The following is a 57,671-nucleotide window of genomic DNA, read 5'->3' on the forward strand; positions in this document are numbered from 1 at the left end:
GTTGATGCCCACCGATTTGCGCTTCACATTCGGTGAAAGCCGTGCTCATTTCTGTGGAAGCATAGGTTGAGAATAATTTAATATTCCACTTTTCTTTAATTTTTTGAGACAAAATATTATCCGTAAAATCCTGATTTTTGATGCTTTCTCCGATACAAACCGCTCCATAAACGCTGGACTTTTTATAATCAATTCCATGTTTTTCGGCATAGTCGATCATTTTTAATAAAAACGACGGAACGGTAATTAAATATTTTGGTTTATATCTAAAAATCGAATCCCATTGCAATTCGGGAATTCCCGGTCCCATTCTCACAACGCTTGCTCCCATTTTTCTTAATCCTAAAAAATAAGCAAGTCCGGCCATGAATCTTTTATCAATCGTTGTAATCATCTGTACAACATCCCCTTTTTGGATTCCTGCGCAAGCGAAAGAAATTGCTTCGTTGTAAGCCAATCTTTCAAGGTCGTTGTCGGACAATCCAAAAGTTACAGGATCACCTAACGTTCCTGAAGTCGTGCTGTAATCCACAATTTTATCGGGCGTGATACAGAAGAAATCATCGTTATTCTGTTGAATATCATTTTTCGTCGTTGTCGGGATTTTCTGCAAATCTTCCAACGTCTGAATATCCGAAATATTGATATTATTTTCTTTGAATAATCTTTGATAAAAGGGTGAATGAGTTTCAAGATAAGCCAATAATTCCTGAAGTTTTTGCTCCTGAAACTTTTTTATTTCGTGACGATCTGATTTTTCGATTGATGGATAGAATTCCAATGGTTTTTATTTTTAGAAGACAAATTTATTAGTTTATTTTTTATTCTCGCTGATTTTGCAGATTACGCTGATTTATTTTGCCACGAATTCACTAATTTTTATGGATGTTTGCATTTTTATTTTGTGCTTATTCGTGAATTCGTGGCAAGACAGTTTATCGTTGAAAAGTAAAAGTCTGAGTATTGATATTTCCTGCCGTATTAATTGTTGTCACTTTTAATGTATGAGAACCAGAACCTTTCGGGCATTTTTCATCAAAAACATAGACAAAATCATCTTTTACTCTTGCAAAACAAAGCCATTTTCCGTTCAATTCTGCTCGGAAAGATTCGATATCACCTATTTTGGTTGTTCCTTTTAATCGTAATGAATTTATAGTTATCATTGCGCCTTCTTTCCAGCTTGGAGAAACTGCAGGCAAAGAATTATCTATTAATAATCTTGCCGTTCCAAGTCTGTTGAATTGTCCTTCTGCCCAATCACCATTCCATTTTGCTTTGATGATATTTTTATCGCTTCCGTAATTGAGCTCGATAAATGTTTTATCTTTTTCTTCACTGGATAATTTTCTATTGGGCTTAATTTTTAAACTATAAAAATCATGAATCGGAATGTAAGGATTATTTAAAACAATAGCATTTGAAACCGCTTCCGCATCTGGCTTTTCATACATATTAAAGTTAACAGCATCGTAAACTGCATTTTTGCTTAAATTAATTACTGCATTTTCCGTTTTAATTATTTTTGATTCATTTGGAGAAACCGTTTTATTGCTTGATGAAATTTTCTCAGAAGAATTACTCAACTGAATTTTTGTCGTCAATCGACTTGTATTTCCATTGACATCTTTTAAAATAATTTCAATATTGTGAACTTCATTATCTGAAAGATTGATAACTCCGTCCGAACCCGAACTATAATTCGGCAATTTCATTCCCGGTAAGTTTGATAAATGTTGAATGCTCATTTTGTCACGAACAAATTTTGTAAAATCTACACAACCGTTGATGTAACGTGTATCATTGTAATGAATTCTATCAATTTTAAAACTGTAAACTGATTTTCCATCTATTAATAATTCGGCATCGTAAATTCCTAAGTTGAAACCATGATTGGCTTTGTCGACAGCTTTTATACCAAAACTTATCTGAGGAGAATTCACCTGAATTACGTTTGAAGTATAAATATTTCCTGTTTTTTTCACAGCAATTCCATTCGCTCCGGGTTCGTATGTGCTGAAACGACGGTCATACCAATACAATCCACTGATAATCGGAGCAATTCCATCAGGAATATTAAATCCGAAAAGCAAAGGATTGATACATTCTTCTGTTTTTGTATCCCTGATTTCAAAATGCAAATGCGGTCCCGCCGAACCTCCTGTATTTCCACTTAATGCAATTAATTGTCCTTTTGTTACAGGAAACTGATTCGGTGAAAAACTGATATCCTGTTCCCATTTTTCATCTTTATATTGTTGATTTTTTACGTACTCATCGAGCTTGTCGAAATATTTATTTAAATGTGCATACACTGTTGTATAACCATTTGGATGAGTGACATAAACAGCATTTCCGAAACCGTAACGCTCTACTTTTATTCGGCTTACATAACCATCTGCTGCGGCAACTACAGATAAGTTTTCCTGACTGTTGGTTCGAATATCCAATCCCATGTGAAAATGATTGGAACGAACTGCCCCGAAATTGGCAGCGAGATTTATGGAAATATTTAAAGGATTTCTGAAATAACCTTGTGGATAATTTTGAGCAAATATTGTAATGCTATTGATAAGACAAATAAGAATTATCAATCTGGAAAAACTTTTCATACAAATGGTTTTAAGTGTTATTTTAAAATTACGAAATTTTTATTGATGATAATTATTTTCTCTCGCAGATTTTACGGATGACGCAGATGATGATGGACATTTTTATTGCCACGAATTCACGAACGAGGCTGCTGATATTTGTTTACACGTTTTGAGATCTTATATAAGTGGAACAGCTCTGTGAAACTTAAAAAAGCTTTACCGTAAAAACTTAAGGGGTTTTGTGTTCATGACATTTATGGAAATATTAGTACCATTTATGTTTAAAATTCAATTCAAAAAAGACAAATTTCACAATTCACAATTCACAAAAAATGAATCCTAACATTTATATTTCTGAAACAGAACTTTTTAATAGGAAATATCAAAATAAAACATATATTATAAACCGACAAATTTTAGTAAATTTGCCAACTTAATTAATCAACGATATTGAGATATTACAATGAGCCAATTTAAAGAATACAAAAACCTCAACCTTATTGACGTAGCAGAGAATGTAGCGGAATTCTGGAAACAGAATAAAACTTTCAATAAGAGTGTTGAGATTCGTGAGGGGCAACCTGAGTTTGTTTTTTATGAAGGTCCGCCCTCAGCAAACGGTATGCCCGGAATTCACCACGTAATGGCCAGAGCGTTGAAGGATATTTTCTGTCGTTATCAGACCCAGAACGGGAAGCAGGTTTTCCGTAAAGCGGGTTGGGATACACACGGACTTCCGGTAGAGCTTGGCGTGGAAAAGGAATTAGGAATCACTAAAGAAGATATTGGCAAAAAAATTTCTATTGAAGATTATAACAAAGCGTGTCGTGAAGCGGTAATGCGTTATACAGACGTTTGGAACAACCTTACTGAAAAAATCGGTTACTGGGTTGATCTTGACGATCCATATATCACGTATAAGTCAAAATACATGGAGACCGTTTGGTGGTTGTTAAAGCAGTTGTACGATAAAGGATTATTGTACAAAGGCTATACAATTCAGCCTTATTCTCCGAAAGCAGGAACCGGACTTTCTTCACACGAAGTAAACCAACCTGGAGCTTATCGTGATGTTTCTGATACGACAGTTGTTGCTCAGTTTAAAACATTACCGGAAACATTACCTTCATTCTTACAAGGTTTTGGAGATGTACATTTCTTAGCCTGGACGACAACTCCTTGGACGTTGCCTTCAAACACCGCTTTGACAGTAGGTCCAAAAATCGATTATGTTTTAGTTGAAACATATAATCAATATACTTTTGAAAAAACGTTGGTCGTTTTAGCAAAGGCTTTAGTTGGAAAACAATTTGGAAAGAAATTTGAGTCTTATGACAAAGATGCTGATGATTTGCTTTTTTCATTTAACGCAGCAAATATGTCACAAGGAGATAAAATTCCATATAGAATTTTAGCAGAATTCAAAGGGGCTGATTTGGTTGGAATTAAATATGAGCAATTATTACAATATGCTCTTCCTTACCAAAATCCTGAAAATGCGTTCAGAATAATTTCAGGAGATTTCGTAACGACTGAAGACGGAACAGGTATCGTTCATACAGCTCCAACTTTTGGTGCTGATGACGCGAAGGTAGCAAAAGAAGCTACTCCTGAAGTTCCGCCAATGTTGGTGTTAGATGAAAATGAAAATCCAATCCCGTTAGTGGATTTACAGGGAAGATTTTTATCTATTGTAAATGATGAAATCTATGGTTTTGCCAATGAATATGTAAAAGGAGAATACCTTAGCGAAGACGAAAAAAATACGGAATTAAATATTCAGAAAGAAAATTTAAAGTCAATCATTGCAGATTTGAAGGCTTATCTTTCTGTAGATGAAAGAATTGCTTTAAAATTAAGAAAAGAAAATAAGGCTTTTAAAGTTGAAAAATATGTTCACAGTTATCCGCACAGCTGGAGAACAGATGAGCCGTTGTTATATTATCCGTTGGATTCCTGGTTTGTGAAAATGACTTCATTGAGAAGCCGTTTGGTAGAACTGAATGAAACAATTAACTGGAAGCCAAAAGCAACAGGAGAAGGACGTTTCGCAAACTGGTTGGAAAACGTAAACGACTGGAATCTTTCCCGTTCAAGATATTGGGGAATTCCGTTGCCGATCTGGAGAACAGACGATTTGAAGGAAGAAAAAATCATTGGTTCTGTAGAAGAAATATACAACGAAATTGAAAAGTCGATCGCAGCAGGATTCATGAAAGAAAATCCTTTCAAAGATTTTGTAATCGGAGATATGTCTGAAGAAAATTATGCTTTAGTTGATCTTCATAAAAATATTGTTGACCAGGTAATTTTGGTTTCAGATTCAGGAAAAGCGATGAAGCGTGAGAGCGACTTGATCGACGTTTGGTTCGATTCAGGTTCTATGCCTTATGCGCAGTTGCATTATCCTTTTGAGAATAAAGAATTAATCGATAATCATAAAGCATTCCCTGCAGATTTCATTGCGGAAGGAGTTGACCAGACTCGTGGTTGGTTCTACACACTTCACGCGATCGGAACAGCGGTTTTTGATTCTGTTGCTTATAAAAATGTAATGAGTAACGGACTTGTTTTGGATAAAAACGGCGTGAAAATGTCGAAATCCAAAGGAAATGGAATTGATCCTTTCGAAACATTAGCCATTTACGGACCAGATGCTACGCGTTGGTACATGGTTTCGAATGCAAATCCTTGGGAAAACTTAAAATTCGATATTGAAGGTATTGATGAAACAAGAAGAAAATTCTTCGGAACGTTGTACAATACCTATTCATTCTTTGCTTTGTATGCAAATGTTGACGGATTCATTTATTCTGAAAAAGAAGTTGAGAACAGACCGGAAATCGATAGATGGATCTTGTCTGAATTAAACTTATTAATTAAAGAAGTTAAGGCATTCTATGAAGATTACGAACCAACAAGAGTGGCAAGAGCGATCAACACTTTTGTGAATGACAATTTATCAAACTGGTACGTAAGATTGTGTAGAAGACGTTTCTGGAAAGGAGATTATTCAGATGATAAAATTTCAGCTTACCAGACTTTATATACTTGTCTGGAAACTGTGGCTAAATTATCTGCGCCAATTGCCCCATTCTTCATGGATCAATTGTATCAGGATTTAAATAAAGTAACAGGAAAAGAAACTGCGGAATCTATTCACTTAACGGACTTCCCTGTTGCTGATGAAAGTTTGATCGATCAGGATTTGGTTGAAAAAACGCATTTAGCACAAAACATTACAAGTATGGTTTTCTCTTTGAGAAAAAAAGAAAACGTAAAAGTTCGTCAGCCATTACAGAAAGTATTAATTCCTGTTTTAGATAAAAAAACAGAGGCGCAAATTGCTGCGGTTTCTGAATTAATTAAACAAGAGGTAAATGTTAAAGAAATTCAATTGATCAATGCTGAAGAAGCTGCTGATTTAATTGTAAAACAGATAAAACCAAATTTCAAGGCGCTTGGTCCTAAATTAGGCAAAGACATGAAAGTGGTTGGAGGAGAGATCGCCAACTTTAGTGCAGAGCAGATTTCCACCTTAGAAAAAGAAGGAAAATTAGACGTTCAGGGATACGAAATTACACTAGAGGATGTGGAAATTTCTACAAAAGATATCCCAGGATGGACTGTAACTTCTGATGGAAAAACAACTGTGGCATTAGATTTGACGTTAACAGACGAATTAAAATCTGAAGGTATCGCAAGAGAATTCATCAACAGAGTTCAAAACCTGCGAAAAGATAAAGAATTTGACCTGACAGACAGAATTTCCATCACATTGGAAGAAAATTCTCCGTTCTTGAATGATATCAAGAAAAATGAAGAATATATTTCGGCTGAAGTCTTGTCAAATAAAATAGAAATTGTATCTTCACTTTCAAATTTTAACGAAATCGAAATAGATGAGGTTAATTTTAAGATAAATGTTGAAAAAAATTAACATATAGTTATTGTTTTTCAAATTCCATTTCATAATTTTATTAAAAAAGAGAAACGAACATGTCAGACGAAAGAGTAAGATACAGTGATGCTGATTTACAAGAGTTTAAAGCAGTGATCAAGGAAAAAATAGAGAAAGCAGAAAACGATTTAAAACTAATCAGAGAGAGTTTTATCAACGACCAGAATAATGGCACGGATGATACTTCTCCGACCTTTAAAGCGTTTGAAGAAGGTGCTGAAACTTTAAGCAAAGAGCAGAACTCTATTTTAGCCGGAAGACAGGAGAAATTCGTACGTGATTTGAAGAATGCTTTGATAAGAATTGAAAACAAAACTTATGGCGTTTGCAGAGTAACAGGCAAGTTGATTCCTAAAGAAAGACTATTGGCTGTTCCGCACGCTACGTTAAGCATTGAAGCGAAAAACATGCAGAAATAACCGCAAGGTTAGTTAAAATAATTTTTGGTTTATATCGTATTTCATGAAATACTTTATAAACCAAATTTTTAATATATACCCATGAGCGAATTATTAATTTTAATCATTATTATTGTTGTCGTTTTAGGATTTTTCAACAGAGAAAAGATCAAAAACAGATTTTTTCCCGACGAAAAAAGAAATTACACCATTGATGACCAATTTAATTCTGATAAACGCGAAAGGGAGAAAGAAATCGACAGGCTTTTAAGCAAAATGGGCAAAAACGGAGTGAATGATTTGTCTGCAAAAGACAGAAAAAGACTCGATGAATTGTCCAAAAAATAAAAATTAATTAAATAAAAATGGAGGCACTAATTGTACACCCAAAAAACCAAATGGAGCTGAATGCACTGAAAAGTGTGATGAAAGATATGGGAATTCGTTACGAAAAATTTCATACGCGAGGCTCAAAAACTCAAACTTTCGAGCCAAGAACTCCTGCCAAAAAAGAAAATACCAAGAAAAACTTTAAAGACAAACCAAAGACGAACCTGTAATGAAAAAGATATTATTTGTAACCTTTCTTATTTTATTAATTGATCAGGCTTCAAAAATTTATGTAAAAACACATTTTAATCTGGACGACAGCATTTCTGTATTGCCAGGTTTCAAGTTTACATTTGTGGAAAATCCGGGAATGGCTTACGGACTTCATTTTGGCGGAGTTATTGGAAAATATTTCCTGGTAATTGTAAGAGTTATTTTGATTGGCGGAATGATCTACTTATTCAAAAAGTGGCTGCAACGTGGTGAATCTAATTATCTTTTGATTCCTATGGCCATGATTTTTGCCGGAGCCATTGGGAATTTGATTGACGGAATGTTTTATGGATTGATTTTCGACAGCGGAACAGTTTACGACCCAAGCATTGATCGTTGGATTGGTTACGGTGGAATCTCTAAAGTAGTAGGCTTCGGAAACGGATATTCTACTTTTATGAGAGGTTGCGTGGTTGACATGCTTCATTTTCCGTTGGTAGATTGGAATGTTCCTGAAAGCTGGCCTATTATTGGAGGAAAACATATTGAATTTTTTAAATATATCTTCAATGTAGCAGATTCAGCAATTACAGTAGGGGCAGTTTTATTATTAATTTTCAGAAAAAAAGCTTTCCCCAACGGATTGGAATTTTAAAAATACATAACACTAAATGAAAAAAATTATTAAAAATATTTTTAAATTCTTCCTGCTTCTTATTGTTGCAGGAATTATTTTTATTGCTTGGGCGAATTACAGCATCAAGAAAAACAGTGATGCGTACGTTTCTTACAACATCGCTGATATTCCCGAAACGAAAACAGCTTTACTTCTCGGAACCAGCAAAAACTTGAACAGCGGTCTTCCGAATGCTTATTTCTACAACAGAATTCAGGCAACGGTAGATCTGTATAAAAGCGGAAAAATAAAGTATATCATCGTAAGCGGCGACAATAGCACCAAAGACTATAATGAGCCCGAAGATATGCTGTTAACTTTAATGCGCTATGGCATTCCTGAGAATAAAATTTTCTTAGATCATGCAGGATTCAGAACGCTAGATTCTGTGGTAAGAGCTAAAGAAATTTTTGGACAGACAAAACTGGTGATTATTTCACAAAAGTTTCATAACGAAAGGGCGGTATTTTTAGCCAAAGAAAACGGAATTGATGCTTTCGGCTACAACGCTAAAGATGTGAATAAATACGCAGGTTTTAAAACCAATATGAGAGAATATCTGGCGAAAGCGAAAGCTTATTATGATTTACTTCTAGGTATTGAACCTAAATTTGGAGGAGAAAAAATTTTGATTCCATAATTTTCTTTTCTCGCTGATTTTGCTGATTAAGCAGATTTAAAATCATATTAAAAAGATCTGCGTTATCTGCTCAATCCGTGAGAGAATTAATTAAATTTGCAATTCATTAATTTTTAAATATAAATTTTAAACAAATGTCAAGAATTCTTACCGGCATTCAAGCCACCGGAACACCGCACCTTGGTAACTTGTTGGGTGCTATTATTCCTGCAATTGAGCTATCAAAACAGGAAGGAAACGAATCATTTTTATTTATCGCGAATCTGCATTCTCTTACGCAGATAAAAGACGCGAGAGAACTGAAACAGAATACCTACGAGATTGCTGCGGCTTGGCTTGCTTGTGGATTAGATACCGAAAAAACATTTTTTTACAGACAGAGCGACATCCCTGAAACCTGTGAACTTTCTTGGCATTTATCATGTTTTTTTCCTTATCAGAGATTAACACTGGCACATTCATTTAAAGATAAAGCAGACCGTTTGCAGGATGTAAATGCTGGCTTGTTTACTTATCCTATTTTGATGGCCGCCGATATTTTATTGTATGATGCTGAAATCGTTCCTGTGGGGAAAGATCAGCTTCAGCATTTGGAGATTGCTCGAGATGTGGCTTCAAGATTTAATAATCAAATGGGTGAAGTTTTTGTTTTGCCACAATCTGAACTTCAGGAAGACACCAAATATGTTCCCGGAGTTGATGGACACAAAATGTCAAAATCCAGAGGAAATATCATCAATATTTTCTTACCTGAAAAAGAACTAAAAAAGCAGGTGATGAGCATTGAATCTGATTCAAAATCTTTGGAAGAACCAAAAGATCCCGAAACAGATAAAACATTTGCAATCTATCAACTGATCGCAACTCCAGAACAAACAGAGGAGTTAAGAGCAAAATATTTAGCTGGAAACTTCGGTTATGGTCATGCGAAAAAAGAACTTTTGGATTTGATCTTGGCTAGATTTGAAAAAGAAAGAGAATTGTTCTCTTATTACATGAACAATCTTGACGAATTGGAAGCAAAACTTCAGGAAGGAGCTACAAAAACGAGAGTAATCGCTACGGAAACCATTAAAAGAGTGAGAGAAAGTTTAGGAATTTAATTTTCTATATCTTTTATGAATAAATATTAAGTTTCGGCGGCACCTTCGGTGCCGCCGAAACTCTTTAAAACAACCTAATCCCCTCAATTGGAAAGACTTTTATTATTTTTAGTAATGATAAAATAATGCATTCCCTCCTCAAATTCATAGGAAATATCCCAATTCGGATATTGTTTGATGATGGACATAATAATCGAAAGTCCAAGTCCTGTCGAAGTATGATCCGAACTCTGCTTATAAAAACGGTTGAAAACTTTCGCTTTATCCAATGACTTTTTAGAACCGCTATTTTGGAAAATAATCTGATCTTTATCGATAATGATGTTGATATTTCCCTTTTCATTATTGTATTTAATTGCATTTTTAAGCAAATTAGACAATAAAATATTCGCCAGATCAGGATTAAAATCACTTACGAAGTTCTCCTTTTCCAAAACATTCACATCAATATGCTTAAACTCAATAAAGTCTTCATATTCCTTCAGTAAATCATTGATCATTTCACTGAAATTAACGATCTGAACTTTATTAAACTGGCTATTATCAATCTTAGAAAGCATCAGCAAAGATTTATTAATCGCAACCATCCTTCGCAAATCGTTCTTTACTTCAACAAAAGAATTCAGGCTTTTCTCTTCCAAGTCTTCATTCTGAATCAATAAATCAATTTTATTAATAACAATCGCTAAAGGTGTCTGCAACTCATGGGAAGCATTTTCTATAAATTGTTTCTGTTGATGAAAAGCCAGTTCATTTCGCTCAATCATTTCATCAATTTCTACATTTAATTCTTCAAACTCGGAAATTTTATACGTTTCTGCAATCGGTGGAGAAGTCACTCCAAACTGATATTTTTTCAGTTTGTCTAAAATCTTATAAAACGGTCGCATCGCCTTATTCAGCAAAAATCCATTAATAAAAAGAATGCTAACTACCAAAAAGAAATACAGTACGACCAAAGCAATACTCAGGTCATAAATCAGTTCATCCTCCTCTACCGTTGATGTTCTGATCGTCAATTTCCGATAACCTCCAAATTGATCTTTAAAACCTGTCTCCAACACTCTATACGGTTCATCATCATCATCGTATTCCATATAATACGTTCTGTTGTAGAATTTGTTTCGGTTGTTGTAATCCGCTTCTGAAACGGGAACTATTTTAAATTCATTAAAAGCAAAATCCGTATTTTCCAACAACTTTTCATCCTGATAAGCCGCTTTGATTAATTGGATCTTTCTGTTTTTCAATCCATCATCCACATTATCATAGACTTCATCTAAAATAAAAGCATAAAATAATGCTGCCCAAACCGCAATAATTAGCAACAGGACAACAATAAGATATTTTATCGTATAATATTTTAACGAACTTTTCATCAGATTAATTTGTAACCAATTCCGTAAACCGCCTGAAAATCAGCTTCAGATTCTACATTTTTTAGTTTTTTACGAAGATTTTTAATTTGAGAATAAATAAAATCCAGACTATCCGCCTGATCGATATAATCCCCCCAAATAGCTTCTGCCAACGTTGTTTTCTGTAACGTTTTTTGGGGCTGAATCATAAAATAATATAGCAAATCATATTCTTTACGATTCAGAATCAACTCATCTCCGTTAATCAAAACTTTTCTGCTTTCAGGATGAATATTGATATTTTTATACGAAATAATATTCTCGCCGTCCTGCTTTTTTCTTCGGATTACAGATTTTATTCTTGCCAATAATTCAGCCAGATGAAAAGGTTTTGCTAAATAATCGTCCGCGCCAATTTCCAATCCTGCCACTTTATCATCCACAGAATCTTTTGCAGAGAGAATAATCACAGGATCTTTTTTGTGCATGGCTTTTATTTCTTTCAGCAAGTCGATACCGTTTCCATCGGGAAGCATGATGTCTAAAAGAATACAGTCATATTCGTAAGAAATAATTTTTTCAAGTCCGGAACTGTAATCTTCGGCATATTCTACAATAAATTGTTCCGCTTCAAGAAAATTCTGAACGATATTTTTCAGCTCAGGTTCATCTTCTATAATTAAAATTTTCATGCTTTTTAAATATGAAGTTCTATCAAAGATATAAAATTAAAACCTCCTTTTCTGGGAGGCTGTGATTAATCATCAATTTTGGTAAAATTTCCTTCTCTGTCAAATTCCAATTCAATTCCGTTAGAAAGTTCAGCCTGATAAGACCATCTTTCTTTCTCCATCTTAATGATATAAGTGTTGGGAAAGCTTTTAGCAACATAGTTTCTAATCTTTGTGGGAATAAAACCATATGGTAATTTCTGATGTTTTCCGTCTACTTCTTTCCAGTTTCCACGGCTGTCAAATTCAATTTTTGTTCCATTAGCTAAGTAAACTTTGTATTCATCAACTCCATAGATTTCTCTGTCCTCAATGGCAGAACCAACTTTGATTCCTTTGAAATTCGTAAAAAGAAAAGTTTTTGCGGTTTTAGGTAACTGATTTGGGCCGATCGCTCTGTCTTGTCCGTAAACGCATCCGGTGATTAAAATAAGGACTACGGCCAATATAATGGTAATTTTTGATCTTGTTTCCATAATTTTTACTGTTTGTTAATTATTATGGAACAAAGGTCTATATCAAATTGGGAAAGAATTAGGAATTGAATTTTAAAGGATAGGAATTTTTAGATTTTAACGTAAAGTTTTTATTTGCATTATTTTAAATTTTAAGGAGCAAAGATTTGCCATAAATCGCTGATGAAGCGTAAACATTATCCGCAAAGCTTCATCAAATCAACTTTGTTGATTTGATGAAGCTTTGCTCACTAAAAATATTCTCAAAAGAAAATAAATCTTTGCGTTAAAAAAGAATTTACAAGAAATCTTTAATCTGCAAAAGATGCTTAATAGATTTCAAACCTTCCTGTTGCGGATTTTCATTTAAAACATCAAAGAAAATAACGTCCATTCCGAAGTTTTGAGAACCAACAACATCAGCAATCCAGTCGTCACCAATTAAAATACTGTTTTCTTTTGTGGCATCAGAAAGACTTAATGAATATTCAAAAATTTCGGGACGAGGTTTCCTTACACCAACTGTATCTGCGCTGGTAATGGTTTGAAAATATGTATCAATTCCGGACAAAATACATTTTCTTTCCGTCACTTCTTTGAATCCGTTGGAAATAATATGCAAAGTATAATTTTTAGCTTTAAGATATTCTAAAATATATTCTGCGCCTTCTACCAGTTCATTATGATTGAGAATTTTATCAAGAAAATGCTCTTCAAAATACATCGATAATTCCAGATCATCTACATTAAAACGTTTGAATGTATCGTAAAAACGGTGCTTTCTCAGATATTCTTTATCGATAATTCCGTCGCGGATATCTTCCCATAGTTTTTCATTGATTTCATGATAAACAGAATGAAACTCATCGAAATTTATATTATATTTTAAGCCAATTTCTTCTTTTTCAAAAAGGTCTTTTATCGTTAAATAGGCATTTCTACGATGATCCCAAAGTGTATTATCAAGATCAAAAAAAATGTGCTGAATTTTCATACAGCACAAAATTAATCATTTTAATTTTTGGAGACAGGATAATTTTTATCCTTGATTTTTAATACGTCCAAACTTTTTGAATAGCTTAGCAAAAAATCAATTGTTTGTTTTTTCGGTTTCAAAGTTTTCACTTTTAAGGAGTCATTTTTTTTCATAGGCGAAAGATGTTTTTCCTTAAAACGAAACTTTTTGCAATTTATTATCTATCTGGTAAGTACAATATTATTTTCTTCCATGATTTTTCTCAGGTTAATCAATGCATAACGTACACGACCTAATGTAGTATTGATACTCATGTCGGTATGATCTGCAATTTCTTTGAAACTTAGCCCATCAAAAAATCTTAATTTAATCACTTCCTGCTGATTTTGAGGCAGAAACTGAAGCATTCTCAAAAGATCTTCCTGAATCTGATTGGTCACCAACTGATCTTCAATATTTTCAGAAGGCTCTCGTATAAGGTCGAAAATGGAATATTCATCAGTTTCGAAAGTAGTTTCCGACACTTTGATATTCTTTGCTTTTAGTCTGAAATGGTCTATGATAAGGTTGTGAGCAATTCTTTTTGCCCAAAGAATGAACTTTCCTTCTTCGTTATAGCGCCCTTCTTTTAGCATCACAATGATTTTCATGAAAGTATCCTGAAAAACATCATTTGCTAAGTCTTCATCATTAATTTTGTAAAAAATGAATGTAAACAGTTCTCTCTGATGACGATGTATAAGCGATGATAATGCCGCTTCGTCTCCTTTTTGGTAAAGGGAAATTAGTAAACTATCCGATTTTGATTTCATAACTTTCTTCTCAATAATATATTTGTAGACAAATCATCTTCCAGATATTATATCTGGCTCAAATTGTAAATACAAAACAATTCTTTAGAGTAAAGTAAAATCTATAGGCTGGTACACTTTAATAATGTGTAAATATAATAATTTTTTAATAACTGTTAACCTATTATTAAAATTTTACAAGAAAAATTTAAAAAAAATCACTTAAACATGTCATGTATAAACACAGTAGGGATATTTAATGTAAAATTAACATTTACACCCTTCATTTCTTTACCGTTTAATCTTGCGTCACCTATCGGAAAAGCATACCCTGCTGTTAAATCTAACATTCCGAAAAGAGAAACCCCAATTTTTGGAGCCACATATTTGTTGGTTCCTTCAGCTCCGGCAAGGAAATAATACGAATGGTAAAAGTCTACATCTTTCTGAAAATTTAACAAAACATCTGCTGAAAGTTTAGGCATAATAGCGAATTTGGAATTTGCAGATCCCATCATCGCCGTTCCGCCCAAGCGGTAAATCACATCATCATTTTTCAAGAAAAGCAACTTTCCTCCTACTTCTCCAAAGCTTTGGTTTTGATAGGTATATCCTACCGTAATCATTTTATGCATGGTGTATTGCGCTTTGGCAAATGTGCTCAGAAAAAATACCGAAAGGATTGTCATTGCGAATCTAGCGTTCATCATCTTCTATTTATTTGAATGTAAAATTAAAAAAAACTGCCTTATCGGAAAGATAAAGCAGTTATTTATTCTGTAAGTTTAAAAATTAAATACCGAAAGCGGCTTTAATTTCGTCTACTTTGTCTAGTTTTTCCCAAGTAAAAAACTCTAAGCCAGTTAATGTAAGCTCGTTTTTATGTCCTTTATTGAAAGTTTTATCAGCTACATAAGGCTCTCTTCCCATGTGTCCGTAAGAAGCTGTATTCTGATAAATAGGGTTTCTTAATTTTAAGTTTTGCTCGATTGCATAAGGTCTCAAATCGAAAATTGTAGACACTTTTTTAGCAATTTCACCATCATTTAAACCAACTTTAGAAGTTCCGTAGGTGTTGATGTATAAACCACAAGGTTCAGCAACACCGATAGCATAAGAAACCTGTACCAAAACTTCGTCAGCAACACCTGCAGCTACTAAGTTTTTAGCGATGTGTCTTGTTGCATAAGCAGCACTTCTATCTACTTTTGAAGGATCTTTTCCAGAAAAAGCACCCCCACCGTGAGCTCCTTTTCCACCGTAAGTATCTACGATGATTTTTCTTCCTGTAAGGCCTGTATCTCCGTGAGGACCACCGATTACGAACTTCCCAGTTGGGTTGATATGATATTTAATCTGATCATTAAATAAAGCCTTGATCTCTTCAGTTTGCAAAGCAACAACTCTGGGGATCAAAATATTTTTAATGTCTTCTCTGATTTTGTTAAGCATTTCCTCTTCCGCTCCGAAATCATCGTGCTGAGTAGAAACTACGATAGAATCAATTCTTACAGGCTTGTGATCATCAGAATACTCGATAGTAACCTGAGATTTTGCATCTGGACGAAGATATTTAATTTCAGAATCTTCTCTTCTGATCGCAGAAAGCTCTTTAAGAATAGTATGTGCTAAATCTAAAGCCAAAGGCATATAGTTAGCCGTTTCGTTGGTTGCATAACCAAACATCATCCCTTGGTCACCAGCACCCTGAGCGTTTGCTTTAGCCTCAAAAGATTCGTCTGTTACTGCTCTGTCAACCCCTTGGTTAATGTCCGGAGACTGCTCGTGAATGGCTGAAATAACTCCACAAGAATCACCGTTGAACATGTATTCTCCCTTTGTGTAGCCAATTCCGTTGATAACATCTCTTGCGATCGTCTGCACATCAAGATAAGCATCAGACTTTACTTCACCAGCCAAAACCACCTGTCCTGTCGTTACAAGAGTTTCACAAGCTACTTTTGAAGTTTTGTCATAAGCCAAAAAGTGATCGATTAATGCATCGGAAATTTGGTCTGCAATTTTATCCGGATGTCCTTCTGAAACAGATTCAGACGTAAATAAATAAGACATATTATTCTTTGTTTTTTTAGATTAAAAAATTGGACGAAGAAAAATAAGAATAAATTGCCAAAAAGCTAAAAAGAGAATACTGTTTTAGCATTTTTTTATAGAGGTTGCAATCAGGTCAAATTTTTCCTCGTTCGTAAACGTCTGCAAATTTAAGTACTATTTTTTTAATACTCAAAAATTTTGTTTACTAATTATAAATTTCTTGAAATTAATGATTTATCTGCAATTTCACAATAAAAACTATTGTGGTTTTATGCTTACAAATTCTTTCGGACTTTCATTATAATTGAGCTTTTTCTCTAATGAAGACTTGATAGAATGTGATAATTCGTCAATAATTTTTTGCTTAAATGTTGGTTTGTAGTAAATAATACTGATCTCTCTGTACGGGAAAGGCTTCTTGAATCTGAAAACATTTTCCTTCTGTACTTCTGAAAGCTGACTTAATGCCAATTCTGGTAAAATACTGATTCCTCCTACTTTATCCACCATGTGAACCAACGTCTGAATATTAGAAGCCAAGAAATCTAAATTCTTAGGTTTCAACGTATTCTCCTTTAAATGACAGATATTTTCAAACTGATTTCTCAGACAGTTTCCTTCCTCAAGTAACCAAACTTTTTCAACGTTTAATTCCTCAGGAACCACGTAAGAATTCTTTTTGTTAGCTTCAGTATTAGAACTATAAATCATTAATTCTTCATTAAACAAAAAGTCCTGATAGAATTCATCTGCCGTATCGTAAGGCGTTGAAATAATTCCTGCATCAAGTTCCCCAGCTTTTAAAGCTTTAATGATACTGTCCGTCGTCATTTCCTTTACATTCATCTGAATTTTAGGATTTTGCTCCAAAAATCCAAATATTTCTGTAGGTAAAATAAATGAAGAAACAGTAGGAATGATTCCCAGATTAATGGTTCCTCCCAGAATATTATTTAAAAGATTCGCTTTGTTCTTTAATTCATTGACAGATTCTATGATTACCTTTGCCTGATCAATGATCTGAAGTCCCACATCTGTGGTACGAATCGGGTGCGTCGTTCTATCGAAAACTTTTACATCCAGTTCATCCTCAAATTTCTGTATCATTGCACTAAGCGTAGGTTGTGTAATGAAGCATGCTTGGGCAGCTTTACCAAAATGTTTGTACTTATCTACAGCGATAAGGTATTCCAATTGCTGAATGTTCATCTGATTAATATTATCTATTACAAAGATATAATGTTTTTGTAATTGACAATTAAAAATTCAAGTAAATTTGATATTTAGTACCTTTACATATTACAATCTAAATAAGAAATCAATCATACAAATCATAAGTTTATGGATTCTAAAAAATTAACGTTAAGCAACGGTGCTCCTTACTACGAACATCAGGACTCACAGACGGTTGGTCCTAGAGGTCCGGTTCTACTTCAGGATTTCATTCTTCAGGAAAATCTGGCGCATTTCGTAAGAGAAAGAATTCCGGAAAGAATCGTTCATGCAAAAGGAAGTGGCGCGTATGGAAAATTCACGGTTACACACGATATATCAAAATATACAAAAGCAAAATTATTTTCTCAGGTAGGTAATTCTTGTAAAATGTTTGCTCGTTTTTCCACTGTTGGAGGTGAAAAAGGAAGTGCAGATACCGCAAGAGATCCAAGAGGTTTTGCTTTAAAATTTTATACAGAAGACGGAAATTGGGATCTTGTAGGAAACAATACACCTGTTTTCTTCATTAAAGATGCTAAAAAGTTTCCGGATTTTATTCACACTCAAAAAAGAGTTCCGAAAACGAATCTGAAAAGTGCAACAATGATGTGGGATTTCTGGAGTTTGAATCCTGAATCTCTTCATCAGGTCTTAATTTTAATGTCCGACAGAGGAACTCCTCATGGCTACAGACACATGCACGGGTTTGGTTCTCATACCTTCTCGATGATTAATGCTCAAAATGAAAGAGTTTGGGTGAAATTTCACTTTAAAACAAAACAAGGCATAAAAAACTTCACTAATGACGACGCGGTAAAAACGGCGGGAGAAAATCCTGATTTTGCGCAGGAAGATCTTTGCAAAGCGATTGAAAATGGTGATTTCCCGAAATGGACCATGTACATCCAAGTAATGACGGAAGAGCAGGCAAGAGATTTCCGATGGAATCCTTTTGATATCACGAAAGTTTGGTTCCATGATGATTTCCCATTGATTGAAGTAGGAGAAATGGAACTGAATGACGTTCCGGTAAATTATTTTGCACACGTAGAGCAATCTACTTTTTCACCAAGCAATTTGATCAACGGAATCAGCTTTTCACCAGATAAAATGCTTCAGGGAAGATTATTTTCTTATCCCGATGCTCACCGATACAGAGTGGGTGTAAATGCGCATCATTTGGAAGTTAACAGATGCCCGTTTGAAGTTAATAATTATCAAAGAGACGGTTTTATGGCAGATTCAAGCCAATATCAGGATAAGCCGAATTATCATCCAAACAGTTTTGATGATATTAAAGCAGATTCTTCGTACAAAAACTTTGAATATGAGTTAGATAGTGCCCACGTTGCAAGTTATAATCGCAATGAAAATGATGATGATCATTACACTCAGCCGGGATTGTTATATTCAAAAGCAATGAATGCGGAAGAGAGAGAAAATTTGATCAAGAATATCATCGGAAGTATGAAAGGAATCGATGGACCGAAGAAAGGTGAGATCATAAATCGTCAATTATGCCACTTTTTCAGGGCTAATATTGAGCTTGGCATGAAAGTAGCTTCTCAACTGAATGTGAATATTGATGCCAATATGATGAATCATTCAAAATAAGTATATTTGATAATATTTATGATATAAAGGAAAAAAAAATAATATTTTTCCTTTTTTTTTGTAAAAAATTTATAATTTGCGGAAGATAATATTTTAAAGTGGAAAATGAGTTACGAAAATATATTATTAAATAAAGAAGATAAAATATCTATTATTACAATAAACAGACCTGAAAGCCTGAATGCACTTAATGCACAGACTATCAAGGAGCTGAGCACTGCCATTGACGAACTGAATAATGACACAACTTGCCGAGCCGTTATTATTACAGGAAGTGGCGAAAAATCTTTCGTTGCAGGTGCTGATATTAAAGAATTTACAGATTTGGGACAGAAAGAGGCAGAAGAACTTGCAAGAAACGGTCACAATTCACTTTTTAATAAAATTGAAAATATGAATAAGCCTGTCATTGCAGCCGTAAACGGTTTCGCATTGGGAGGTGGTTTAGAGCTTGCTATGGCATGCCACATCAGATATGCATCGGAAAATGCCAAGTTGGGATTACCAGAAGTTACGTTGGGGTTAATCCCTGGGTACGGAGGAACTCAAAGGCTGCCGAAGCTTGTAGGAAAAGGCATTGCCAACGAAATGATCTTCTCGGCCAAAATGATTACTGCGCAAAAAGCAAAAGAAATCGGCTTGGTGAATGAAGTATACTCTATTGAAGAACTTTTAACCAAAACAAAAGAATTAGCATCTTTAATTGCTAGAAATTCACCTATGGCGATTGCGAAAGCAATACATGCCGTAAATTTATCGGATACGGAAAAAGGCTTCGACGCTGAGATTAAAGCTTTCGGAGAAGTTTTTGAACTAGACGATAAAAAAGAAGGAGTAACCGCTTTCATTGAAAAAAGAAAGCCAAACTTCTAGACATTTCCACCCTTAATACAAATTATTTCGAAACAAAACAATGCCGCGGTATGAATAAGTTTGACAAAGCTTATCTAAAAATGGCTCAGGAATGGGCACAACTATCCTACTGTAAAAGAAAACAGGTAGGAGCTCTTATCGTAAAAGATAGGATGATTATTTCAGATGGTTACAACGGGACTCCTTCGGGATTCGAAAACTGTTGCGAAAATGAAGAAGGCAAAACACACTGGTATGTACTTCATGCAGAAGCCAATGCAATATTGAAATTGGCAGCTTCCACACAATCTGCAAAAGGTGCTACGTTGTATTTAACGTTATCTCCGTGCAAAGAATGCAGTAAACTGATTCTTCAGGCGGGAATTACCAGACTGGTGTATATTAATGAATATTCAGACGATGACGGAATATCGTTCCTTAGAAACCATAACATTGAAATAGAACAAATATCAGACTGTGAACTAAAAAAATAACACAACATGACTTGGGATGAAAAGATTAAGGATTTTGAAATTTTTCTACGATTCGAAAGAAATTTTTCAGAAAACACACTCGACGCCTACGTACGAGACATCAAAAAATTAAAAGAATACGCTGTTGAAGACCTTGAAAATATAGGTCCGGACTCTATTGATTATGAAAATCTGCAGGAGTACATCTTCAACCTTTCTAAACAGAAATTCAGCGAAAGATCACAAGCGAGGTGGATCTCTTCCATAAAGGCTTTCTTTAAGTTTTTACTTGAAGATGAGTACCGTGAAGACAATCCGGCGGCTTTGCTTGAAGGTCCAAAATTGGGATTATACCTTCCGGATACACTTAGTTTGCCAGATATCAACAAAATTATCGGCGCAATCGAAGTAGATTCGGATTTGGGTAAAAGAAACCAATGCATCGTTGAAGTACTTTACGGTTGTGGACTCCGGGTTTCGGAACTTATCGATTTAAAAATTTCAAACATTAATTTCAACGAAAACTACATCAAAGTAAACGGGAAAGGTAATAAAACCAGATTCGTTCCTTTGGCAGATTATACCGCGGAATTGCTGAGAACTTATATCGATGAAGTACGTACCAGAAACAAGATCAACAAAAAGTACGAAGATACTTTATTCCTGAACAGCAGAGGAACATCTATGTCGCGAGTAATCGTATTCTTAATTATAAAAGAATTGACCGATAAAGCGGGAGTAAGCAAAAAAATATCTCCACATACATTCAGACATTCTTTTGCTACACATCTTCTGCAAAATGGAGCAGATCTTCGTTATATTCAGGAAATGCTTGGTCATTCGAGCATTACCACAACGGAAATCTATACGCATCTTAAGACAGAAGAACTTCGCGATGTGATATTGAGTTATCACCCGAGAAACATTAATATTGCTTAATGAAAATATTGAAATATTGCCCAAGTTGCGGCGAAGAAACCTTACACTGGGACGGCGAAAAAAAATGGAGCTGCCCGAATTGTAATTTCAGCCTTTATAACAACGTGGCAGGTGCTGTAGCGATTGTCATAAGATGTGGTGACGAAATTTATCTTACCAGAAGAAATCGCGATCCTAAAAAGGGAAAACTAGATCTTGCCGGAGGTTTTGTAGATCCGAAAGAAAGTGCTGAAGAAACGTGCAAACGCGAGCTTTTTGAAGAATTACAATTGGATATCGATATTTCAAATTTAAAGTATTTAACAAGCCTTCCCAATATTTATCAATACAAAGAAATCGATTACAATACGATTGATTTGTTTTATGAATACAATGTTTCAGAGAAGTTTGAGGTAAATCTTGAGCTTTCGGAAATTTCCGAAGCGATCTGGATTCCTTTAAAAGAATTAGATCTTGAGGATCTTGCTTTTGATTCTCAGAAGAAATTTTTTGGAACGTATTTGAAGAATATTTAAATCTACTAAAAATATAACTCTCGCAGATTTTGCAGATCAACAAGATATTGTAATCTTTGTTTTTCTGTAAAATCTGCGAGAGTTTTTTATTTAAATCTTAATAATTTAATACGTCTTGGAAGTCAGCATTTGCTCAAAATACTTACTCAGCAATGTTCTTTCTGCTTCGGTTAAGTTAGCTTCCTTATGATAGACAATATAGCCCGGCATCGGCATTGTTTTATGATGAAGTGCCTCCATGGCATTATCCAGCATGTTTTCCTTTAATTCTTTATTATAAGTGCCCCAAATTGAGAAATTCAAACGTGCTCTTCCATCATTCACATGACTTTTCACAGACCATGAAATAGGCGCGATATAGGCATATTTAGGGTAAACCGTTTCGTTGGAATGGCAATCGTAACAGGCAGATTTCAATAATCCTGCAATTTTAGGCGGCGTATTTTTAATTTCAACAAAATTTACCTTATGATCGATCGGTTGATTCGTTCTGTCAATAGGAACAAACTGAATCAACGCAAATGCAACCAACGTCCAAAATACAATCTTCTTTGCCGTCTTCATTTCAGATTACTTATATTATTTTACAGGCGTTACCACTGCTGTATTCGATTTAAGCGGTGTCGTGTTAGAATCTTTTAAAACCGGTTTACTTTCTGGTTCTTCATCATTTTTTGTATCCGCAGGAGTTGGAGGAGCCGGAGTTGGAGCTACTGTTCCTTTAGGATTATCCAAAGTTCGCGTATCTTTCAAATCCCAGGTTTCTACAGAGTCCCAAAGCTGCTTTACAATGGCTGTTTTATAATACACAAAAGAGTCTTCCGCAAAAATATCATGTTCGAAATCAGCTTCGTCCCAGTATTTATTTCCGTTATTATCAACTAAAATCCTTACGACATATTCCGCAGGTTTCAGAATATCAAATTTAACTTCATCTGCATTTACATACTTTTGATACAGTACTTTTTCCGAAGAATCTAATAACTGAATCCAATAGCTTGCATCAGGTCTGTTTTGAAGTTTGAAGGTTAAGCTTCCGTAATTTTCCACTTTATCGGCTTCAAAATCGAAACGATAAGGATCTGCGGTCCTGTCATAAAACGAAGAAACTGTTTTGCTTGGAACCGTTAACTGATATTTTTTTCCAACCTCAAAATCTGATTGAATTAAAACCTGATAAGGGTTTGTTTCTGAAATTTTAGCCGTGAAAGTTTGAGTCGTTAAACTGTCACTTTTCAACGTCCATTTTTCAGGTTCAATTTTATTGATAATATAGTTTGAAGTAATTTTAAAATTTGTTTTAGGAGGAAGAAGATTTCCATCGTTGTTAGACAACGTCATTTTGTTTTTAGCATTGTATTTATAGAAAACAGAAACTGTATCCTGCTTTTTATCAACATCATAGCTAAATTTCAAATTTTCCGTAGTCTCCTGCCCTACTTTATCTTTAACTGCATCAAACCAAATCTTTATAGAATCTGATTTTGGCGTATGTGTTACTTTATAATCCTGAATTTTATCATTTAAAGAAAGAACTTTAACATCATTCGGATGACCTTCAAAAGTCATGAGAATTCCGCCTGGAACTTCTTTCATTTCACCATATTTCAAAGGCTTTTTCGAAGGATAAACTTTCAATTTCAATCTTGAAACCGATTTATCTGTAATCTCAATAGGATCTTTCTGGAAGCCTACCTTTTCTTTTCCCGGATCATACACCGAATTACTGTTTTCGTCTTCAAAGGCAATAATCTTATATTTTCCCGGCGAGAGATAGTTTAATTCATAGTAACCATCCGTATCAACTTTAGTAATATAATATGGTTTTTGCTTATAATTGATAGTATCTTTTACCTGATACAAACCTACAACCAGTTTATTCTCAGTCGTTGCTGTCTGTTTTTTTGTATTTAAAGCATCCTTAACTTCACCGCTGATGTACAAATCATCCAACTTATCTCCCGTAGAAAATGCAAAATTGAAATAAGGCAATACATTCGCTTCATTATTATCTGAAATTGAATTTCCAAAGTTGAAGTTATACGTTGTATTTGCCTGCAATGTATCTTCCCACTGAATCAGAACGTATTTATTTGCAATTCCTGAAGGTAAAATACGTTTGATTTTCTGAATCGGAGGTGAAATAATTAAGTTTTTATTAATATCTTTAAGTGTCACATATTCGTCAAAATCCAGGCGAAGCTCACGAATATTTCGCGAAACATTAATTCTGGTGGTGTCGATATTTGAACTTAAAAATTTCGGAGCAATAGAATCTTTAGGCCCACCGACAGGCGAACCTACTCTTGCACAAGACTGCACAAGAAAAGCCAATATGATAAATAAAAGAAATCTCTTCATGAATATGTTTAAGCAAAAATAAACATTATTCTCCATAAACTTCATGTTGGTTGCTCAAAGTATCTTTATTATCGTTCATTACGCTGTGAAGCTTATCTTTCTGAACCGGAAAATCTTCAAACAATCCTGACAAAGCAAGCGCCGTATACACTCTGTTGGAATATTTGTTTCCGATGGCAACGATGGTAACTTTCGACTTTAGCAAATGGGCAAACACAGAATTTGTCCCGTGCCACCAACCATTGTGGTAAGTCAGTTTTTCACCATTATCAAAAATTTTCATTCTGAAACCTAAACCATAATTGTTCATTCCCGCTTTTTCGTTGCTGTAAGGTTCAAAAACCATTTGCATCAATTCAGGTTTTAAGAAATCTTTCGAGAACATGGCTTTAGAAAAATTAAACAAATCTCTCGGCGTTGTATATACATTTTTATCACCGTAGATTAAATCAAGTCTATCCAAAGGATATAATTTTCCTCTTCCATAATAGAAAGACTGAGAAGCCGTCGGAATATCTTTTTCCTGGAAAATATAAGAATGATTCATTTTCAGCGGTTCGAAAACCATCTCTTTCATCGCCTGAGGAAAAGGCATTTTGGTTACTTTTTCGACCAACAAAGCCAATAACGCAAAATTAGTATTACAATACATAAATCCTGTATTGGTTTCTCTTGCTAATTCAGGCTTATATTTTATGATCATGTTTAAAACATCCTCATTCGTGATAAACTGCTTTGAAAGTTCTGCCGGAGCGGGTTTAATATTCGTAATAAAATGCTCGTATTTCGGAAGACCGCTTCTTTGTGACAACAAACTCTGAACCGTTACATTAGGATAAGGAAATCCAGGGAAAAACTGTGTTAGATGATCTGTTAGTTTTATTTTTCCGGCTTCGATCAATTTCATCATTGTCATTGCCGTCATTGTTTTTGAAACTGAAGCCACATGTAAAGGCGTATTTTTATCAATCGGCATTTGGTTTCCTTCTCTTCCGAAACCTCTGTAATTTTCATACAACACATCATCGCCTTTTGCCACCAGAATTCCGCCGCTCAAGTCGCTTCCTTCCCATACTTTTTTGTAATACTGATCGATATATCGAACCATGGAAGCTTTATCCGAAAGCACATCATCTTGTTTTGTAAAAACCTTATCCAAATCTACATTTCCGTAATTAGGAAGTGAAGTCTTATTTTCAGTGATATTTTCTTTAGTTTCCGATTTATTTTTGCAGGAAAAAATGACAAAAAAAGCAGATAAAGCAAGTACAAAATTACGCATCCTCATGAATTTCAAAATGAGCGGCAATTTAATAAAACTCAAAATAAATATTTAGTATTGAATGTATATTATGAATTATTTAACATAAAATAAATAAAACGATAAAAAACAAAATATAGATTGCTTTAATTACGTGAACTGTGCCACAATCTTATCAACAATTACCTGCGCCAGTTTTTCTTTACTTTGAACCGTCCAACCTGCAATATGTGGAGTAACAATTGCTTTTTCGGATGCTAAAAGATACTTCAAATCTTCGTTTTCTATTTCTAAATTTTCAAAAGACGATTTTTCGTACTCCAAAACATCTAAACAAGCACCTCTTACTTTTCCTGATTGTAAGGCTTCAACTAAACTTTTGGTTTCAACATTTTTTCCTCTTGCGGTATTTACAAAATAGAAATCATTTTCCATTTCCGCAATAAATGTTGAATCTACCAAATAACGAGTTTCTTCCGTCATCGGAATGTGTAAACTTAGAACCTCAGCCTTTTCTTTTAACTCTTCCAAAGAAACCTGCGTTGCAAATTCATCCGAAAGATCAGGCAAAATATCATGGAAAATCACTTTACAGCCAAAACCCGAAAGTCTTTTTGCGGTTGCTTTTCCCATGTTTCCATAACCTATTAACCCAACAGTTTTACCTAGAAGTTCGTCGCCTCTGTTTTCTTCACGAAGCCAAATGCCGTTTTTTACTTCCTGAGACGCGATAAATAATCGGTTCATTAAAATCAGCAGCATTCCGACAACGTGTTCTGCCACAGAATCTCTGTTTCCTTCCGGAGAATTAATGAGTTGAATTCCCAATTTTTCAGCTACAGGAATATCAATATTTTCCATTCCTGCTCCTACTCTGGCTATAAATTTTAGATTTTTAGCTTGTTCTAAAAAGTTTTTATCCAAAGGGATTCTGCTTCGGATGATAATTCCGTCATAGTTTTCAATTTTAGCACAAACCTCATCATAAGAAGACGTAAAATCTTCTTCCAAAATAAAGTTTTTCGCTAAAAGCTGCTCGGTAATTAAAGGATGGTTTTTATCTAAAAGGAGGATTTTCATTTTATTTATAATTAAAAGATTCGAATTTAGATCCTTAACAGGATGACAAACTTTGTGATATTTTCTAATATTTCAATAAAAGTCTGAAATTCTAGCCCCGATCGCAGCATTTGTTTGAGCTCATTTTTTGTAGGTTTCGGCTCGGCGGCTTCGCCGCCGAGCCGAAACCTACAAAAAATAGCGAGTGCGAAGAGCGGGAAAAAGCTTCAAAAAAAATTAAATCATATCATTAATTAAAAAATGCTTTTAATCCCGTAAATATGATTGATATTCAGCAAAGATTAAAAGCATTCATCTATGTTTTTGTAAAACTTTATTTTTCTTTTTTCTCAGATTCTTTTGGCTCTTGGAATAATTTTTTCAATTCCACAGATTCCAAAGGCTTCATTCTTCCGGAAAGAATTAATGACAATTCTTTTCTTCTTAATGCAGCTGCGAATCTCTCTTTTTCTTCATCCGTTTCCGGCTCCATAGATGGAATAGGAATCGGTCTGTTGAACTCATCCACCGCTACAAAAGTGTAAATTCCCGAGTTAGTATGCGTTTTTTTCTGATTGATCGGATCATCCAACCAAACATCTACATACACTTCCATTGAAGTTGAAAATGCTCTGGAAACTTTAGATTCCATTACTACAATTCCCCCTTCAGGAATCGGATGGTCAAATGAAACGTGATTTACAGATGCGGTTACCACTCTTCTTTCGCAATGTCTTGTTGCCGAAATAGAAGCGCATCTGTCCATTCTTGCCAATAATTCTCCACCAAAAAGGTTTCTTAACTGGTTGGTATCATTGGGAAGTACAATATTCGTCATTACCGTTAAAGATTCTGACGCTTTTTTTATTTTTGCCATGTCTTAGTGTTGTTGTTTTGGAGTTATCGCAGCTTTAGCCGTTGGAGCAGCTTTTACAGGTTGAGCAGCCGGTTTTACAATAGAATCTTTTTTCAGAGAATCTGAAACTTTTATCAATGTAGAATCTGTTGGCATTTTCACTGTATCTTTTGCGATAACTTCAGGCTTATTTTGCAATGCTTTTATAGAATCTTTTTCCTGTTTGAAAGATTGGTTTCCGAACAGCAGTTCTTGGTTTGTAATCGCCAAATAGGCAATAACAGCAACCGGAATCGCGATCAGAAAAATCCAAAGCAATGATTTTCCTACTTTGTATTCTTTTCCTGTACTTTCAACTGCTTTTGGCTTCTGATTATTTTTAATATCTGAAAGTTTTATTTCTTCCAAACCATAAAAATCGGGATGTGCAGACTCCACTCTTTTTCCTTTAAAATGAATTTTAGAATCTTCCTCGATGGTAATAGTTCCCAAACCGGAAATTTCTAAAATATTTTCTGACTGCAGTTTTTTCTTCCAAAAATCGGTCTGGATCTTCAAATCACTTTTTGAAGCTTCCAAAGTCATCTGTTTTTGCTCGCTGATAAAAGCCGCCAAATCATCCGACTGCGCTTCGTAATCACACACAAAAGCAATCTGACTTGCCGGTGGCAAAATGCTCCCGTTCTCAGAGTTGATCACCGCCTTGGAATTTTCCAGAGAAAACACACCAAAACCGGGAACTGTAGCAGTCCCAAACTGTTTCAGATATTCTAAAATGTAAGCTGAAATATTCATTTGGTGGCAAATTTATAACTTTTTCATGACTTTTTTGAACATTTGTTTTCATAAAAAACAGCAAAAATCATCGAATTTCAAATTATATTTTTCAAGATTTGACACTTTAATTCTGATTTTCGTTTTAGTTATTTAGTTTTCAAAACTAAAAAACATTTTAATAATGATAAAACATCACCTTTAGTAAATTCTTTTCTTTTTATGTTTTTCATAATTTTTATCATGATTTTTAAACAATAATTTAATTTAAAAATAAAAAAGACCGCCGAAGCAGTCTTATAAAAATTTAGTCTAACATTTTACTATATCAAATTGTAAAATATCCATAATGAATGTTATTGAATTTTCCAGCTGATTCCAAACATAAAGTTGGTTCCCGCCTGAGAAAAATAGTATGGATCTCCATCATACACCGCTCCATTATTCACATATTTTTTATTGAAAAGATTGTTTACCAATAATTTCAGTGCGATATCATTATTTTTAATCTTAAACTGATACTGAGCATTAAAATCTGTAAGGAAATAATCTTTTAACTGTAAATTTTTATCTTCTGTATTATCCAGATGTTGTCTTCCGACATATTGATTTGATAATCCAAACTGGAAATCTTTATTAGGATTAAATCTGATGCCTAAATTTGCAATCACGTCCGGAGAAAAAGAAATCTGCGTATTTCCAAGATCTTTAGTCAGCTTTACATTTTCAATTTTGAAATCTAAATTTCTATTTTGGCTGAACGTTACATTCCCTGTAAGTTCCCATTGTTTTGAAAGCTTAGCTAATGCTCCGATCTCAACTCCTCTTCTATAGCTTTTCCCGGAATTTGTTCTGATGAAAGCTCCCACATTATTCATTTCACCATTCAAAACCAATTGATTAACATAATACATATAGTACAAGTTTGCCGTAAATGAAACGACCCCAAACTGTTTTTCAATTCCCGCCTCAAAATCATGAAGCTTTTCTGCTTTCACATTATTATCAGCCATCAAATCATCACGATTCGGTTCTCGTTGAGCGTGCGCATACGAAAGGAAAACTTTTCCGCTGCCAATTCTGTAATTAATTCCTGCTTTCGGATTAAAAAACAACCAGTTTTTCTTCAAATTTCCACCTTCATCATCGCCTGCCTGAAGAATTTTTGTATCGTAATCAATATGTCTCAACTGAAGATCTCCGAAGAATTCAAAATCATCAACTTTCACCAAAGCTTTTGCAAAACCGGCCACTTCATTTTTCACTGAACGATTTCTGTAATATTCATGTTCATCAATCTGCGGAAGGAAAACGCCTGTTACATTTCCAAAATGCCTTCCGTAATATTGGTTGGCAACGGCACCGAAATTCAGATCTAGATTTTCAAATTTTCCGTATAATGTGGAAACAATTCCGTAGAAATCATTATCCAGCCATTTTTTTCTGATGAAATCTGTCTTCGTTAATGTTTGTGAACCATCCACAAAATCGGGAAGATTATATTTTGAAAATTTACCGTCCTGCTTATAGTTTTCGTAATATCCTTTACCTTTCGTGTAATGCAAAGTGGTTTCTAAATTCCATTTTTCATTAAACTTCTGCTCCCAAAGCAATTGATAATGATTTTGTCTGTAATTATCTGTTTCATTATCATAAAAGCTGGAAATATTACCGTCTGCATCATAAATCGATCCGGAATAATTAAATTTTGGATTGGTTTCCCAGGTTTTTCTGTCGATTCCGTTCCAAGCCTGATAGGTTTTTTCTTTTCCACCAAAAGCCATCAAACGGATTTTCGTATTTTTCTCTTCAAACCAAGCCGTAAAATTATAGGAATGCAGGTTGGAAGATGCTCTGTCGATATATCCATCAGAATTGATGTGCGTATATCTTCCCATCACAGAAAGTCGGTTCCCCCAAAACTTCCCCGAACCAACCTCCGCAGAATATTTGTAAGTATTGAACGAACCATAACTGTCATCTGTTTTAAAGTAAAACTTATCATCAGGCTCTTTGGAGATTACATTGATGCTTGCTCCAAACGCAGAAACTCCGTTATTGGAAGTTCCGACACCTCTTTGGATAACGATTTGCGAAGCAGAGCTCGTAAGATCAGGTACATTTACAAAAAATGTCCCCTGACTTTCAGAATCATTATACGGAACACCATTCATCATCACATTAATTCCTCTTCCGGCAACTCCACGAATTCTGAAACCTGTGTATCCAACGCCATTTCCGGCATCCGAAGTTGAAATAATTGATGTTTGATTTTTAAGTAAAATAGGAAGATCCTGCCCAAGATTTTTATTATCTAAATCTTTCTGAACATTGATGATTTCTTTCGCAACAGGAAGCCTTTTGGTAAAGTTAACGGCTTCAATTTCCTTTATTTTCAAGGAATCAGTATTTTGTGCTTGTAAAAAAGCAAAAGAGCCAACGGTAAGCCCTAAAAAAAATAAACCTTTCATTCTATAAATCTTTAAAATTTAATGAATAAAAGGGGCGGATTATGATGAGTAATTAGTAATCGGTAATAAGTAATATTTGAGATTGCTCATTAATAATTACCTATTGCTCATATTTAATTTCCCTAAACGGCATTACCCGTTCCAGGTTCATTGGGTATAATCTCAGCTTGTTACAGCACCCCTTAATTCAGGCGCAAAATTACGAAAAATATATCATCAGTACAATTTAATAGGTTTTATTGTGAGAATCAATATAATAATATGTTTTTCCGTCTTTTGAAACTTCAAACATTTTCCCCAACATCCAGCTGAAATTTCGTTTAATATCATCATATTCAAATGGAATGATGATTTTGTTATTCACATCAATCACCCCAAAACGATCATTTTTTGAGGCAATAATCATCGGGTTTGAAACATCTTCACTTTCAGCAATATATAAATATTCGTACTGCGGATAAATTTGATAATCTCTGTAATCTTCAGCATTAATGAACTTCGATTTTTCAATAATTCCGTAAAAACCATTCTTAACGTATGCCTGAAACGGCTGATATTTAAACTCTTTAGGACATTTTCCTAAATCTGAATCTTTAAATTGATACACTCTTTTGCCTTTCTGATCAATTCGATAAGAAATCATATCTTTTTCTACCGTTGCATACTCTTTGGTTCCGAACTTTCTTATTTTTTCGTTGGGTGAATTCAGTAGATTGCAATCTTCATAAAAAAATACAGCAATATGATATTCAGGCTGAATGATAAATTTGCCTTTTTGACTAACATATCCGAATTTCCCATCTTTCTTTTTCGGAATTAAAACAGGAATTCCTTCATTCAAAACCACCAAATCAGGATTCGGCTGAGCTACCACATCTGTCTTTTTAACAACAGTTTTTGCAACCTTTTTTACAGGAAGCTTCTTGGCCACCTTGGTTTGGCAAAAAACAGATATCGAAATAAAAAGACATAAAAAATGAACCGTAATTTTCATAATCATCATTTGGCAGCAAAAATAAGATTAAAAATAGAAAATATAAAATTCATATTTATAAAGAATCTAAATAATATCCCTCGCATAAAATACTAAAAATTCGTAATTTTGGGAACATTTTTAATTGTTTGATAATCTAAAGCGTTTTTAGAGATACAACTTTTGATATGGATATGATCAAAAAATTTTACAAACGTTACTCAAAGAGTGCTTTGGCGGCTTTAGAAATTATACATGAGCCCCTTACACTTTCAAAAAAGTCCTTTACTTTCATCTTTGGGACAAAGCATTATCTTACTTATTTAAGAAAAAGTGCAAAATATAGTACCGGCTTTACTTTCTTCCGTTTTGTAAGTCGATATACCAATTCGGGAAATTGCCATATGCACTATAATTTTATTAATTTACCTTAAAAATTTGAAAGACTTCTATTATGAATATTTATAAGGATTACATCAACGAAATTGAAGAAAGAAAAACCCAGGGGCTACATCCAAAGCCAATTGACGGTGCCGATTTATTAAGCGAGATCATCGCACAAATTAAAGATACAGCCAATGAATACAGAGCTGATTCTCTTAAATTTTTTATTTATAACACGCTACCTGGAACTACAAGTGCGGCTGGTGTAAAAGCTAAGTTTTTAAAAGAAATCATTCTTGGTGAATCTATAGTAGAAGAAATTACTCCGGCTTTCGCTTTTGAATTGTTGTCTCACATGAAAGGAGGCCCATCTATCGAAGTTTTGCTTGATTTAGCTTTAGGAAACGATGAAGCAATAGCAAAACAGGCGGCTGAAGTGCTTAAAACTCAGGTTTTCTTATATGATGCAGATACCGCTCGCTTGAAAGAAGCTTATGAAGCAGGAAACGAAATCGCTAAAGATATTTTGGAAAGCTACGCAAAAGCAGAGTTTTTCACTAAACTTCCAGAGGTAGCTGAAGAAATTAAAATCGTTACTTACATTGCTGCTGAAGGTGATATTTCAACCGACTTATTATCTCCGGGAAATCAGGCGCACTCTCGTTCTGACCGTGAGCTGCACGGACAATGTATGATGTCTCCTGCTCAACAGGAAGAAATAAAAGCTTTACAGGCTCAACATCCTGATGCAAGTGTGATGTTGATCGCAGAAAAAGGAACAATGGGAGTTGGTTCTTCTCGTATGTCTGGTGTAAATAACGTTGCACTTTGGACAGGGAAACAAGCAAGCCCTTACGTACCTTTTGTAAACATCGCTCCGATTGTAGCGGGAACTAACGGTATTTCTCCAATTTTCCTAACAACTGTTGACGTAACCGGAGGTATCGGAATCGACCTTCAAAACTGGGTTAAGAAAACAGACGAAAACGGACATCCTGTTCGTAACGAAAATGGCGACATCGTTTTAGAAGAGAAATATTCTGTTGCTACAGGAACTGTTTTAACGATCAATACCAAAGAGAAAAAATTATACAACGGAGAAACTGAATTGAAAGATATTTCAAAATCATTTACTCCTCAAAAATTAGAATTTATCAAAGCCGGTGGTTCTTACGCTATCGTTTTTGGTAAAAAAATTCAAACTTTTGCTGCTAAAACTTTAGGAATTACAGCTCCTCTAGTTTTCGCTCCTTCAAAAGAGATTTCTATCGAAGGACAAGGACTTACTGCCGTTGAAAAAATCTTCAACAGAAATGCAGTGGGTGTAACTGAAGGTAAATTATTACACGCAGGTTCGGACGTTCGTGTTGAAGTAAACATTGTTGGTTCTCAGGATACGACAGGTTTGATGACTTCTCAGGAGTTGGAATCTATGGCCGCAACAGTAATTTCTCCAATTGTTGATGGAGCTTATCAGTCAGGATGTCACACTGCTTCAGTTTGGGATAAAAAAGCGCAGGCAAACATCCCTAAATTAATGAAATTCATGAACGATTTCGGAGTAATCACAGCACGTGACCCGAAAGGTGAATACCATGCAATGACAGACGTTATTCACAAAGTTCTTAACGATATTACGGTCGACGAATGGGCAATTATCATCGGAGGTGACTCTCACACAAGAATGTCTAAAGGGGTGGCTTTCGGAGCTGACTCCGGAACGGTAGCTTTGGCTTTGGCAACAGGTGAAGCTTCAATGCCGATTCCAGAATCTGTGAAAGTGACTTTCAAAGGTGAAATGAAAGAGCATATGGATTTCCGTGATGTCGTTCACGCAACTCAGGCTCAGATGTTGAAGCAATTTGACGGAGAGAATGTTTTCCAAGGTAGAATTATCGAGGTTCACATCGGAACTCTTCCGGCTGACCAGGCATTTACATTCACAGACTGGACTGCAGAAATGAAAGCTAAAGCTTCAATTTGTATTTCTGAAGACGATACTTTGATCGAATCATTGGAAATTGCAAAAAGCAGAATCCAGATTATGATCGACAAAGGAATGGATAATCACAATCACGTTCTTCAAGGATTAATCAACAAAGCAAACAAGCGAATCGAGGAAATTAAGTGTGGTGATAAACCTGCTTTAACTCCGGATGCTAATGCTAAATATTACGCTGAAGTTGTTGTAGATCTAGATGTAATCGTTGAGCCAATGATTGCTGACCCAGACGTAAACAACGACGATGTTTCTAAAAGATATACGCACGATACGATCAGAGATCTTACTTTCTACGGAGGTGAGAAAAAAGTTGATCTTGGTTTCGTAGGTTCTTGTATGGTTCACAAAGGTGACTTGAAGATCGTTTCTCAGATGTTGAAAAACCTTGAAAAACAAAATGGTAAAGTAGAATTCCAGGCTCCTTTGGTAGTTGCGGCTCCTACTTATAACATCATTGACGAATTAAAAGCGGAAGGTGACTGGGAATTATTAGAGAAATATTCAGGTTTTGAGTTCAACGATGCAGCGCCAAAAGGTGAAGCTCGCACTCAATATGAAAACATGATGTATCTTGAGCGTCCGGGATGTAACCTTTGTATGGGTAACCAGGAAAAAGCAGAGAAAGGAGATACTGTTTTGGCAACTTCTACGCGTCTTTTCCAAGGAAGAGTTGTGGAAGATTCTGAACGTAAAAAAGGTGAATCTTTATTGGCTTCTACTCCTGTTGTTGTTCTTTCTGCGATTATCGGAAGAATCCCTAGCATTGAAGAATACAAAGCAGCTGTTGAAGGTATTGATTTAACTACTTTCGTTCCGTCTATCAAAGAATTGGTAACTGTTGGTCATTAATTGATTTTGAATTAAAGTCGAAAGGCTTTTTTAAATTAAATATAAAAAAGAAAGGTTTTAAGTCCAATGGATTTAAAATCTTTCTTTTTTTATGGAATCAACTCAAAAATTAATAAGATTGTGAAAAGTTGATCGTCATATTCTTTCTAATCTTTTATCAATTTAATGGTTGAGATTCCTTTTTCAGATTGAACCGTCACGATAAATACTCCCGAATCCGATGATACCACTTCAGCTTGGTTTTTTCCTTTCCCAGAGGCTATTTTTACACCTAACATATTATGAATGGTATAAGTAAACAATCCTTCTGCCTTAATTGTAAAAGTTTGACCAGCAGGATTCGGATAAATCACTGCATTAGCTGATAGAACCTTTTGAGATGAATTTGCTCCCGCAATAACTACATTTGGCTTTGTTTGTGCTGCCATATCTACCCCTAAATAAAAGCTTGGATGAGGAGGCTGGTTGTAAGCTGAATTTTGCCACGCAATAGCCGTTCTGTACTGAGTATCGTGCATCAAAGTATATAATTTATGGGTTGTGGCAATATTAGTGGTGTAAATTCTTACAGAAGAATTATCTTCCTTACGAAATATCACTTCTTCTCGCCAATCACCAAAAATATCTGCACTTAAACATGGGGTAGCTTTTGTGGTGTTGTTTGATGAATATCCTGTAGCAGTAAGTATATTAACGGTTTTTCCATTGATATAATCCCATTTATCTATTTTATTCGAATCTAATAATTCACGGTTCAAATCACCATCCCACCAGATAGAAAAATTTTGTGTCGGTTTTTTATTGCTGATTAGATTTCCTTTGCAATCCATCAAATAGTTTACGCCATTTGCACTTCCAAAACATTCATAACCTTTGTAACGTGGGTCAATATCTGCAGCATTACAACGTCCTATGTCTCCAGTTGAAGGTATTCCCCATAATGTAGCTCCTGTTTTTGCATCTAAAAAAACCAAACCATTCGTTTTATATTTAGCAGGTTCTTCTAAACACTGCCATATTTCCATTCCAGGACGATCCGGATCCATATCAGTCATATGTAAAGCATCCCCATGCCCTAATGTGTTTGCGAATAACTTTCCGCCGTTATCATCTATTGCACTGGAACCATTGAATATTTCATCTTTACCATCACCATCCACATCGCCTATGGTCATTTGATGATTTCCCATTCCTGCATAAGCCGAATTTCCTGAGGTATTGCTATCAAAGATCCATCGCTGTGAAAGTGTATTATTTCTCCAGTCCCAAGCCACACGCACAAGCCTTGTATAATAACCTCGTCCCATTATTAAACTTGGTTTTTCTCCATCAAGATAAGCCACCGCTGCAACAAATCGGTCTACGCGATTACCATAACTATCTCCCCAACTTGAAACTGTTCCACGTGCCGGCAAATAATTGGTTGAAGACATGGCCTTGCCTGTTAATCCATTAAAAACGGTTAAAAATTCCGGCCCAGACAAGACATATCCATTTGAATTTCTATAATCTGCATTAGCATCTCCAATAATGACTCCTGTTCCATCTTTAGTTCCGTCGGCAGTTTTACATGCAATTTCTGCTTTACCGTCGGAATCTAAATCATAAACCACAAATTGTGTATAATGCGCCCCGGCTCGAATATTTTTTCCTAAATCTATTCTCCAGAGACGTGTTCCGTCCAAACGATAACAATCAATATAAACATTACCCGTGTAACCTGATTGCGAATTGTCTTTACTATTGGAAGGATCCCATTTTACAAACAGTTCGTATTGCCCGTCTCCATCTACATCACCAACACTGCAATCGTTTACACTATAAGTATAGGCAACGTTGTCCGGAGTTGTACCCCCAGCCGGTATTTGCATAGGAATATCCAAATATTGATTCGCCCAAACAGTAGCAGATTCCGATGCAGGCTGCTCTACACCATTCACGATGGCACGAACGGTATAAGTTCCGTTGGTCGTAATATTATGATTAAAATTTGTAGTAGTTGTAAAAGGGCTTCCTGCTACTTTTACATTATTAAAATACAGGTTATAACTTGTATCGGGTTCTTCAGTCCCCAGCATTCTCCAGCCTACATAAACCTGATTGGCATTTAATCGCATTGCTACCAGCCCCCTATTGAGTTTTTCGACTTTTCGCTGTGCATTCATTTGTGAGGCTACTCCGAAGAGCAATAAAAACAACAGGCCTGATTTCCGAATTATATCGGCAATAGCAGGTCTAAAATTTACATACGGTTTTAGTTTTTTTTTGTTCATGATATTAATATTTGTTGTTTGGTATTTTTTGCTAGAATAAATTAAAGCAAATACAATTCACTAATAAGTGACTATAATTATATGTAAATCTACCAAAAAAACTATTTTCAACTATAATTAAAAAACAAAAAATACACAACAAAATGTAATTATATTACAACAACAACCACCTTATCATTGAAATATCATTAATCAAAAACATGGAATGAAACCATTAACACATAAGAAAGCAGCCATCACAGAGGTACTTTATCATTTAAAAATACCTGCTAAAAATATATTTCAGTTGTTTTAAAGAGTTAAAGAAATACATGATAGTTATATTTAATGATAAAGAAATATTTCCTTTTTTTAGAACGATTCCATTTAAGCCTCTCAGGAATTATTTTGATGTAAATCAACATCTAAAGTTTTATTTTTCCTTAAATTGATAGTTAGAAATAATCTCAGTCATTTATCTTATTTATCCCCTTACAATGCGTATAGGAATGGATTTTGATAATTTAATTGAACAGATTCTTTTTGAATTTTAAAACAAATAATTAAACGAAAAATAAAAAAAATCAGATATGACTTTTGATATTGATATGATCAAAAAAGTGTACGAACGTTATCCTGAGAGAATTGCTGCCGCAAGACAGATCACAGGAAAACCACTGACACTTTCAGAAAAAATCCTTTACACCCACCTTTGGGAAGGAAATGCAACACAGGAACACGAAAGAGGAAACTCTTATGTAGATTTCGCTCCAGACAGAGTAGCCATGCAGGATGCAACAGCACAGATGGCACTTTTGCAATTCATGCAGGCAGGAAAAGCTAAAGTAGCGGTTCCTTCTACAGCGCACGCCGATCACCTGATTCAGGCAAGAATTGGTGCTGAATCTGACTTACAGGAAGGTATCAACAAAAACTCTGAAGTTTTCAACTTTTTGAGCTCAGTTTGTGATAAATACGGAATCGGTTTCTGGAAGCCAGGAGCTGGAATTATCCACCAGGTTGTCTTGGAGAATTATGCTTTCCCCGGAGGGATGATGATCGGAACCGACTCTCACACCGTAAATGCAGGAGGTTTAGGAATGGTTGCCATCGGTGTTGGTGGTGCAGATGCAGTAGACGTAATGGCAGGAATGGCTTGGGAGCTTAAAATGCCAAAACTGATTGGTGTAAAACTAACCGGAAAAATGAACGGATGGACTTCTGCAAAAGACGTTATCCTGAAAGTTGCCGGAATTCTTACCGTAAAAGGAGGAACAGGTTGCATCGTTGAATATTTCGGGGAAGGAGCAGAATCTCTTTCTGCAACAGGTAAAGGTACGATCTGTAACATGGGTGCAGAAATCGGAGCTACCACTTCTACTTTCGGATATGATGATTCTATGAGAAGATATCTTTCTGCAACAGGAAGACAGGATGTTGTAGATGCTGCCGATAAAATTGCGGAACATTTAACAGGTGATGCTGAAGTTTATGCTAATCCTGAACAATATTTTGATCAACTCATTGAAATCAATCTTTCAGAATTAACTCCGCATTTAAATGGGCCCTTCACTCCGGATTTGGCGACTCCGGTTGCAGAATTCAGAGCAAAAGCAGAAGCTAACGGATGGCCTTTAGAAGTTGAATGGGCATTAATTGGTTCTTGTACCAACTCTTCTTACGAAGATTTATCGAGAGCAGCTTCTATAGTGGAAGACGCAGTTGCTAAAGGTGTGAAGCCAAAAGCAATTTTAGGAATCAATCCAGGTTCTGAGCAGGTAAAATTCACGGCAGAAAGAGACGGTTTCTTAGATTCTTTCAGAAAATTTGAAAATGCAAGAATCTTTACCAACGCTTGCGGACCTTGTATCGGACAATGGGACAGAGAAGGCGCTGATAAAGGAGAGAAAAATTCAATTATTCACTCTTTCAACAGAAACTTTGCGAAAAGAGCAGACGGTAACCCAAATACGCACGCTTTCGTAGCTTCCCCTGAAATGGTGGCTGCGGTGGCAATTTCAGGAAGATTAGATTTTAACCCAATTACAGATACTTTAACCAACGAAGCGGGAGAGCAGATTAAATTAGATGAGCCTAAAGGGTACGAATTACCATCAAAAGGTTTTGCAGTAGACGATAACGGTTATCAGGCACCATCTGCAGACGGTTCTTCTGTTGTGGTAAATGTAAGCCCGACTTCGGACAGACTTCAGTTATTAGAAGAATTCCCGGCTTGGGATGGAAAAAACATTGGAGGGGCTAAAGTTTTAATTAAAGCTTTCGGAAAATGTACGACTGACCATATTTCCATGGCTGGACCTTGGTTGAAATACAGAGGTCACCTTGATAATATTTCAAATAATATGTTGATCGGTGCTGTAAATGCTTACAATATGGAAACCAACCACGTTAAAAATGAATTAACGGGTGAATATGGCGAAGTTCCTGCTGTACAAAGAGCGTACAAAGCTGCGGGAGTTCCAACAATCGTTGTGGGTGACCAAAACTATGGTGAAGGTTCTTCAAGAGAGCACGCTGCGATGGAACCGAGACATTTGGGAGTAAAAGCTGTTTTGGTAAAATCATTTGCGAGAATTCACGAAACCAACCTTAAAAAACAGGGAATGTTAGGAATCACTTTCGCCAATGAAACAGATTACGACAAAATTCAGGAAGACGACACGGTTAACTTCTTAGATCTTGATCAGTTTGCTCCGGGAAAACAATTGACTTTAGAATTTGTTCATAAAGACGGAAGTAAAGATATTGTTATCGCAAACCATACGTATAACGAACAACAAATCGATTGGTTTAAAGCAGGTTCTGCCCTGAACTTAATCAAACAACAAGAGAATTAATTGTTAGATTTAATTAATCATAGAAAAAGCAGTTTCGTTTGGAACTGCTTTTTTATTTTTTTTTGGTGGGGAAAGGTTGGGAGCGGGAAGATGGAAGCTTAAGGTTAATGGCAGTCATCATCGAAAAAACTTTGATACTGTTCAAACTTCCAGCTTCCAGCCTCCTTCTTCCAGCCATTAAACCTATTTTATTTTCGTCAAAAGATTCATTCGATAACTCTCTCCTATCGGAATTTCCTGTTCAGAAACTAAGGTGACTTTTTTGGTTGAAACATTTTTAATCTGATTCAAATTAATGATGAAAGACTTATGAATTCTTGCAAAAGAACTTTCAGGAAGTTGCTGCTCCATCGATTTCAGCGTGTCTAAAACGATATATTCCTGCTCAGAAGTTTTAATATTTACATAATCTTTAATGCTTTCGACATAGAAAATATCTTCAAAATTGATTCTATGCTGCTGTCCGGACGATTTCACAAAGAAATGAGCGTCTTCTTTCGTTTCATTCACCACAAAACGTTCCTGAGCTTTTAAAGCACTTTTATAAAATCGTTCAAACGAAATAGGCTTCAGCAGATAATCTACAATATTGTGATCATAGCCTTCCAAAGCATATTCGGAATAAGCGGTTGTTAAAATATATTTCTGTTTGTCACCCAGAATTTTCATGAAATTAATTCCCGTGAGTTCCGGCATCTGAATATCCAGAAACACCAGATCAGATTCATTTTTTTGAATATAATCCAGTGCTTCAATTGGGTTTTCGGTGGAAAAAACCAAATCTAAAAACGGAACTTTCTGTACATAACTTTCCAGAAGCGAGATCGCCAGCGGTTCGTCATCTACAACAATACATTTTATCTTATTCATTTCGCAAATCAATCTTTAAATCTACGATAAATTCCTTTTCCGAATTTTTTATAGCTAATTCGTGTTTTTTTGGATATAAAATCGCCAGTCTTTTCTTCACGTTATCAATCCCGATTCCCGAAACTTCATCTTTCATTCGGTCTTTTTTATGGTTTAAAATATAAAAATGCAGCGTTTCATTTTCATCAGAGATTTTCATTTCAAAACCTTTATCGCGAAAATCACCATGTTTAAAAGCATTTTCCACAAAAGGAACTAAAATCATGGGTGAAATATTCAGTTTGGGATGGTTGATATTTTTTTCAATGATTAATAATTCAGGTTTTTTAATTCTTATTTTTTCCAAAGCCGTTAAACTGTCGATATACCCGATTTCTTTGTCTAAAGTGATGGTATCCTCTCCAAGGTCTTTTGTGCTGTACCTCAACAGCTGACTCAATTCTTCCAAAGCGGGCAGCGCTTTTTCTGAATTCTGATACACCAGAGAATAAATATTATTTAACGAATTAAAAATAAAATGCGGATTAATTTGTGTTTTTAAGGCCTGTAATTCAGCGGTTTTCTTAGCTTCAATCAATTCTGATTTTTCCTGTTCAGCATTAATAAAATATTTAAAAAACCAAAAAGTCGTGCTGATAAAAATAGTGGTGCTGCTGTAAAAAATATTATCGAAGAAATAAAATCCAAAGCTGGTCCCCTCCATATAATTTCTAAAACCAAGAGTGGCGGGCAGCAACATTTCTTCTACAGAATAGCGCACCGTCACAAAACAGGTAACACTGAGCAAAAATGCAATCACCGACTTATAAAGTTTACCTGTGTCAAAGAAATTCGGAACCACAAAAAAATAGTTCACATAGAAACAGATAAAACTGGTCAGAAAAAAAGTAAAATGAAGAATGGTCTTTTCTGATTCAAATACAAAAAATGGAATGAGAATCGTCCCCGAAAGATAAATGATCCAGAAAAAAAGATGCAGGTATATTAGTTTGTTTGTTTTCATATAACAAAAATAGGTTTTCCTTAAAATTCCAATGATGATTTTCGATGAACGCTTTATTTTTTCCGATGAAAACTAATTAATCCTGAAAAACCAAGGCTTTATCTAAACGCTATTTCACAGGCTTTTAAGAGCTCCTAATTTTGGAACATCAAAAAACAATACCATGAAACTACACTATATACTAATTGCCAGCTTAATTACATCAACAGTTTTCGGACAGGTAAAAAAAGACAGCATTAAAAACATTGAACAGATCAACTTTTCGGTAAAAAAGAAATTGCTGGAAAGAAAAGCTGACCGACTGATCTTTAATGTGGAAGCATCTATCGCCTCTCAAGGAATGGATGCTTCCGAAACCTTGGCCAATGTTCCTATGCTGAAAGTCGATGAAAATCTGGGCAGCATTTCGATTACCGGCAAAAGCAGCGTGAATGTGATGATCAACGGAAGAATGTTGAATCTTTCCGGAACAGCACTTCTTAATTATCTGAAAGCCATCCGTTCAGAAAATATTGCTAAAATCGAGGTAATCACCACTCCGCCGGCAAAGTATGAAGCGCAGGGAAACAGTGGTTTGATTAATATTATCCTGAAAAAAAATCCGAATATGGGTTTTAGCGGAAATATCAATACGACTTTAATTCAAAGAACGTATTCCGGATTCAGCAATAATGGCACGCTTAATTATCAGACAGAAAGATTCAGCAGCACCTTAAAATTTACTTATTATGATTCTGAAAAACGTTCTGATGAGAATTACAATATTTTAGGAGCATCTAAAAATTACAGCAACTCTGTACGAAAAGATATGTGGAAGGAAGTGACGCCTAACCTTACGATGTCTTATAAAATCAGTAAAAACGCCGAAATCGGTGTTGAATACATTTTCGCCCAGCAAAAATCTGGGATGGATATTGTGAATAAAACAAGAAATATCAGTCAGGATTTAACGGAAGAAAATTTATTGACGAATACTTTTCACCGCGAAAAACTCCCAACGCACACATTGAGTGCATATTACGATCTTAAACTCGATTCTCTTGGGAAAAAATTAAGCATTGCAGGAAATTTTTATAAAAACAATTCGAATACAGAAGTTAATTTTTCAACATTCAAAAGTTCGGACAATTCGGTTCAGGAGGTAAAAACCATTTCTTTGGTTTCACCACAAATTTTCTCTGCACAGGCAGATTTAGAACTTCCATTTTCGTTTGGAACCATAGAAACCGGAATGAAGTTTAATCAGTTTAAAAATGCTTCAGATTTAAAATATTTCAATTTAATTGATAAGCAATATATCGCAGATGAAGAAAAAGCCAATCTTTTTAATTATCGGGAAGAAAATTATGCCGCTTATCTGAGTTATGCTAAAAACTTTGGAGAACATTGGGAAACAAAAGCCGGACTTCGTTACGAAAACACTTTTGCAGAAAGTTTTTCGCCTTCCAATCATTCAAAAAATAAATACAATTACGGACAATGGTTTCCGTCTGCTTATGTAGCGTATAAAAAAGATAAAAATGTGTTTAGTTTTTCTTATTCGAGAAGAATTAATCGCCCAAGCATGAGTAATTTAAATCCTTTCCGATGGTATTCTAATCCGTATTCTTATTCTTCAGGAAATCCTTTATTGACACCATCTTATATCAATAATCTGGAGTTGGGATATGTTTATAACAGTAAATTTTCAGCAAGTATTTATTATTTAAAACTAAAAAATGCGTTTGGACAAATCTCATCTATCAAAGATAATACTGAATTAGATATTATAGGAACCTATCTGAACTATTACAACAACAATTTTTACGGAATGAATCTTTCTTACACTGATACATTTTTCAAATTCTGGGAAACGACTCTATCGGGAAATGCTTCCTTTCAGAATTCGGAAGTTTTCAATGTGAATGCTGAGACACAAAAAGGATATTCGGTAAGCTATTCATTCAATAATACTTTCACTTTAAATAAATCAAAAACACTTGCTTTCTTCTTGAATTACAGTCAGGATTTACCTTATAAAAATGTGAATTATTCCTTCAACAATTTTTCCAACCTGAATTCAGGAATTAAAATTTCATTGATGGAAAAACAATTACAGATCAATGCAACCGTTACCAATATTTTCGCCCAAAGATACCGTGGAAATATGACTTTCACAGATAGCAAGCAATACATGAACAATTATTGGGACGGAAGAAGTTTTCGTTTGAGCGTAAATTATACTTTCGGAAATAACAAAAAGAAAATCAGCAAGAAAAACATCAATTTTGACGAAAAAGACAGAGTTCAGTAATCTATTTGTAACAAAAAAAGCTTTTCTGCGTCTAACCAAGTAGTAGAAAAACAATATGAAGAGAACAATTATTGCGTTACTTTCTATTGGGTCGGTATTTACGTATGCCCAGGAAAAAACTAACAACCAGGAAACGAAAGAAAAACAGATTGAAGGGGTAACTCTTACCAAAACTAAAAAAGCCGTTGAACAAAAAGCAGACCGTACGATTTTCGATTTTTCGGAGCAGCCGAGCTTAAATTCAGGATCTTTGATGGAAGGAATTAAAAAACTTCCCGGCTTAGTGGCTTCAGAAATGGTAGGAATGATGTATCAGGGGAAACCTTTGGATGTCTATATGGACGGCAGACCATTGAATATTTCCAGCAACGAACTCACCGCTTTTATGGAAGGAATGCCCGCCAATTCGGTAGAACGAATTGAGATCATTACCCAGCCCGGCGCAGAATTTCCGGCAACTTCGGGAGGAGCTATTTTAAATATCATCACGAGTAAATCTGCCAAAAACTACCTTACGGCGGTATACAATGGCGGTTATCGTTTCTCCAATTATGATAAATACAGAAGCAGATTCAACAATTCCATTGCGTTAAATTCCAGAAATAAATGGTTTGGATGGCAGGTAAATATGGGGCAGTATTATCGTGAAAGCCTTTCTGAATCTGAATTTGATGCGTTGAGTAAAAATCATTCCAACTCATTGGGAAGAACCTATTATCTGAATTCAGCCTTTACTTTTGAACTGGGAAAAGACAGATTATTGGTCAACTACGATATTACGCATAATAACAACGGTTCGTCTATTGTTTCGGATGAATTTGTGAGCGGATTCAACAGAAGTAATTTTAGCAGTGACACCAAAGGGTTGAGACAGGAAGCTTCGGCGACGTATCAGAAAAAATTCAGCGATAAAAACAGAAAATTAGATTTTAAATTTGTTTACACCAATAACGATTCAGAATTTAATCAACAAAATAGCAATGGTACCAACTTGCTAGACAATTCATCAAACTTCAATGTGTATAATTTTAAAGTAGATTATTCACAGCCTTTGAAAATTTTAGATGAAGGGAAGGTAAGCTTTGGCGCTTTGTTTGATCAGCAGGATTTTAAAACCAAAGACAGAAACATCGTAAACCTTGATTATACCAGACAAACTACTTCTGCCTATGTGGAATTTCAGGCTAAACTTAAAAAGTTTGATTTCATCGCAGGGGCAAGGGCTGAAAATTATGACATTACCGGAGTCACAAGAATGTTTAATTCTGATAATGAACTGGAGCAGAAAGATCTGAATGCCTTCAAAAAATTCAAGGTATTTCCGAATGCAAGCATTCAGTATAATTTAATGAAGCAACTCTTTGTGAACTTGAATTATAACAAAAAAATCAGTCTTCCAAGTGTATCATTATTAAACCCAAATAACACGGTTTTACAAAATAGTACCATCACCACCAATGGAAATCCGAACCTGCAGCCCACCATCTACGATAATGCAGAATTTAAAATCAGCGCATTTGATTACGCTTATATTGGATACAGCACAAGTTGGGTGAATAACCAGATTGTTCAGCGAGTTTCCAGAGAAAATAATCTGATCAGAAATGAGCAGGTTCAGGTTCACAGCTTAAGGACCCATAATTTCAGTTTTGGAATGCCCATTCCTTTTATGCTGTTTACGAAACCTTTCAGCGAGCTGATGAAATTTAACGTAAACCCTGACAAGATGAACTTATTATACATTTATTCAGGATACCAGCTTCAGGAAATGCCGGATATCAAAACCAAAGGATTCTGGATCTTCAGTGTGATGGGCCAATTTATTTTACCTAAAGACATCCGTTTCCAAGCGAATTACAATGTTATTCCTGCAAGAGGAAATTTCTATTATTTTGAGTTGGAAAAACCGCTTAATAACGCGTTAGACATTACCATTTCAAAGAAATTCATGACCGACAGGCTGAATCTTTCGTTGTATGCAAGGGATATTTTTAATCAGAATAAAAGTGTGATCATCGCCCGTTCGGCTGGAGGAAGCGTTTATACATCGAATAAATTTGACAGCAGAAGCTTCGGAATTTCTGTCAATTATAAAATTCCGACCAAGAATAAGCTGGCAAAAGAAGATCCGAATATGATTAAAACGACGACCCAAAGTGAGAATAATGGTGGCGTAATGAGTCAGGGACAATAATTTTTTGTTTAAACACAAATTACGCTAATGTTTTGCACTAATATTTTTTGATATAAAACTTAATAATTTATTCAATAGGAGCGGACTTCAGTCCGCTTTTTTATGGTCTAATTTCGTTTGGCTTTAGCCAAAACTTACAAAAAGAATATCAATCTGTGTCATTTGTGAAAAACATTTGTGCCATTCGTGTTTAAAATTCAATCGTCTGAAAACGCCATTCCAAAGTATCGATTAATGTGATTTGATTTAGTTGCAGAGGCAAATCTGTCATGATTTTTAATGCTAAATTAGCCATCATACTTCCCACAATTCCAGGCAAAGCACCCAACACTCCAAGGCTATCACAATCCGGAAGATTTTCATTAGAAGGCGGCTCTGGGAAAATATCTCTTAAATTTCGGCTTCCTTTATAATTGAAAATGGCGACTTGCCCGGAAAAACCAAGAATACTTCCGTACACCAAAGGCTTATTCAGATTAACGCAAATATCATTTACTAAATATCTTGTCTTGAAATTATCTGAACCATCAATAATTAGATCAAATTGTGAAAGAATTCTTTCGATATTTTCATCATTAATTTTTTCTTCAATTCCAATAAATTTAACTTGATGATTAAGTCTTTTAATAAACTCTTCAGCACTTTTTACTTTTGAAATTCCAACCGAATTTTCATTGTGGATCACTTGTCGGTTTAAATTATGTAATTCAACCTCATCAAAATCTGCAACGCCTAAAGTTCCGACTCCAGCCGCAGCCAGATATTGAATAACAGGACTTCCCAAACCTCCCGCTCCAATTACTAAAACTTTGGAATTCATGATTTTTCTTTGACCTTCCAAGCCAATTTCTTCAATGAAAATTTGTCGGCTGTATCGTATAAAAATGTTTTCGCTTTTCATTATACTATTTTAATTTGAACCATTAAGATTTTATTAAGGAGTTAAGAAAAATTAAGTATTCTCAGGCGAATAAAATAAGTTGGATGCTAAAAAAATATTTTAAATATTTCCTTAATAAAACTTAACTTCTTAAATCCACCTTAATGGTTTTAAACTAATTTCAAACTCCACTATAAACAGCATCCCAATCTTTCATGATAGGATCATAACCTGCTTTTTTAATGATACTTTTAATTTCTTCCATACTTCTTTCATCACTGGTTTCAAATTGTTCCAAAGATTCTTTATCAACCGCATAACCACCGGGATTTGTTTTCGAAGCCGCACTCATCGCTGTTGCTCCCAATGAAATGATATTATTTCTGAATTTTTCGTTTTCTCTTGTTGAAATGGATATTTCCAAATCTTCGTTCCAAATTCTGTAGGCACAAATTAATTGTAATAAATCTCTATCGGACATGATAAAATTCGGTTCGATAATTCCTTCCGCTGGTCGAAGTCTCGGAAACGAAACTGAGTATTTGCTTTTCCAATATTGTTTTTGGAGATAATCGATGTGAAGTGCATTAAAAAAACTGTCAACACGCCAATCTTCCAAGCCAAGTAAAACCCCCAATCCCATTTTATGGATTCCCGCCTTTCCTATTCTGTCGGGCGTTTCTAGACGAAAATTGAAATTCGACTTCTTCCCTTTCGGATGATATTCTTTGTAAACTTCCTGATGATAAGTTTCCTGATACACCAAAACAGCATTCACTCCCGCCTCGTGAAGTTGTTGATATTCTTCCTCCGACAAAGGTTGAACTTCAATTGAAATATTGGCAAAATGGGGGTTTAACAAACTAATTGCATTCAAAAAATAATCAATTCCGACGGTTTTATTTGCTTCTCCACTCACTAGCAGCACATGATTGACACCCATTGATTTCAAAACCGTCGCTTCAATCATCAATTCGGCATTCGTCAATGTTTTTCTTTTGATTGAATTATCTAAGCTAAAACCGCAATACGTACAAATATTCTGACATTCATTACTCAAATACAATGGTGCATACAGCTGAATCGTTTTTCCGAAACGTTTTTGAGTAAGCTGTTGTGTCATTTTCGCCATTAATTCCAACTTTTCCGCAGCAACAGGTGAAAGAAAATTCAGAAAATCTTCGATGGTTTTATTCTTTTTTTGAAGACTTCTTTCTACATCGGATAACGTCACTTTTTCAAGTTTCACTTTCACTTCATCCCATTGATATTTTTCAAAAAAATCTTTAAAACTCTTCATAAAATTTAGTTTTAATTGCAAACCGTATTTGATAGGATTGTATCCTATCCTTTATTAAATCGTCCCTTCGGGACTCTCTTTCATTAATCAAACAAAAAGGAAGTTAATGGACTTGATGCTTCTGCGTGATTTCCGATTGCTCCTAAACCAGATTCAAAAGCTCTTCTTCCAGCAATTACACCTTCTTTAAAAGCTAACGCCATATTCACAGGATTTCCAGCGACGGCTATCGCTGTATTCACCAAAACTGCATCTGCTCCCATTTCCATTGCTTTTGCTGCATCGGAAGGCGCACCAATTCCTGCATCGACCACAACCGGAACATTGCTCTGAGCAATGATAATTTCTAAAAAGTCTAATGTCTTCAAACCTTTATTCGTTCCAATTGGTGCACCTAAAGGCATTACAACCGCTGTTCCGGCATCTTCTAAACGTTTACACAAAACCGGATCTGCATGAATGTAGGGCATTACGATAAACCCTAATTTTGCCAATTCTTCTGTTGCATATAATGTTTCAATTGGGTCAGGCAATAAATATTTTGGGTCGGGATGAATTTCCAGTTTCACCCAGTTTGTTTCTAAAGCTTCTCTTGCCAATTGTGCTGCTAAAACGGCCTCTTTTGCTGTTCTTGCTCCTGAAGTATTTGGTAAGAGATGAGATTTTGTAGGTTTTAAGGCACTCAATAAATCATCTTCCGAAGATTGAGAATCTATTCTTTTCAATGCCATCGTCACCAGTTCACTTTCTGAGGCGATGATGGAATCGGTCATTTCTGAAAGGTTTCCGAATTTTCCTGTTCCTAAAAATAATCTCGATTCGAAAGTTCTATCTGCTATAATTAAAGGTTGATTTTTCATTGTAAAACAGTTTTAAATTTGTTGATAATAGAAGGCTGACTGGTAATTTGTCCGGAAACCGAAACTCCATAAATTCCGATTTGCTGTAACAATTCAAGATCTTCAAAAACAACTCCACCAATTGCGAATATTTTTGGAATTTCTAAAGATTTTGCTTTTAAGTCGCTGATGATTTTTTCATAACCTTCAAAACCTAAAATCGGACTCAATTGCTCTTTAGTCGAAGTAAATCGTAATGGTCCCAATCCGATATAATCACATGGTTCATTTATTCTTTGAAGAACATCAAAAATGGTATTTGCCGTTCCTCCAATAATTTTATTTTTGCCTAAAATATGTCGGGCAATTTCAATCGAAGTATCTTTTAAACCCAAATGAACGCCGTCTGCATCGATATTTTTTGCAATATGAACATGATCGTTGATGATGCAAACCGTTTGATGATCCGAACATAATTTCTTTGAAATTTCACAAAGCTTGATGAATTCATTTTCGGGAGCATTTTTCCAACGAACCTGAATCCATTTGATTCCGTTATCAAGAGCTTTTCTGATATTGAGTTCTTGATCCTCTATGGTGAAACCTTGAGATATATATTGTAATTTTTCCATTTTCTTATATTTTAAACGCAAAGAGCGCAGAGATTTTTTTAACTACTAAATGGTTTTAAGTTCGCAAAGGCGTTAACACTTAACAAAGACAACAAAGTTTTAAATCATAATTTTTAAGAATGAAATCCTAGTAAAGTTGGATTGCTTGTTAAAAATTTTTCTATGTAAGACTTTCCTTTTCGGCAGGCATTTTCTAAGTTCTCCGCTTTTGCTAAATGACTTGCAATTGCAGAAGAAAGGACACAACCAGAACCATGTTTTGGATAAAAATCTGAAGTATTATCGTTCGGTTCAATGGATATTTCTTTTCCATTTTGAATTAAAATATCAGTCCCTATTTTATCTTCACGGTGACCTCCTTTTACTAAAACCGAACATGAATTTTCTAAGTTTTCAAAAAAATGATTTTCTTTTAAAACCTCGTATTCATTATAGTTTGGAGTGATTAAATCAATTTGATTTAAAACATTTTTTAAATCTGAAATTGTATTTAAATCAAAAAAAGAGAACTCAGAGGTGCTTTTCAAAACAGGATCCCAAACAATTTTTGCCTCGGAATTATTAATTTTAATTGTTTTAATGATTTCACTTAAAAATTCAGTGTCTTTTACCACTCCGATTTTCACTGTTTCAACATGATAATTTTTCATCAAAACATCAATTGTTGATAAAATTGTTTCTAAAGGTTGCCATTCCAAACTTAAACATTGAGATTCTGTCTGAACTGTCATTGCTGTACAAACGCCCAATCCCTGAACTTTCAATTGCTCAAAGGTTTTAATATCAGCCAGTAGACCCGCTCCTCCACTTGGATCGTAACCAGCAATACTCATTACAAAAGGACGTTCTGTCTGCATTTTTTGAAAACATTTAAAGGTTCATCACTTTCCCAAATTGCGCCTAGCAAAGCCACTCCGTCTATTTTATTCTCGAAAGCTTTGTTTATATTTTTTTCATTAATTCCTCCCAAAGCCATCAATTTTACATTTGGATGAGTTCGCTTTTTAATATCATTTAAAATATTCGAATTTTCACCGTATCCTTTTTTAGAAATACTCGGAAAAACCGGACTGATAAAAGCATATTCCCAATCATGATTCAATTCATTAAAACTTTCAATGTCATGAACAGATGTTGAAATCGTCTTATTTATAAAATTTTTATACAAACCATTTTGCCTATCAATTTCTCGAAAATGAAATCTTGAAATATTAAAATTTTCAGCCAAATCATAATGACTGTGCAAAACCAATTGATGATAAAATTCTGAATTTATCTTTTGAATAAAATCCGCCATTTTTTCCGAATTGGTGAAAGGTTTTCTCACATGAAGCAAATCCAGCCCTTCCTGAAATAATCCATTGATAATCTCAACTTCATTCTGAATAAATTCTTCGGGAGTAATTACGATGATCATATATAAATTTCCTTCCCTTTTTCGATGAATTCCTGCGACTTGTCGAACATTCCTTTTTCTGCGGATTCACGGATTTCCTGCGTGATTTTCATCGAACAGAATTTTGGACCGCACATTGAGCAGAAATGTGCAATTTTTGCTCCGTCTGCCGGAAGTGTTTCATCATGATAAGATCGTGCTGTTTCAGGATCTAATGAAAGATTGAATTGATCTTCCCAACGGAATTCAAACCTAGCTTTACTCAAAGCGTTATCACGGTATTGTGCTCCGGGATGGCCTTTTGCTAAATCTGCGGCATGAGCAGCCAATTTATAGGTAATCACTCCAACTTTTACATCATCTCTATTCGGAAGTCCTAAATGTTCTTTTGGTGTTACATAGCACAGCATTGCACAACCAAACCAACCGATCATCGCCGCTCCGATTCCCGAAGTAATATGATCGTAACCTGGTGCAATATCCGTCGTCAAAGGCCCTAAAGTGTAAAACGGAGCTTCATCACATACTTCTAATTGCTTCTCCATGTTTTCTTTAATCATATGCATTGGGACATGACCGGGACCTTCAATCATGACCTGAACATTGTGTTTCCATGCGATTTTTGTTAATTCACCTAAAGTTTCCAATTCTGCAAATTGTGCTTCGTCATTGGCATCCGCAATCGAACCTGGACGAAGACCATCTCCCAAAGAAAAAGCAACATCATATTTTTTCATGATCTCACAGATTTCCTCGAAGTGCGTGTACAAAAAGTTTTCTTTGTGATGAAACAAGCACCATTTTGCCATGATAGAACCGCCTCTGGAAACAATTCCTGTCACACGTTTTGCCGTTAAATGAATATATCTTAACAAAACTCCGGCGTGAATTGTGAAGTAAGAAACTCCCTGTTCAGCCTGTTCGATCAAAGTATCTTTAAAAATTTCCCATGTTAGATCTTCTGCAACACCTTTTACTTTTTCCAATGCCTGATAAATCGGAACGGTACCAATCGGAACCGGACTGTTTCTAATAATCCACTCTCTGGTTTCGTGGATATTTTTTCCTGTAGACAAATCCATGATTGTATCGGCTCCCCATCGGCAAGCCCAAACTGCCTTTTCAACTTCTTCTTCAATACTCGATGAAACTGCGCTGTTTCCGATGTTAGCATTAATTTTAACCAAAAAATTTCGCCCGATAATCATCGGTTCGCTTTCGGGGTGATTGATATTGTTAGGAATGATTGCTCTTCCTGCTGCAATTTCATCTCTTACAAATTCGGGAGTGATTTTATTTTTCGGAGTTTTTGCTCCAAAACTATTTCCCTGATGTTGAAAAGCCATGTCTTTTGAAACCGAATCCAGTTGCTCAATTCTTTGATTTTCTCTGATGGCAATGTATTCCATTTCAGGAGTAATGATTCCCTGTTTTGCGTAGTATAATTGGGTAACTTGTTGGCCTTCTTTCCCAACTTTTGGTTTATGATTATAAGAAAAACGCAATTCATCTAATTTTGAATCTGCAAGTCTCGCTTTTCCGTATTCTGAAGTGATTCCATCAAGAATTTCTACGTCATTTCTGTCTAAAATCCATTGTTCACGGATTCTCGGAAGTCCTTTTTCAATATTAATTTCAGAATTTTCATCGGTGTAAGCTCCTGATGTATCGTACACTGTGACTGGCGGATTATGTTCTAATGATCCGTTGAATAATTTTGTCGGACTTAGTTGTATTTCGCGCATCGCTACACTGATTGGATAAATTTTCCCTTCAACATAGATTTTTTTTGAGTTCGGAAAAGACGAACGGGTGATGTTATGAGCCATATATTTTTTGTTTTTTTATAGAAAATTAACCGCCTTGAGTAGCAGTGATAATTAAAATTGAATCTTTGTTGTTGAGGAATGTTTCCGCCCAGAATGACTGCGGAATAATGCGATTGTTGAGCGCTACGGCAATTCCTTTTTTCTTTTCAGGTAATTCCATAGCAATAAGTGTTTCCAGATTTTCGGGAAGTACATCAAAAATTTTTGTCGTGTGGTTGATTGTGAGTTCCATTCCTAACATTTTTTAAAATGCACCTTAGGAATGGCTGTTATTGTACAATAGAATGTACAGCAAAAGTCATCTACTTTTCCCTACGCTAGTATGATCTAGAAATCAGGTTCAAAGGGTAAAATCTCAGCCCGTTGTTCAACAGACACCCCTAAAGTGTGGAGCGAAGTTAGACATTTTTTTGAAATGGGCAAAATTTTTTGTGTGGGATGGAAGTGGGAAGATGGAGGATGGAAGCTGTTAAAATATTTTTTTTATTTTAAACGCAAAGTTTTTGATTTTGATTTTTAATTTTTTAGATGAGCAAAGACAAATGAATTTGCTTCGCGAAGCTTGAAAATAGAACTCCATCAAATCAACTTGTTGGTACTTTTTTGCTCGCTTGAATATATTTTTATTTTAAATTAAAACTTTGCGTTTCAATTTATCTCGCTGATTTTGCGGATGACGCAGATCTTTGTGTTTTCTATTTCGTGGAAAAAAATGTGGGCTTAAGGTTTTTATTGGATGGTAATCGTAGTGTTTTTTGAGGATATTTAAATTCATGACGAATGTCTAGCCACGATTGAAGCATTTGTTTGAGCTCATTTTGTTAGTTTCGGCTCGGCGGCTTCGCCGCCGAGCCGAAACTAACAAAATAGCGAGTGCGGAAAGCGGGAAATAGCTCCTAAAAAAATAAGAAAGGAAACCGAATAATTCAGTTTCCTTTTTCTAACTTTTATTTTAATAATTTACTCTTCACAAGCTCTCCAAATCGCATCATTTTGCGGAACGGGAGCTATGATTTCAATATTTTCTTTGGTCACCGGATGAATAAATTCCAGTTTTCTGGCGTGAAGATTAATCCCGCCATCGGTATTGGAGCGTGGCGAACCATATTTTAAATCGCCTTTAATCGGAACGCCGGTTTTTGATAACTGTGCTCTGATCTGGTGATGCCTTCCCGTTTCAAGATCGATCTCCAACAAAAGATAATTATCCAACGTTTTAATCACATTATAGGTAAGAATGGCTTCTTTTGCACCATCTGTAACTTTGGGAAAAACAATCGCTTTATTATTCTTCTCGTTTTTCTTTAGATAATGAACCAATCGTTGCGTTTTAGGAATCATTTCCTTAGCCACAACTGCCCAATATGTCTTTTTGACCTCGCGATTTTTAACCATTTGAGTTAAACGCGATAATGCTTTTGAAGTTTTAGCATAAATCACCAAACCCGAAGTCGGCCTATCAATACGATGAACCAAACCGAGAAAAACATTTCCCGGCTTGGCATCTCTTTTTTTTATAAAACCTTTGATTAATTCTAACAGAGAATCATCGCCGGTTTTGTCACCCTGTACGAGCTGTCCTACTTTCTTGTTAATCACCAAAAGATGATTGTCTTCATATACAATCTGCTCCTCCATCATTTACTGTCGATAGCTGGGTCTGCTTGCAATTGAAAGAATAATTCCGCCCAAAAGCCCAACGGTTTTAATAGATTCTAATCTTGTTCCCAGCGGAATAAACAAACCTCCAAGCACACAAATAGCCGCCGCAGCGTACATTGCATAGGTGAAGTTCTGATTTTTCATTGCAGGTGCCTGCAGGAAAAAACTTGCTCCGATTAAAACATAGAACACTTTTCGTGACAATAAAGTATTGACATCGGGAGAAAAAAGATTAAACCAACCTGCTACAAGGCAAACCAGTGCAATAATCGATAAAATTCCCTGAGTAGACTGTTGATTTCTCATGAATTAATAACTTTCGTTTTCGTTAGGGAAGTCCTGACCTTTCACATCTTTCACATATTGAGCAACAGCTCCACTGATTTCTGTATATAAATCAAGATATCTTCTTAAAAATTTCGGACTGAAACCTTTGTTCATTCCTACCATATCGTGATACACCAAAACCTGACCGTCACAATGAGGTCCGGCTCCGATTCCTATTGTTGGAATTGAAATAGATTCTGTTACTTTTTTAGCCAAATCTGCAGGAATTTTCTCCAAAACAACTCCAAAACAACCTAATTCTTCCAATAATTGGGCATCTGCAATTAGTTTTTCTGCTTCCGCTTCTTCTTTTGCTCTTACTTTATAGGTTCCGAACTGATAAATAGACTGTGGTGTTAATCCCAAATGTCCCATAATAGGAATTCCGGCATTGATTATTTTTTTTATTGATTTTGAAATTTCCTTTCCTCCTTCAATTTTAATAGCATGAGCTCCACCCTCTTTCATCATTCTTACTGCAGATTCCAAAGCTAAATCCGGATTACTCTGATACGTTCCAAAAGGCAAGTCAGCAATCACCAAAGCTCGGTCTGTTCCTCTCACCACACTTTGCGTATGATAAATCATCTGATCCAAAGTAATTGGCAACGTAGTTTCAAAACCCGCCATTACATTTGCTGCAGAATCACCTATCAAAACCGCATCAATTCCTCCCGCATCTACCATTTTAGCAGTGGTAAAATCGTATGCCGTAAGCATCGTAATTTTTTCCTTGTCGAATTTCATTTTTCGCAAGGTTTCAGTCGTAACTTTTTTAATTTCAGAATGAACAGACATAATGTATCTATTTTTTAAAGTTAAAAAAGTCGGCACTAGGCCGACTTAAAGTTTTTGTATGATTTTTATAAAACTACGTGACCTAGTTTCATTAATTTATCGTGGTTGAGAATTTTGATATTTCTTCCGTCTACTTCGATGAGCTGATCTCCTTTAAATTCTGATATTAAACGAATTGCACTTTCTGTAGCCGTTCCGATGATGTTGGCAATTTCTTCTCTCGTTAAAGAAATTTTGATGAATCCTTCAGGATCTACACCTAATTTTTGTTCTAAAAGAAGTAAAATTTCCGCCAATCTTTCTCTCACCGTTTTTTGAGCAAGGAAAGTAATGGTGTTGGAAGATTCTCCCAATTCATAAGAAATTTTTTGGAGCATTACGAAAGAGAGCTGAGGATCTACCTCCAAAAGATACATGAAAATATCTGCCGGTAAAAAAGTAGCCTCAATATCCGTCATTGCCTCAGCCTTCGCCTGGAAATTTTCCCCGCAAAGTAAAGAACGATAGCCGATGATGTCCCCTTCTTTGATAAATCTTAAAATCTGATCTTTTCCGAAAGCCCCCGATTTTGATAGCTTGGCAGCTCCCTTTTCGAGTACATAAACCCCTCTTGGCGTTTCACCATCTTCAAAAATGGTGTCGTGCTTCTGAAAACTCAGTTTCTTTTTTGCGTTTATGTATTTCTCAAAATCAGCGCTGGAAAGTCTTTCCTTGAATGATTTATCATTAAAAACTCTTGCGAACCTCTCCTCAATTGCAATCTGTTGTTCCTGCGACATTTTATATGACATTTATCACAAAAATAGAACTTTTTAACTCGATAAACAAAAAAAATTGTTATAATTTTGTAGTTCAATAATTTATGGAGGTGAGTGATAACTGTTTTCATTGCGGTCAAGGGATAGAAAAAGAAAGAATTCTATTTGACGAAAAGACTTTCTGTTGCAACGGTTGCAAGTCTGTTTACGAAATTCTGAATATCAACAACTTAACTAATTTTTACGAATTAAATAAGAAAGCGGGAATTCGACCTGATGAAAACACTTCACAATTCGAATATCTTGATACTCAGGAGATCTTCGACAAAGTCACCGATTTCTCGGAAGGAGGCACGAGTTTAGTCACCTTTAAGATTCCTGTAATTCACTGTTCTTCTTGCATTTGGTTATTAGAAAGTCTTCATACATTGAACCCTAATATCAAATATTCTCAGGTTAACTTCACAAGAAAGACCTTACAGATTTCTTTTAACCATGACGAATTAAAATTAAGCGAATTAGCTAATTTTTTAACTAATTTAGGCTATAAACCTGTCATCAGCCTTGAAACTGCGGATAAAAACGTTGAGCATTTAGACAAATCTTTACTGGTAAAATTTGCGATTGCCGCTTTTGCTTTTGGTAACGGAATGTTTCTTGCCTTCCCGGAATATGTTGGCGGGGAAGATTACTGGATGGCGCATTACAAAGGGCTTTTCCGAGCGTTGATGTGTATTTTGGCGATTCCTGTTGTGGTTTATTCGGCTTCAGATTATTATAAATCGGCTTGGTATGGTTTAAAAAACAAGATTGTTAATATTGATGTTCCTATCGTTTTGGGAATTATCGTTCTTTTCGGACGAAGCTTGTATGAAGTTGCCACCAATTACGGTCCGGGATA

General features: G+C 35.2%; 50 protein-coding genes and 2 riboswitches (2 of these 52 cut by a window edge). Of the genes, 17 read left to right on the forward strand and 33 right to left on the reverse strand.

The features are described from left to right. Positions 1–781: the 5' portion of an AMP-binding protein gene (locus OXQ85_RS11080; RefSeq protein ID WP_267404519.1), read on the reverse strand. It extends 512 nt beyond the left edge of the window; 781 of the gene's 1,293 nt are visible here — the first part of the coding sequence; the start codon lies at positions 779–781; its stop codon lies beyond the left edge, outside the window. Positions 782–935: 154 nt separating this feature from the next. Continuing rightward, positions 936–2,612: a M23 family metallopeptidase gene (locus OXQ85_RS11085; protein WP_276590701.1), complete on the reverse strand. Its 1,677-nt coding sequence runs from the start codon at positions 2,610–2,612 to the stop codon at positions 936–938. Between the two features lie 445 nt (positions 2,613–3,057). Here OXQ85_RS11085 and ileS point away from each other — a divergent pair, with 445 nt between their 5' ends. The 7 genes from ileS to trpS all read left to right on the forward strand — a co-directional run bounded on the left by ileS (position 3,058) and on the right by trpS (position 9,915). Continuing rightward, the gene (ileS, locus tag OXQ85_RS11090; protein ID WP_267404522.1) at positions 3,058–6,534 is read left to right on the forward strand and encodes an isoleucine--tRNA ligase; all 3,477 of its coding nucleotides are present in this window, start codon (positions 3,058–3,060) and stop codon (positions 6,532–6,534) included. 59 nt (positions 6,535–6,593) lie between these two features. Then, on the forward strand, positions 6,594–6,974 hold the full coding sequence (locus tag OXQ85_RS11095; protein ID WP_267404524.1) for a TraR/DksA C4-type zinc finger protein: 381 nt from the start codon (positions 6,594–6,596) through the stop codon (positions 6,972–6,974). A gap of 81 nt (positions 6,975–7,055) precedes the next feature. Further along, a complete protein-coding gene (locus OXQ85_RS11100) occupies positions 7,056–7,301 on the forward strand; it encodes a DUF6576 domain-containing protein (protein ID WP_267404526.1) in 246 nt (81 codons plus the stop codon). Between the two features lie 17 nt (positions 7,302–7,318). Continuing rightward, on the forward strand, positions 7,319–7,513 hold the full coding sequence (locus OXQ85_RS11105) for a DUF2683 family protein (protein WP_267404528.1): 195 nt from the start codon (positions 7,319–7,321) through the stop codon (positions 7,511–7,513). Next, positions 7,513–8,151: a lipoprotein signal peptidase gene (locus OXQ85_RS11110; protein ID WP_267404529.1), complete on the forward strand. Its 639-nt coding sequence runs from the start codon at positions 7,513–7,515 to the stop codon at positions 8,149–8,151. The genes OXQ85_RS11105 and OXQ85_RS11110 overlap by 1 nt, the downstream gene beginning before the upstream one ends. A 16-nt stretch (positions 8,152–8,167) precedes the next feature. Then, entirely contained in the window at positions 8,168–8,812 is a 645-nt protein-coding gene (locus OXQ85_RS11115) for an ElyC/SanA/YdcF family protein (RefSeq protein ID WP_267404531.1), read from the forward strand. Between the two features lie 134 nt (positions 8,813–8,946). Beyond that, a complete protein-coding gene (gene trpS, locus OXQ85_RS11120; protein ID WP_267404533.1) occupies positions 8,947–9,915 on the forward strand; it encodes a tryptophan--tRNA ligase in 969 nt (322 codons plus the stop codon). 83 nt (positions 9,916–9,998) lie between these two features. Here the strand turns inward: trpS and OXQ85_RS11125 are convergent, their stop codons facing one another. The 8 genes from OXQ85_RS11125 to OXQ85_RS11160 form a co-directional block, all read right to left on the reverse strand. Then, positions 9,999–11,294: a HAMP domain-containing sensor histidine kinase gene (locus tag OXQ85_RS11125; protein WP_267404535.1), complete on the reverse strand. Its 1,296-nt coding sequence runs from the start codon at positions 11,292–11,294 to the stop codon at positions 9,999–10,001. Beyond that, the gene (locus OXQ85_RS11130; RefSeq protein WP_267404537.1) at positions 11,294–11,965 is read right to left on the reverse strand and encodes a response regulator transcription factor; all 672 of its coding nucleotides are present in this window, start codon (positions 11,963–11,965) and stop codon (positions 11,294–11,296) included. The genes OXQ85_RS11125 and OXQ85_RS11130 overlap by 1 nt, the downstream gene beginning before the upstream one ends. Before the next feature lie 65 nt (positions 11,966–12,030). Next, positions 12,031–12,480 carry a PepSY-like domain-containing protein gene (locus OXQ85_RS11135; protein WP_267404539.1) on the reverse strand — a complete coding sequence of 150 codons (450 nt, stop codon included), beginning with the start codon at positions 12,478–12,480 and terminating at the stop codon, positions 12,031–12,033. 277 nt (positions 12,481–12,757) lie between these two features. After that, positions 12,758–13,453 carry a YjjG family noncanonical pyrimidine nucleotidase gene (locus OXQ85_RS11140; protein ID WP_267404541.1) on the reverse strand — a complete coding sequence of 232 codons (696 nt, stop codon included), beginning with the start codon at positions 13,451–13,453 and terminating at the stop codon, positions 12,758–12,760. Between the two features lie 203 nt (positions 13,454–13,656). Beyond that, complete coding sequence (locus tag OXQ85_RS11145) at positions 13,657–14,247, reverse strand: sigma-70 family RNA polymerase sigma factor (RefSeq protein ID WP_267404543.1); 591 nt, start codon at positions 14,245–14,247, stop codon at positions 13,657–13,659. Between the two features lie 197 nt (positions 14,248–14,444). Continuing rightward, positions 14,445–14,936: a hypothetical protein gene (locus OXQ85_RS11150; RefSeq protein ID WP_267404545.1), complete on the reverse strand. Its 492-nt coding sequence runs from the start codon at positions 14,934–14,936 to the stop codon at positions 14,445–14,447. Positions 14,937–15,018: 82 nt separating this feature from the next. Beyond that, entirely contained in the window at positions 15,019–16,299 is a 1,281-nt protein-coding gene (gene metK / locus OXQ85_RS11155; protein WP_267404547.1) for a methionine adenosyltransferase, read from the reverse strand. A gap of 240 nt (positions 16,300–16,539) precedes the next feature. Next, positions 16,540–17,490 carry a LysR substrate-binding domain-containing protein gene (locus OXQ85_RS11160; RefSeq protein ID WP_267404549.1) on the reverse strand — a complete coding sequence of 317 codons (951 nt, stop codon included), beginning with the start codon at positions 17,488–17,490 and terminating at the stop codon, positions 16,540–16,542. Positions 17,491–17,622: 132 nt separating this feature from the next. Between OXQ85_RS11160 and OXQ85_RS11165 the strand changes: the two genes are divergently transcribed. From OXQ85_RS11165 to OXQ85_RS11185, 5 genes are all read left to right on the forward strand, one after another. Next, positions 17,623–19,110, forward strand: coding sequence for a catalase (locus OXQ85_RS11165; RefSeq protein WP_267404551.1), 1,488 nt, complete (start codon positions 17,623–17,625; stop codon positions 19,108–19,110). A gap of 105 nt (positions 19,111–19,215) precedes the next feature. Further along, positions 19,216–19,983, forward strand: coding sequence for an enoyl-CoA hydratase-related protein (locus tag OXQ85_RS11170; protein WP_267404552.1), 768 nt, complete (start codon positions 19,216–19,218; stop codon positions 19,981–19,983). A gap of 50 nt (positions 19,984–20,033) precedes the next feature. Then, positions 20,034–20,456, forward strand: coding sequence for a dCMP deaminase family protein (locus tag OXQ85_RS11175; RefSeq protein ID WP_267404554.1), 423 nt, complete (start codon positions 20,034–20,036; stop codon positions 20,454–20,456). 6 nt (positions 20,457–20,462) lie between these two features. Next, a complete protein-coding gene (xerD, locus tag OXQ85_RS11180) occupies positions 20,463–21,374 on the forward strand; it encodes a site-specific tyrosine recombinase XerD (RefSeq protein ID WP_267404556.1) in 912 nt (303 codons plus the stop codon). Then, positions 21,374–21,889: an NUDIX domain-containing protein gene (locus OXQ85_RS11185; protein WP_267404558.1), complete on the forward strand. Its 516-nt coding sequence runs from the start codon at positions 21,374–21,376 to the stop codon at positions 21,887–21,889. Before xerD ends, OXQ85_RS11185 begins: the two co-directional genes overlap by 1 nt. Positions 21,890–21,994: 105 nt before the next feature. Here OXQ85_RS11185 and OXQ85_RS11190 read toward each other — a convergent pair whose 3' ends face one another. From OXQ85_RS11190 to OXQ85_RS11225, 8 genes are all read right to left on the reverse strand, one after another. Next, positions 21,995–22,453: a heme-binding domain-containing protein gene (locus OXQ85_RS11190; protein WP_267404560.1), complete on the reverse strand. Its 459-nt coding sequence runs from the start codon at positions 22,451–22,453 to the stop codon at positions 21,995–21,997. Positions 22,454–22,468: 15 nt separating this feature from the next. Next, positions 22,469–24,250 carry an Ig-like domain-containing protein gene (locus tag OXQ85_RS11195; RefSeq protein ID WP_267404561.1) on the reverse strand — a complete coding sequence of 594 codons (1,782 nt, stop codon included), beginning with the start codon at positions 24,248–24,250 and terminating at the stop codon, positions 22,469–22,471. A gap of 25 nt (positions 24,251–24,275) precedes the next feature. Beyond that, positions 24,276–25,538, reverse strand: coding sequence for a serine hydrolase domain-containing protein (locus tag OXQ85_RS11200; protein WP_267404563.1), 1,263 nt, complete (start codon positions 25,536–25,538; stop codon positions 24,276–24,278). 123 nt (positions 25,539–25,661) lie between these two features. After that, positions 25,662–26,591 (reverse strand): 2-hydroxyacid dehydrogenase, encoded by a 930-nt coding sequence (locus OXQ85_RS11205; RefSeq protein WP_267404565.1) that lies wholly within the window; start codon positions 26,589–26,591, stop codon positions 25,662–25,664. A 313-nt stretch (positions 26,592–26,904) separates the two neighbouring features. Further along, entirely contained in the window at positions 26,905–27,447 is a 543-nt protein-coding gene (locus OXQ85_RS11210; RefSeq protein ID WP_267404568.1) for an acyl-CoA thioesterase, read from the reverse strand. A 3-nt stretch (positions 27,448–27,450) separates the two neighbouring features. Continuing rightward, on the reverse strand, positions 27,451–28,221 hold the full coding sequence (locus tag OXQ85_RS11215) for a hypothetical protein (protein ID WP_267404570.1): 771 nt from the start codon (positions 28,219–28,221) through the stop codon (positions 27,451–27,453). A 335-nt stretch (positions 28,222–28,556) separates the two neighbouring features. Beyond that, on the reverse strand, positions 28,557–30,671 hold the full coding sequence (locus OXQ85_RS11220) for a TonB-dependent receptor (RefSeq protein ID WP_267404572.1): 2,115 nt from the start codon (positions 30,669–30,671) through the stop codon (positions 28,557–28,559). A 103-nt stretch (positions 30,672–30,774) separates the two neighbouring features. Beyond that, positions 30,775–30,864: riboswitch (TPP riboswitch) on the reverse strand. A 33-nt stretch (positions 30,865–30,897) separates the two neighbouring features. Continuing rightward, on the reverse strand, positions 30,898–31,665 hold the full coding sequence (locus tag OXQ85_RS11225) for a WG repeat-containing protein (RefSeq protein WP_267404575.1): 768 nt from the start codon (positions 31,663–31,665) through the stop codon (positions 30,898–30,900). A 433-nt stretch (positions 31,666–32,098) separates the two neighbouring features. On the opposite strand from OXQ85_RS11225, the gene OXQ85_RS11230 reads away from it, so the two are divergent. Further along, complete coding sequence (locus OXQ85_RS11230) at positions 32,099–34,879, forward strand: bifunctional aconitate hydratase 2/2-methylisocitrate dehydratase (protein ID WP_267404577.1); 2,781 nt, start codon at positions 32,099–32,101, stop codon at positions 34,877–34,879. A 146-nt stretch (positions 34,880–35,025) separates the two neighbouring features. Here the strand turns inward: OXQ85_RS11230 and OXQ85_RS11235 are convergent, their stop codons facing one another. Next, positions 35,026–37,152: a T9SS type A sorting domain-containing protein gene (locus OXQ85_RS11235; RefSeq protein ID WP_276590702.1), complete on the reverse strand. Its 2,127-nt coding sequence runs from the start codon at positions 37,150–37,152 to the stop codon at positions 35,026–35,028. Positions 37,153–37,721: 569 nt separating this feature from the next. On the opposite strand from OXQ85_RS11235, the gene OXQ85_RS11240 reads away from it, so the two are divergent. Beyond that, on the forward strand, positions 37,722–39,989 hold the full coding sequence (locus OXQ85_RS11240) for an aconitate hydratase (protein WP_267404580.1): 2,268 nt from the start codon (positions 37,722–37,724) through the stop codon (positions 39,987–39,989). A 183-nt stretch (positions 39,990–40,172) separates the two neighbouring features. Here the strand turns inward: OXQ85_RS11240 and OXQ85_RS11245 are convergent, their stop codons facing one another. Both OXQ85_RS11245 and OXQ85_RS11250 read right to left on the reverse strand, forming a co-directional pair. Continuing rightward, positions 40,173–40,859 (reverse strand): LytTR family DNA-binding domain-containing protein, encoded by a 687-nt coding sequence (locus tag OXQ85_RS11245; RefSeq protein WP_267404583.1) that lies wholly within the window; start codon positions 40,857–40,859, stop codon positions 40,173–40,175. Beyond that, positions 40,852–41,862 carry a histidine kinase gene (locus OXQ85_RS11250; protein ID WP_267404585.1) on the reverse strand — a complete coding sequence of 337 codons (1,011 nt, stop codon included), beginning with the start codon at positions 41,860–41,862 and terminating at the stop codon, positions 40,852–40,854. Before OXQ85_RS11250 ends, OXQ85_RS11245 begins: the two co-directional genes overlap by 8 nt. 163 nt (positions 41,863–42,025) lie before the next feature. Between OXQ85_RS11250 and OXQ85_RS11255 the strand changes: the two genes are divergently transcribed. Further along, positions 42,026–44,155, forward strand: a complete 2,130-nt coding sequence (locus tag OXQ85_RS11255) for a TonB-dependent receptor (RefSeq protein ID WP_267404588.1) — start codon at positions 42,026–42,028, stop codon at positions 44,153–44,155. A gap of 55 nt (positions 44,156–44,210) precedes the next feature. Then, positions 44,211–46,349 carry an outer membrane beta-barrel family protein gene (locus tag OXQ85_RS11260; protein WP_267404590.1) on the forward strand — a complete coding sequence of 713 codons (2,139 nt, stop codon included), beginning with the start codon at positions 44,211–44,213 and terminating at the stop codon, positions 46,347–46,349. A gap of 190 nt (positions 46,350–46,539) precedes the next feature. Here OXQ85_RS11260 and OXQ85_RS11265 read toward each other — a convergent pair whose 3' ends face one another. The 12 genes from OXQ85_RS11265 to OXQ85_RS11320 all read right to left on the reverse strand — a co-directional run bounded on the left by OXQ85_RS11265 (position 46,540) and on the right by OXQ85_RS11320 (position 56,791). Continuing rightward, complete coding sequence (locus OXQ85_RS11265) at positions 46,540–47,250, reverse strand: HesA/MoeB/ThiF family protein (RefSeq protein WP_267404593.1); 711 nt, start codon at positions 47,248–47,250, stop codon at positions 46,540–46,542. Between the two features lie 160 nt (positions 47,251–47,410). Continuing rightward, a complete protein-coding gene (gene thiH, locus OXQ85_RS11270; protein WP_267404595.1) occupies positions 47,411–48,529 on the reverse strand; it encodes a 2-iminoacetate synthase ThiH in 1,119 nt (372 codons plus the stop codon). An 83-nt stretch (positions 48,530–48,612) separates the two neighbouring features. Next, positions 48,613–49,389, reverse strand: a complete 777-nt coding sequence (locus OXQ85_RS11275; RefSeq protein ID WP_267404596.1) for a thiazole synthase — start codon at positions 49,387–49,389, stop codon at positions 48,613–48,615. Then, a complete protein-coding gene (locus OXQ85_RS11280; protein WP_267404598.1) occupies positions 49,386–50,000 on the reverse strand; it encodes a thiamine phosphate synthase in 615 nt (204 codons plus the stop codon). Before OXQ85_RS11280 ends, OXQ85_RS11275 begins: the two co-directional genes overlap by 4 nt. 113 nt (positions 50,001–50,113) lie before the next feature. Next, the gene (locus tag OXQ85_RS11285) at positions 50,114–50,857 is read right to left on the reverse strand and encodes a hydroxymethylpyrimidine/phosphomethylpyrimidine kinase (protein WP_267404600.1); all 744 of its coding nucleotides are present in this window, start codon (positions 50,855–50,857) and stop codon (positions 50,114–50,116) included. Beyond that, on the reverse strand, positions 50,833–51,417 hold the full coding sequence (locus OXQ85_RS11290; protein WP_267404602.1) for a thiamine phosphate synthase: 585 nt from the start codon (positions 51,415–51,417) through the stop codon (positions 50,833–50,835). The genes OXQ85_RS11285 and OXQ85_RS11290 overlap by 25 nt, the downstream gene beginning before the upstream one ends. Beyond that, positions 51,414–53,225: a phosphomethylpyrimidine synthase ThiC gene (gene thiC / locus OXQ85_RS11295; RefSeq protein WP_267404604.1), complete on the reverse strand. Its 1,812-nt coding sequence runs from the start codon at positions 53,223–53,225 to the stop codon at positions 51,414–51,416. Before thiC ends, OXQ85_RS11290 begins: the two co-directional genes overlap by 4 nt. Before the next feature lie 25 nt (positions 53,226–53,250). Further along, complete coding sequence (gene thiS / locus OXQ85_RS11300) at positions 53,251–53,457, reverse strand: sulfur carrier protein ThiS (protein WP_267404607.1); 207 nt, start codon at positions 53,455–53,457, stop codon at positions 53,251–53,253. Positions 53,458–53,517: 60 nt separating this feature from the next. Continuing rightward, positions 53,518–53,617: riboswitch (TPP riboswitch) on the reverse strand. A gap of 568 nt (positions 53,618–54,185) precedes the next feature. Continuing rightward, positions 54,186–54,866, reverse strand: coding sequence for an RNA pseudouridine synthase (locus OXQ85_RS11305; RefSeq protein ID WP_267404610.1), 681 nt, complete (start codon positions 54,864–54,866; stop codon positions 54,186–54,188). Continuing rightward, the gene (locus OXQ85_RS11310) at positions 54,867–55,193 is read right to left on the reverse strand and encodes a hypothetical protein (protein WP_267404613.1); all 327 of its coding nucleotides are present in this window, start codon (positions 55,191–55,193) and stop codon (positions 54,867–54,869) included. Positions 55,194–55,196: 3 nt separating this feature from the next. Continuing rightward, positions 55,197–56,012, reverse strand: a complete 816-nt coding sequence (gene panB / locus OXQ85_RS11315; protein WP_267404615.1) for a 3-methyl-2-oxobutanoate hydroxymethyltransferase — start codon at positions 56,010–56,012, stop codon at positions 55,197–55,199. Between the two features lie 65 nt (positions 56,013–56,077). Then, complete coding sequence (locus OXQ85_RS11320; RefSeq protein WP_267404617.1) at positions 56,078–56,791, reverse strand: Crp/Fnr family transcriptional regulator; 714 nt, start codon at positions 56,789–56,791, stop codon at positions 56,078–56,080. Between the two features lie 89 nt (positions 56,792–56,880). On the opposite strand from OXQ85_RS11320, the gene OXQ85_RS11325 reads away from it, so the two are divergent. Next, a protein-coding gene (locus tag OXQ85_RS11325; RefSeq protein WP_267404843.1) for a heavy metal translocating P-type ATPase metal-binding domain-containing protein crosses the window boundary here: on the forward strand, positions 56,881–57,671 show its 5' portion. It continues 1,585 nt past the right edge of the window; only the first 791 of its 2,376 coding nucleotides appear in the window; its start codon is at positions 56,881–56,883; its stop codon lies off the right edge, out of view.

The sequence above is a fragment of the Chryseobacterium sp. GM_Chr_2 genome (genome assembly GCF_026540445.1).
GTDB lineage: Bacteria > Bacteroidota > Bacteroidia > Flavobacteriales > Weeksellaceae > Chryseobacterium.

Coding starts and splice junctions, on each gene's coding strand:
- OXQ85_RS11085 (WP_276590701.1), bottom strand. CDS start 2,612: ATGAAAAGTTTTTCCAGATTGATAATTCTTATTTGTCTTATCAATAGC.
- ileS (WP_267404522.1), top strand. CDS start 3,058: ATGAGCCAATTTAAAGAATACAAAAACCTCAACCTTATTGACGTAGCA.
- OXQ85_RS11095 (WP_267404524.1), top strand. CDS start 6,594: ATGTCAGACGAAAGAGTAAGATACAGTGATGCTGATTTACAAGAGTTT.
- OXQ85_RS11100 (WP_267404526.1), top strand. CDS start 7,056: ATGAGCGAATTATTAATTTTAATCATTATTATTGTTGTCGTTTTAGGA.
- OXQ85_RS11105 (WP_267404528.1), top strand. CDS start 7,319: ATGGAGGCACTAATTGTACACCCAAAAAACCAAATGGAGCTGAATGCA.
- OXQ85_RS11110 (WP_267404529.1), top strand. CDS start 7,513: ATGAAAAAGATATTATTTGTAACCTTTCTTATTTTATTAATTGATCAG.
- OXQ85_RS11115 (WP_267404531.1), top strand. CDS start 8,168: ATGAAAAAAATTATTAAAAATATTTTTAAATTCTTCCTGCTTCTTATT.
- trpS (WP_267404533.1), top strand. CDS start 8,947: ATGTCAAGAATTCTTACCGGCATTCAAGCCACCGGAACACCGCACCTT.
- OXQ85_RS11125 (WP_267404535.1), bottom strand. CDS start 11,294: ATGAAAAGTTCGTTAAAATATTATACGATAAAATATCTTATTGTTGTC.
- OXQ85_RS11130 (WP_267404537.1), bottom strand. CDS start 11,965: ATGAAAATTTTAATTATAGAAGATGAACCTGAGCTGAAAAATATCGTT.
- OXQ85_RS11135 (WP_267404539.1), bottom strand. CDS start 12,480: ATGGAAACAAGATCAAAAATTACCATTATATTGGCCGTAGTCCTTATT.
- OXQ85_RS11140 (WP_267404541.1), bottom strand. CDS start 13,453: ATGAAAATTCAGCACATTTTTTTTGATCTTGATAATACACTTTGGGAT.
- OXQ85_RS11145 (WP_267404543.1), bottom strand. CDS start 14,247: ATGAAATCAAAATCGGATAGTTTACTAATTTCCCTTTACCAAAAAGGA.
- OXQ85_RS11150 (WP_267404545.1), bottom strand. CDS start 14,936: ATGATGAACGCTAGATTCGCAATGACAATCCTTTCGGTATTTTTTCTG.
- metK (WP_267404547.1), bottom strand. CDS start 16,299: ATGTCTTATTTATTTACGTCTGAATCTGTTTCAGAAGGACATCCGGAT.
- OXQ85_RS11160 (WP_267404549.1), bottom strand. CDS start 17,490: ATGAACATTCAGCAATTGGAATACCTTATCGCTGTAGATAAGTACAAA.
- OXQ85_RS11165 (WP_267404551.1), top strand. CDS start 17,623: ATGGATTCTAAAAAATTAACGTTAAGCAACGGTGCTCCTTACTACGAA.
- OXQ85_RS11170 (WP_267404552.1), top strand. CDS start 19,216: ATGAGTTACGAAAATATATTATTAAATAAAGAAGATAAAATATCTATT.
- OXQ85_RS11175 (WP_267404554.1), top strand. CDS start 20,034: ATGAATAAGTTTGACAAAGCTTATCTAAAAATGGCTCAGGAATGGGCA.
- xerD (WP_267404556.1), top strand. CDS start 20,463: ATGACTTGGGATGAAAAGATTAAGGATTTTGAAATTTTTCTACGATTC.
- OXQ85_RS11185 (WP_267404558.1), top strand. CDS start 21,374: ATGAAAATATTGAAATATTGCCCAAGTTGCGGCGAAGAAACCTTACAC.
- OXQ85_RS11190 (WP_267404560.1), bottom strand. CDS start 22,453: ATGAAGACGGCAAAGAAGATTGTATTTTGGACGTTGGTTGCATTTGCG.
- OXQ85_RS11195 (WP_267404561.1), bottom strand. CDS start 24,250: ATGAAGAGATTTCTTTTATTTATCATATTGGCTTTTCTTGTGCAGTCT.
- OXQ85_RS11200 (WP_267404563.1), bottom strand. CDS start 25,538: ATGAGGATGCGTAATTTTGTACTTGCTTTATCTGCTTTTTTTGTCATT.
- OXQ85_RS11205 (WP_267404565.1), bottom strand. CDS start 26,591: ATGAAAATCCTCCTTTTAGATAAAAACCATCCTTTAATTACCGAGCAG.
- OXQ85_RS11210 (WP_267404568.1), bottom strand. CDS start 27,447: ATGGCAAAAATAAAAAAAGCGTCAGAATCTTTAACGGTAATGACGAAT.
- OXQ85_RS11215 (WP_267404570.1), bottom strand. CDS start 28,221: ATGAATATTTCAGCTTACATTTTAGAATATCTGAAACAGTTTGGGACT.
- OXQ85_RS11220 (WP_267404572.1), bottom strand. CDS start 30,671: ATGAAAGGTTTATTTTTTTTAGGGCTTACCGTTGGCTCTTTTGCTTTT.
- OXQ85_RS11225 (WP_267404575.1), bottom strand. CDS start 31,665: ATGAAAATTACGGTTCATTTTTTATGTCTTTTTATTTCGATATCTGTT.
- OXQ85_RS11230 (WP_267404577.1), top strand. CDS start 32,099: ATGAATATTTATAAGGATTACATCAACGAAATTGAAGAAAGAAAAACC.
- OXQ85_RS11235 (WP_276590702.1), bottom strand. CDS start 37,152: ATGAACAAAAAAAAACTAAAACCGTATGTAAATTTTAGACCTGCTATT.
- OXQ85_RS11240 (WP_267404580.1), top strand. CDS start 37,722: ATGACTTTTGATATTGATATGATCAAAAAAGTGTACGAACGTTATCCT.
- OXQ85_RS11245 (WP_267404583.1), bottom strand. CDS start 40,859: ATGAATAAGATAAAATGTATTGTTGTAGATGACGAACCGCTGGCGATC.
- OXQ85_RS11250 (WP_267404585.1), bottom strand. CDS start 41,862: ATGAAAACAAACAAACTAATATACCTGCATCTTTTTTTCTGGATCATT.
- OXQ85_RS11255 (WP_267404588.1), top strand. CDS start 42,026: ATGAAACTACACTATATACTAATTGCCAGCTTAATTACATCAACAGTT.
- OXQ85_RS11260 (WP_267404590.1), top strand. CDS start 44,211: ATGAAGAGAACAATTATTGCGTTACTTTCTATTGGGTCGGTATTTACG.
- OXQ85_RS11265 (WP_267404593.1), bottom strand. CDS start 47,250: ATGAAAAGCGAAAACATTTTTATACGATACAGCCGACAAATTTTCATT.
- thiH (WP_267404595.1), bottom strand. CDS start 48,529: ATGAAGAGTTTTAAAGATTTTTTTGAAAAATATCAATGGGATGAAGTG.
- OXQ85_RS11275 (WP_267404596.1), bottom strand. CDS start 49,389: ATGAAAAATCAACCTTTAATTATAGCAGATAGAACTTTCGAATCGAGA.
- OXQ85_RS11280 (WP_267404598.1), bottom strand. CDS start 50,000: ATGGAAAAATTACAATATATATCTCAAGGTTTCACCATAGAGGATCAA.
- OXQ85_RS11285 (WP_267404600.1), bottom strand. CDS start 50,857: ATGCAGACAGAACGTCCTTTTGTAATGAGTATTGCTGGTTACGATCCA.
- OXQ85_RS11290 (WP_267404602.1), bottom strand. CDS start 51,417: ATGATCATCGTAATTACTCCCGAAGAATTTATTCAGAATGAAGTTGAG.
- thiC (WP_267404604.1), bottom strand. CDS start 53,225: ATGGCTCATAACATCACCCGTTCGTCTTTTCCGAACTCAAAAAAAATC.
- thiS (WP_267404607.1), bottom strand. CDS start 53,457: ATGGAACTCACAATCAACCACACGACAAAAATTTTTGATGTACTTCCC.
- OXQ85_RS11305 (WP_267404610.1), bottom strand. CDS start 54,866: ATGATGGAGGAGCAGATTGTATATGAAGACAATCATCTTTTGGTGATT.
- OXQ85_RS11310 (WP_267404613.1), bottom strand. CDS start 55,193: ATGAGAAATCAACAGTCTACTCAGGGAATTTTATCGATTATTGCACTG.
- panB (WP_267404615.1), bottom strand. CDS start 56,012: ATGTCTGTTCATTCTGAAATTAAAAAAGTTACGACTGAAACCTTGCGA.
- OXQ85_RS11320 (WP_267404617.1), bottom strand. CDS start 56,791: ATGTCGCAGGAACAACAGATTGCAATTGAGGAGAGGTTCGCAAGAGTT.